General features: G+C 48.8%; 57 protein-coding genes (1 of these 57 running past the window's edge). 51 read left to right on the forward strand and 6 right to left on the reverse strand.

Going from position 1 to position 57,671, the window contains the following annotated elements; genetic code table 11:
- From B0G52_RS33550 to B0G52_RS33625, 16 genes are all read left to right on the forward strand, one after another.
- Positions 1-230, forward strand: a 230-nt coding sequence (locus B0G52_RS33550; RefSeq protein ID WP_094050804.1) for an SHOCT domain-containing protein, incomplete at its 5' end; no start/stop codon positions are given.
- Between the two features lie 435 nt (positions 231-665).
- Positions 666-1,097 carry an arsenate reductase ArsC gene (locus tag B0G52_RS33555; protein WP_094050805.1) on the forward strand — a complete coding sequence of 144 codons (432 nt, stop codon included), beginning with the start codon at positions 666-668 and terminating at the stop codon, positions 1,095-1,097.
- Between the two features lie 14 nt (positions 1,098-1,111).
- A complete protein-coding gene (locus tag B0G52_RS33560) occupies positions 1,112-1,435 on the forward strand; it encodes an ArsR/SmtB family transcription factor (RefSeq protein ID WP_094050806.1) in 324 nt (107 codons plus the stop codon).
- A 15-nt stretch (positions 1,436-1,450) separates the two neighbouring features.
- Positions 1,451-2,863, forward strand: a complete 1,413-nt coding sequence (locus B0G52_RS33565; RefSeq protein WP_094050807.1) for an arsenic transporter — start codon at positions 1,451-1,453, stop codon at positions 2,861-2,863.
- Positions 2,864-2,892: 29 nt separating this feature from the next.
- Positions 2,893-3,318, forward strand: coding sequence for an arsenate reductase (thioredoxin) (arsC, locus tag B0G52_RS33570; protein ID WP_094050808.1), 426 nt, complete (start codon positions 2,893-2,895; stop codon positions 3,316-3,318).
- A 10-nt stretch (positions 3,319-3,328) separates the two neighbouring features.
- On the forward strand, positions 3,329-3,799 hold the full coding sequence (locus B0G52_RS33575; RefSeq protein ID WP_094050858.1) for an ArsI/CadI family heavy metal resistance metalloenzyme: 471 nt from the start codon (positions 3,329-3,331) through the stop codon (positions 3,797-3,799).
- A gap of 3 nt (positions 3,800-3,802) precedes the next feature.
- Positions 3,803-4,246, forward strand: a complete 444-nt coding sequence (locus B0G52_RS33580) for a protein-tyrosine phosphatase family protein (RefSeq protein ID WP_094050809.1) — start codon at positions 3,803-3,805, stop codon at positions 4,244-4,246.
- Positions 4,247-4,703: 457 nt separating this feature from the next.
- Positions 4,704-5,129 carry a mercury resistance transcriptional regulator MerR gene (gene merR / locus B0G52_RS33585; RefSeq protein ID WP_094050810.1) on the forward strand — a complete coding sequence of 142 codons (426 nt, stop codon included), beginning with the start codon at positions 4,704-4,706 and terminating at the stop codon, positions 5,127-5,129.
- Positions 5,126-5,386: a hypothetical protein gene (locus B0G52_RS33590; RefSeq protein ID WP_094050811.1), complete on the forward strand. Its 261-nt coding sequence runs from the start codon at positions 5,126-5,128 to the stop codon at positions 5,384-5,386. The genes merR and B0G52_RS33590 overlap by 4 nt, the downstream gene beginning before the upstream one ends.
- Positions 5,387-5,519: 133 nt before the next feature.
- On the forward strand, positions 5,520-7,160 hold the full coding sequence (gene merA / locus B0G52_RS33595; protein ID WP_094050812.1) for a mercury(II) reductase: 1,641 nt from the start codon (positions 5,520-5,522) through the stop codon (positions 7,158-7,160).
- A 248-nt stretch (positions 7,161-7,408) separates the two neighbouring features.
- A complete protein-coding gene (locus tag B0G52_RS33600; protein WP_094050813.1) occupies positions 7,409-7,858 on the forward strand; it encodes a MarR family winged helix-turn-helix transcriptional regulator in 450 nt (149 codons plus the stop codon).
- A gap of 54 nt (positions 7,859-7,912) precedes the next feature.
- The gene (locus B0G52_RS33605) at positions 7,913-8,968 is read left to right on the forward strand and encodes a flavin-containing monooxygenase (RefSeq protein WP_094050814.1); all 1,056 of its coding nucleotides are present in this window, start codon (positions 7,913-7,915) and stop codon (positions 8,966-8,968) included.
- A 246-nt stretch (positions 8,969-9,214) separates the two neighbouring features.
- Positions 9,215-10,015 carry an arsenite methyltransferase gene (locus B0G52_RS33610; protein WP_094050815.1) on the forward strand — a complete coding sequence of 267 codons (801 nt, stop codon included), beginning with the start codon at positions 9,215-9,217 and terminating at the stop codon, positions 10,013-10,015.
- A gap of 509 nt (positions 10,016-10,524) precedes the next feature.
- The gene (locus tag B0G52_RS33615; protein WP_094050816.1) at positions 10,525-11,148 is read left to right on the forward strand and encodes a class I SAM-dependent methyltransferase; all 624 of its coding nucleotides are present in this window, start codon (positions 10,525-10,527) and stop codon (positions 11,146-11,148) included.
- Positions 11,149-11,518: 370 nt separating this feature from the next.
- Positions 11,519-11,887 (forward strand): ArsR/SmtB family transcription factor, encoded by a 369-nt coding sequence (locus B0G52_RS33620; protein ID WP_094050817.1) that lies wholly within the window; start codon positions 11,519-11,521, stop codon positions 11,885-11,887.
- Positions 11,880-14,270 (forward strand): heavy metal translocating P-type ATPase, encoded by a 2,391-nt coding sequence (locus tag B0G52_RS33625; RefSeq protein ID WP_094050818.1) that lies wholly within the window; start codon positions 11,880-11,882, stop codon positions 14,268-14,270. The genes B0G52_RS33620 and B0G52_RS33625 overlap by 8 nt, the downstream gene beginning before the upstream one ends.
- 133 nt (positions 14,271-14,403) lie before the next feature.
- Here the strand turns inward: B0G52_RS33625 and B0G52_RS33630 are convergent, their stop codons facing one another.
- The 3 genes from B0G52_RS33630 to B0G52_RS33640 form a co-directional block, all read right to left on the reverse strand.
- Positions 14,404-15,012, reverse strand: a complete 609-nt coding sequence (locus B0G52_RS33630; protein WP_094050819.1) for a PBECR4 domain-containing protein — start codon at positions 15,010-15,012, stop codon at positions 14,404-14,406.
- Positions 15,013-15,475: 463 nt separating this feature from the next.
- Positions 15,476-15,808 carry a helix-turn-helix domain-containing protein gene (locus tag B0G52_RS33635; protein ID WP_021624032.1) on the reverse strand — a complete coding sequence of 111 codons (333 nt, stop codon included), beginning with the start codon at positions 15,806-15,808 and terminating at the stop codon, positions 15,476-15,478.
- 157 nt (positions 15,809-15,965) lie between these two features.
- Positions 15,966-16,289: a helix-turn-helix domain-containing protein gene (locus tag B0G52_RS33640; protein ID WP_158223989.1), complete on the reverse strand. Its 324-nt coding sequence runs from the start codon at positions 16,287-16,289 to the stop codon at positions 15,966-15,968.
- A 171-nt stretch (positions 16,290-16,460) separates the two neighbouring features.
- Between B0G52_RS33640 and B0G52_RS35445 the strand changes: the two genes are divergently transcribed.
- From B0G52_RS35445 to B0G52_RS33695, 10 genes are all read left to right on the forward strand, one after another.
- The gene (locus B0G52_RS35445) at positions 16,461-16,829 is read left to right on the forward strand and encodes a hypothetical protein (protein WP_143762685.1); all 369 of its coding nucleotides are present in this window, start codon (positions 16,461-16,463) and stop codon (positions 16,827-16,829) included.
- A 1,340-nt stretch (positions 16,830-18,169) separates the two neighbouring features.
- Complete coding sequence (locus tag B0G52_RS33655; RefSeq protein ID WP_094050823.1) at positions 18,170-18,334, forward strand: aspartyl-phosphate phosphatase Spo0E family protein; 165 nt, start codon at positions 18,170-18,172, stop codon at positions 18,332-18,334.
- Positions 18,335-18,340: 6 nt separating this feature from the next.
- Positions 18,341-18,625 carry a hypothetical protein gene (locus tag B0G52_RS33660; protein ID WP_094050824.1) on the forward strand — a complete coding sequence of 95 codons (285 nt, stop codon included), beginning with the start codon at positions 18,341-18,343 and terminating at the stop codon, positions 18,623-18,625.
- A 99-nt stretch (positions 18,626-18,724) separates the two neighbouring features.
- On the forward strand, positions 18,725-19,564 hold the full coding sequence (locus B0G52_RS33665; protein ID WP_094050825.1) for an ArdC family protein: 840 nt from the start codon (positions 18,725-18,727) through the stop codon (positions 19,562-19,564).
- A gap of 67 nt (positions 19,565-19,631) precedes the next feature.
- A complete protein-coding gene (locus tag B0G52_RS33670; protein WP_094050826.1) occupies positions 19,632-19,928 on the forward strand; it encodes a hypothetical protein in 297 nt (98 codons plus the stop codon).
- Positions 19,929-19,986: 58 nt separating this feature from the next.
- Positions 19,987-20,577 (forward strand): LPD29 domain-containing protein, encoded by a 591-nt coding sequence (locus tag B0G52_RS33675; protein ID WP_094050827.1) that lies wholly within the window; start codon positions 19,987-19,989, stop codon positions 20,575-20,577.
- Positions 20,578-21,044: 467 nt separating this feature from the next.
- Positions 21,045-21,974, forward strand: coding sequence for a coiled-coil domain-containing protein (locus B0G52_RS33680; RefSeq protein ID WP_143762686.1), 930 nt, complete (start codon positions 21,045-21,047; stop codon positions 21,972-21,974).
- Between the two features lie 922 nt (positions 21,975-22,896).
- A complete protein-coding gene (locus tag B0G52_RS33685) occupies positions 22,897-23,706 on the forward strand; it encodes a ParA family protein (RefSeq protein ID WP_094050829.1) in 810 nt (269 codons plus the stop codon).
- On the forward strand, positions 23,678-24,481 hold the full coding sequence (locus B0G52_RS33690) for a hypothetical protein (protein WP_094050830.1): 804 nt from the start codon (positions 23,678-23,680) through the stop codon (positions 24,479-24,481). Before B0G52_RS33685 ends, B0G52_RS33690 begins: the two co-directional genes overlap by 29 nt.
- Before the next feature lie 5 nt (positions 24,482-24,486).
- Positions 24,487-25,659 carry a replication initiator protein A gene (locus B0G52_RS33695; protein ID WP_233163310.1) on the forward strand — a complete coding sequence of 391 codons (1,173 nt, stop codon included), beginning with the start codon at positions 24,487-24,489 and terminating at the stop codon, positions 25,657-25,659.
- A 176-nt stretch (positions 25,660-25,835) separates the two neighbouring features.
- Here B0G52_RS33695 and B0G52_RS33700 read toward each other — a convergent pair whose 3' ends face one another.
- A complete protein-coding gene (locus B0G52_RS33700; protein ID WP_342774098.1) occupies positions 25,836-26,072 on the reverse strand; it encodes a helix-turn-helix domain-containing protein in 237 nt (78 codons plus the stop codon).
- A gap of 99 nt (positions 26,073-26,171) precedes the next feature.
- Between B0G52_RS33700 and B0G52_RS33705 the strand changes: the two genes are divergently transcribed.
- The 12 genes from B0G52_RS33705 to B0G52_RS36810 all read left to right on the forward strand — a co-directional run bounded on the left by B0G52_RS33705 (position 26,172) and on the right by B0G52_RS36810 (position 41,724).
- Positions 26,172-26,468, forward strand: coding sequence for a DUF6809 family protein (locus B0G52_RS33705; protein WP_094050831.1), 297 nt, complete (start codon positions 26,172-26,174; stop codon positions 26,466-26,468).
- 585 nt (positions 26,469-27,053) lie between these two features.
- On the forward strand, positions 27,054-28,637 hold the full coding sequence (locus tag B0G52_RS33710; protein WP_094050832.1) for a primase C-terminal domain-containing protein: 1,584 nt from the start codon (positions 27,054-27,056) through the stop codon (positions 28,635-28,637).
- Between the two features lie 797 nt (positions 28,638-29,434).
- Complete coding sequence (locus tag B0G52_RS35785) at positions 29,435-30,178, forward strand: hypothetical protein (protein WP_158223990.1); 744 nt, start codon at positions 29,435-29,437, stop codon at positions 30,176-30,178.
- Between the two features lie 4 nt (positions 30,179-30,182).
- Positions 30,183-32,561, forward strand: coding sequence for a TraM recognition domain-containing protein (locus B0G52_RS33720; RefSeq protein WP_158223991.1), 2,379 nt, complete (start codon positions 30,183-30,185; stop codon positions 32,559-32,561).
- Positions 32,509-33,810, forward strand: a complete 1,302-nt coding sequence (locus B0G52_RS33725) for a conjugal transfer protein (protein ID WP_094050835.1) — start codon at positions 32,509-32,511, stop codon at positions 33,808-33,810. Before B0G52_RS33720 ends, B0G52_RS33725 begins: the two co-directional genes overlap by 53 nt.
- A gap of 12 nt (positions 33,811-33,822) precedes the next feature.
- Positions 33,823-34,044: a hypothetical protein gene (locus B0G52_RS33730; RefSeq protein WP_094050836.1), complete on the forward strand. Its 222-nt coding sequence runs from the start codon at positions 33,823-33,825 to the stop codon at positions 34,042-34,044.
- 13 nt (positions 34,045-34,057) lie between these two features.
- Positions 34,058-34,522, forward strand: coding sequence for a hypothetical protein (locus tag B0G52_RS33735; RefSeq protein WP_094050837.1), 465 nt, complete (start codon positions 34,058-34,060; stop codon positions 34,520-34,522).
- An 18-nt stretch (positions 34,523-34,540) separates the two neighbouring features.
- Positions 34,541-37,141, forward strand: coding sequence for an ATP-binding protein (locus B0G52_RS33740; RefSeq protein WP_094050838.1), 2,601 nt, complete (start codon positions 34,541-34,543; stop codon positions 37,139-37,141).
- Positions 37,142-37,146: 5 nt separating this feature from the next.
- Positions 37,147-37,632 carry a hypothetical protein gene (locus B0G52_RS33745; protein WP_094050839.1) on the forward strand — a complete coding sequence of 162 codons (486 nt, stop codon included), beginning with the start codon at positions 37,147-37,149 and terminating at the stop codon, positions 37,630-37,632.
- Positions 37,632-40,070 (forward strand): CD3337/EF1877 family mobilome membrane protein, encoded by a 2,439-nt coding sequence (locus B0G52_RS33750; protein WP_094050840.1) that lies wholly within the window; start codon positions 37,632-37,634, stop codon positions 40,068-40,070. The genes B0G52_RS33745 and B0G52_RS33750 overlap by 1 nt, the downstream gene beginning before the upstream one ends.
- The gene (locus B0G52_RS33755) at positions 40,070-40,675 is read left to right on the forward strand and encodes a hypothetical protein (RefSeq protein WP_094050841.1); all 606 of its coding nucleotides are present in this window, start codon (positions 40,070-40,072) and stop codon (positions 40,673-40,675) included. The genes B0G52_RS33750 and B0G52_RS33755 overlap by 1 nt, the downstream gene beginning before the upstream one ends.
- Positions 40,672-41,724 (forward strand): peptidoglycan DD-metalloendopeptidase family protein, encoded by a 1,053-nt coding sequence (locus tag B0G52_RS36810; protein WP_094050842.1) that lies wholly within the window; start codon positions 40,672-40,674, stop codon positions 41,722-41,724. The genes B0G52_RS33755 and B0G52_RS36810 overlap by 4 nt, the downstream gene beginning before the upstream one ends.
- A gap of 989 nt (positions 41,725-42,713) precedes the next feature.
- Here the strand turns inward: B0G52_RS36810 and B0G52_RS33770 are convergent.
- Positions 42,714-43,169 (reverse strand): DUF3888 domain-containing protein, encoded by a 456-nt coding sequence (locus B0G52_RS33770; RefSeq protein WP_233163312.1) that lies wholly within the window; start codon positions 43,167-43,169, stop codon positions 42,714-42,716.
- A 1,132-nt stretch (positions 43,170-44,301) separates the two neighbouring features.
- On the opposite strand from B0G52_RS33770, the gene B0G52_RS33775 reads away from it, so the two are divergent.
- Both B0G52_RS33775 and B0G52_RS33780 read left to right on the forward strand, forming a co-directional pair.
- Positions 44,302-45,714: a TOTE conflict system archaeo-eukaryotic primase domain-containing protein gene (locus B0G52_RS33775; protein WP_094050843.1), complete on the forward strand. Its 1,413-nt coding sequence runs from the start codon at positions 44,302-44,304 to the stop codon at positions 45,712-45,714.
- Between the two features lie 451 nt (positions 45,715-46,165).
- Positions 46,166-46,837: a recombinase family protein gene (locus tag B0G52_RS33780; protein ID WP_094050844.1), complete on the forward strand. Its 672-nt coding sequence runs from the start codon at positions 46,166-46,168 to the stop codon at positions 46,835-46,837.
- 16 nt (positions 46,838-46,853) lie between these two features.
- Here the strand turns inward: B0G52_RS33780 and B0G52_RS33785 are convergent, their stop codons facing one another.
- Positions 46,854-48,503: a multicopper oxidase family protein gene (locus B0G52_RS33785; protein WP_369827183.1), complete on the reverse strand. Its 1,650-nt coding sequence runs from the start codon at positions 48,501-48,503 to the stop codon at positions 46,854-46,856.
- A gap of 199 nt (positions 48,504-48,702) precedes the next feature.
- Between B0G52_RS33785 and B0G52_RS33790 the strand changes: the two genes are divergently transcribed.
- From B0G52_RS33790 to B0G52_RS33840, 11 genes are all read left to right on the forward strand, one after another.
- Positions 48,703-49,101, forward strand: a complete 399-nt coding sequence (locus B0G52_RS33790) for a DUF1259 domain-containing protein (protein WP_094050846.1) — start codon at positions 48,703-48,705, stop codon at positions 49,099-49,101.
- A 276-nt stretch (positions 49,102-49,377) separates the two neighbouring features.
- Positions 49,378-50,802, forward strand: a complete 1,425-nt coding sequence (locus B0G52_RS33795; protein ID WP_094050847.1) for an MFS transporter — start codon at positions 49,378-49,380, stop codon at positions 50,800-50,802.
- Positions 50,803-50,908: 106 nt separating this feature from the next.
- Positions 50,909-51,247 (forward strand): metal-sensitive transcriptional regulator, encoded by a 339-nt coding sequence (locus tag B0G52_RS33800; protein WP_094050848.1) that lies wholly within the window; start codon positions 50,909-50,911, stop codon positions 51,245-51,247.
- A 127-nt stretch (positions 51,248-51,374) separates the two neighbouring features.
- Entirely contained in the window at positions 51,375-51,704 is a 330-nt protein-coding gene (locus B0G52_RS33805) for a metal-sensitive transcriptional regulator (protein ID WP_094050849.1), read from the forward strand.
- A gap of 33 nt (positions 51,705-51,737) precedes the next feature.
- Entirely contained in the window at positions 51,738-51,938 is a 201-nt protein-coding gene (locus B0G52_RS33810) for a cation transporter (protein WP_094050850.1), read from the forward strand.
- A gap of 26 nt (positions 51,939-51,964) precedes the next feature.
- Entirely contained in the window at positions 51,965-54,415 is a 2,451-nt protein-coding gene (locus tag B0G52_RS33815) for a heavy metal translocating P-type ATPase (protein WP_369827184.1), read from the forward strand.
- Positions 54,416-54,437: 22 nt separating this feature from the next.
- Positions 54,438-55,193: an NAD(P)/FAD-dependent oxidoreductase gene (locus B0G52_RS33820; protein ID WP_369827185.1), complete on the forward strand. Its 756-nt coding sequence runs from the start codon at positions 54,438-54,440 to the stop codon at positions 55,191-55,193.
- Positions 55,194-55,207: 14 nt separating this feature from the next.
- Complete coding sequence (locus B0G52_RS33825) at positions 55,208-55,465, forward strand: glutaredoxin family protein (RefSeq protein ID WP_076360103.1); 258 nt, start codon at positions 55,208-55,210, stop codon at positions 55,463-55,465.
- A 100-nt stretch (positions 55,466-55,565) separates the two neighbouring features.
- Positions 55,566-56,420, forward strand: coding sequence for a class I SAM-dependent methyltransferase (locus B0G52_RS33830; RefSeq protein WP_094050852.1), 855 nt, complete (start codon positions 55,566-55,568; stop codon positions 56,418-56,420).
- Positions 56,421-56,460: 40 nt separating this feature from the next.
- Positions 56,461-57,132 (forward strand): TVP38/TMEM64 family protein, encoded by a 672-nt coding sequence (locus B0G52_RS33835; protein WP_094050853.1) that lies wholly within the window; start codon positions 56,461-56,463, stop codon positions 57,130-57,132.
- 108 nt (positions 57,133-57,240) lie between these two features.
- Positions 57,241-57,671 carry the 5' portion of a response regulator transcription factor gene (locus B0G52_RS33840; protein ID WP_094050854.1) on the forward strand. Its footprint extends 262 nt past the window's final position, so only the first 431 of its 693 coding nucleotides appear in the window; its start codon is at positions 57,241-57,243; its stop codon lies beyond the right edge, outside the window.

The following is a 57,671-nucleotide window of genomic DNA, read 5'->3' on the forward strand; positions in this document are numbered from 1 at the left end:
CAATCGTTGCCGAACACGTGCCGAATGCATCAGTCTTAATACTTAGCCTACGCCAGCTCCCACTGATCTCAAGGTGGGGGCTATTTGACGCTTACGTTGCTCGATTACTGATGATGAAGAGCCGTGTTGTTGATCGTCCTTTGATTATGCTAAAAGAACGGTATGTCAGAGGAGAAATTAATGATGATGAGTATTTGCGAATGAGAAAAGTCATCAATGAAGTGAAATAAGGGAATCTGAAATGGGGGAAATGCCCATTTTTCATTAGTTTAAACTACATACATACGCGTAACATTGCCCAAACAGCAAGCTCTTTGAGGGGTGTTTACTTCGCTGCCACAGCGATTCAACTAGTCTCTGTAATTTTTTGAAGCATGATTTTTCGATACATACCGTTAAACAGGGCGGACGCATCTTCCTCTACCCGAATTGTTTCTCGTACGGTATGATGATTTGTTCGAAATATCGTCCGATGTCCGTGCCCATCATTACTACGATGGGACGAAGGATTTTTTTGGGCCCGGAAACAATAATCGGCAGCTTCTTCACTGGTAGCGGCTTTTTTTTCAACGTTGATATTGCGTTAACAATTGGCGTATATGATCATAATAGAAATAAGCAAATAATTATATTACTATTTACACCGGGTAGGGGAGTGTGGGAGAATGAAACGGGAAGTCAAACGGATATATTTCCTTTGCGGGCAAAATCGGTGCCGAAGTCAGATGGCCGAAGCCTTTGCCAAGTATTATGGCGGGGGCCATGTAGCGGTGGAGAGTGCTGGATTAGATCCTTCCAAAGAAGTGCATCCTTACACCATTGAAGCTATGCGTGAGGTAGGCATCGATCTTTCCCAGCATGTTTGCAAAAAAATTGATATGAAGGTTTTTTTAGCGTCGAATGCGATCGTCAAGCTGTGCGAACAAAATGTGGAACGTTGTCCTATCGTACCGTTCAAGATCATGAACGTTGAGTGGAAGATCCCCGACCCGTTGGCTGTAGACGGCGGCAGCCTGGAAGACGTGAAGAGAGCGCGTGACGAGATTCGGGAGAAAGTGATCGGGTTGTTAAAAGGGATGGACATTCCCGTCGCTTAAAAGGAGTGAAGCAGTTGAGCAAACTAGAAGAAGTTGCGGATGCCCTGAAGCTATTAGGGGATCGGAACAGGCTCACTATCGTAGCCTTGTTGCAGGTGAAGGAACTGTGCGTGTGCGAGATCGTGGATATTTTGAAAACGAGCCAGCCCAATATCAGTCAGCATATGCGGAAGCTGCGGGACGGGGGCTTGGTCAAAGAATCGCGCAGGGGACAGTGGGTTTATTATTCGCTCTGTCTGGAAGACAAGCCTTATATTTTGGATATTCTAAAAGAAATTCCTTCGCAAGCGGCGCTGATTGAGCCTGCTATTTGCGAAACCAATGATTGCTGTACGTAGTTCAGGAGGAAGCATATGGTTTATGTAGCGATTTTCATTTTCTTGGTAACGTTGCTTTTTGTCATTTGGCAACCGAAAGGATTAAATATCGGCTGGTCGGCAAGTGCCGGAGCGATCCTTGCTTTGCTATTTGGCGTGGTCAGCTTCGCGGACGTCGGCACCGTAACAGGCATCGTGTGGAACGCCACCTTGGCATTTGTGGCCATTATTTTAATCTCAGTGGTGCTGGATGAAATCGGATTTTTTGAGTGGGCTGCATTGCATATGGCGCGGCTGGCCCGCGGAAACGGCCTGCTCATGTTTGTATTTATCATCTTGCTGGGATCGGCGGTTGCCGCCTTGTTTGCCAATGATGGCGGGGCCTTGATTATTACCCCGATTGTACTCGCCATGGTCCGGGCACTTAAGTTTGATGAAAAGATGATCCTGCCGTTTATTATGGCCAGTGGGTTTATTGCGGATACGGCATCTTTACCGCTTGTTGTCAGCAACTTGGTGAATATTGTATCCGCCGATTATTTCAACATCGGTTTTGCGGAATACGCGAGCCGCATGATCGTTCCGAATTTCTTTTCCGTCATTGCGAGCCTCATTGTGCTGTATCTGTATTTCCGGAAAAGCATCCCGAATACTTACAATCTCACGCAACTGAAAAGGCCGAAGGAAGCCATTAAGGATATGCGGCTGTTTAAGTTATCTTGGGTCATTTTAGCCGCGCTGCTTGTTGCGTATTTTATCAGCGAATTTTTCTCGATCCCTGTATCCATTATTGCCGGGGTTGCCGCGATTGCCTTTTTGTTCGCGGCGAGAAAAAGCCCTGCGATTCATACCTGGAAACTGGTAAAAGGCGCTCCCTGGGCTGTCGTGATCTTCTCTATCGGCATGTATGTGGTCGTTTATGGCTTGCGCAATGCCGGACTTACGGATGCACTAGGCAGCGTCATTCAAGCGGTCGCAGACCAAGGGTTATTTGTGGCTACCGTAGGTATGGGCTTTATTGCAGCCATCCTGTCGTCCATTATGAACAACATGCCCACGGTCATGATCGATGCGCTGGCCATCCAAGGTACGCAAACCGATGGGTTCATTCGTGAGGCGCTGATCTATGCGAATGTGATCGGTTCGGACTTAGGACCGAAAATTACGCCAATCGGCTCCTTGGCCACGCTACTTTGGCTGCATGTTCTATCCACGAAAAACGTGAAAATCAGATGGGGCTATTATTTTAAAGTCGGCATCCTGTTAACTATTCCCACGTTGTTCATTACGCTCACCGGTCTTTATGTATGGCTTTATGTTCTCCAGACGTTACAGGTGAATGTATGGCTATGTATTGAGGCGATTGTAGTCGTCCTGGTGGTGGTTGCATTGATCATGAAGTCTTTTATTGGAAGTAAACAAGCGAAAAGAGTTCATCAAGGCGATTAACGAATTGAAATCAAAGGAGATTGTTCACCATGGAGAAAAAACCGTTAATTTATTTTTTGTGCACCGGAAATTCTTGCAGAAGCCAAATCGCGGACGGGTTTTTAAACGCGCTAGGCAGCGACAAATATGAAGTCAAAAGCGCAGGTCTTGAAGCACACGGACTGAATCCGCGTGCGGTGCAAGTCATGCAAGAAGCTGGCGTAGATATTAGCAAAAACACCTCCGATGTGATCGATCCGGACATTTTGAATCGCGCCGATTATGTCATTACCTTATGCGGCCACGCCGACGAGCATTGCCCTGTGATCTCCAACAAGAACGTAACGAAATGGCATTGGGGTTTTGATGATCCGGCAAAAGCAACCGGAACGGAAGAGGAAATCATGAACCAGTTCCGCACCGTTCGCGATTCGATTAAGAACCGGATTGAACAATTCGTCAAAGAAGGGAAATGAGGTGGCGAAGATGATCAAACGAATGCATGTTGCTTTAAACTGCACGGAGCTGAACAAGTCTTTGGAGTTCTATCGCGCTTTTTTTGGGGCCGAACCGAGTAAGGTTAAAGATAACTACGCCAAATTCGAGTTAGAAGAACCGGCGCTTCATTTTTCGCTCAATGTACGTCCCTTCGAACAAAAGGGTGTACTGAACCACTTGGGATTTCAAGTGAATAATACGGAAGAAGTGCTGGCCATGGGGGAGAGGCTTCGTCAAAGCGGACTGCTGCTGATTGACGAGATGAATACCACATGCTGCTATGCGGTGCAGGATAAAGTTTGGGTATATGATCCGGACGGCAACGCTTGGGAGATTTTCTACACAAAAGAAGATTCCGAATTCGAATCCGCCGGAGAAGCTAGGGATTTGTCCCTGTGCTGCGCGCCGCCAGCGGCCCCGGTTCCTATTGAGTTTGGATCGCTCAAAAAAGGAGTATAGTCCATGGCGTCTAAAAAAACCTACCATGCTTTGATTCCCGATAAAATTTTCATGGGCGCGGCAACTGATGTGGAATCGATGGTGAAAAATGAAGGTATCGACGTGATCGTGGATCTTCGCGGCGAAGCGACGGAATGCGCCTATCCAGCGGCGAGTGCGAAATGGATTCAAATTCCGTTAGCGGATCATGCCGCTATGCCACAAGAAAAAGCCTTCGAGCAAGCGATCCAGGCCGTCACCGAAGCTTATCATCAAAACAAGAAAGTGGCTTTTCATTGTGGCGGAGGAAAGGGGCGGACCGGTACGGTAGCCGCGGGCACCTTACTTGCTTTGGGATTAAGTGAAACGCTTGACGAAGCCGAGGCCAAGGCGAAGAGCATTCGCACCATCATTGATATTAAACCATCACAGAGAGAATCTTTGCATAAATTATATCCCGATAAATAAGCAAGCCAGGAGACCACTCAGCCGAGTGGTTTTCTTTTTGCATTCTGTCATTTCATCTGAGTCCTCTATTGTATCCTCGCGAAATTCAAAGAACTCACGGATCTGTGTTCGATGGTAAGTGATGGAACGGCCAGTCCAATCGTCCTGGCATACAGTTCTGGATCGGAAAAAATCTGTTTGGCAATTCGAACTTGTGTGTCGGAAAACGGGCCACGTTCTGAAAAAACTTAAATAACATAGCGAATCCAATCTTGGTTTCCCTCGTTTTATATGGTCAGAATCGGAACTATTATATTGGATTAAGTTTATATTTCCTATGAAAAATAGGAAACAATCTATTAAAGCAATCCAAAGTTCCAATGCCAGAAATAATATCGGAACTTTAAGTGAATAATAAAAAAATGTCTTGACTATGTACCATGGTACAGTGTTTACACTTATAACGGGGTGGTGAATCATGAAATATCGTTCAGGAGACATATCCAAATTATGTAGTGTGAATAAAGAAACGCTCAGATACTACGAACGAAAAGGTCTGATTGCTGAACCTGTAAGGTCGGATGCAGGCTACAGGCTTTATCCGGAAGATTCGATAAACCGAATCAAATTCATTAAACGTATTCAGGAGCTTGGTTTTACGTTATCTGAAATAAATAAATTGCTCGGCGTCGTTGATAAAGACGATGTGAGATGTGCAGATATGAATGACTTCGTTGTGCAAAAGTTGCGGGAAGTTCAGTTTAAAATCAGAGATCTGCAACGAATCGAAACGATGCTAAAGGATTTACAAATTCGCTGTCCAGATGAGAAGGCCATTCATGATTGCCCAATTATCGAAGCGCTTATTGACAATGATCAAGAGGAAAAGGAGGGAATTCAGTGAAAGAAAATGTCAAAAAAGTTGGATGGGGCTTTTTAGCTTTGCTCTCATGTCCTTGTCATCTGGTTTTGATACTGCCTCTGCTAGCTGGAACAACGCTTGGTGCATATTTTAGCGCCTATCAAACAATCGGAAGCGTTATTTTGGCCGTTATATTTGTGATTTCCATTTTGATGATGTTCAAACAAGCAAATAAGCAAGCGAAAACAGATACAGCACACGATTGTTGCTCGGTTCCACCGCGAAAACGAGGGGAATGAATTTGAGAGAAAAACTAACGAGCTGGGGAGCGGTTTTATCGGCTTTTCTCATGTCTAGCTGCTGCCTTGGTCCCTCATTGCTCTTGGCTCATGATTAATTTGCAAATTCTATAGTAGAGGCTGGTGTTGGTCGATGAAAAAATACCGAATGTATGTGCAAGGGATGACTTGTAGCGGCTGTGAAAAGCACGTTGCAACTGCACTTGAAGGCATTGGAGCTGTTAATATTGAGGCGAGTTTTCGCCGCAATGAAGCCACGTTTGAATTGCCTGACGATGTGGATATTAATACAGCCCAAAAAGCCATTAACGAAACGAGATATCAACCCGGAGATGCGCAAGTGCTTGAATCCCATGATGCTCCGGTTATGGGTAATGAGGGCGATTATGATTTTCTGATCATCGGTTCCGGTGGAGCAGCATTTGCTGCCGCAATACAAGCGGTAGAACATGGAGCAAAGGTAGCTATGATCGAGCGGGGAACCGTAGGCGGTACGTGCGTCAACATTGGCTGCATACCATCCAAAACCCTGCTTCGTGCCGGTGAAATCAATCATTTGGCCAAAATCAACCCTTTTTTTGGACTCGCTACATCCGCAAAAACGGTCGATTTGGAGCAGTTGGTAAAACAAAAAGATGAATTGGTAGCTGAGATGCGTGAACAAAAGTATGAACATTTAATTGGAGAGTACGGATTTGAGCTTATTCGCGGTGAAGCCAAATTCATTGATGAAAAAACAGTTGAGGTGGGTGGTCGAAAGCTTACCGCAAAGCGATTTTTAATCGCGACAGGTGCCCGACCTTCCGTTCCAGATATTCCAGGATTAAAAGACGTTCATTATTTAACAAGTACGTCACTACTCGACCTTAAACATTTACCTAAAACACTTTCTGTAATTGGTTCTGGTTATATTGCTATGGAATTAGGTCAGCTGTTTCATAATTTAGGGTCAGAAGTAACGCTCTTGCAGAGAAGTCCACGCATTTTAAAAGAATATGACCCAGAAATTTCCGAAGCAGTAACAAAGGCAATGACGGAGCAAGGTATTACCTTGATTACCGGCGTCACGTATGAGCGGATTGAAGCAAACGGCAACGTAAAGCAAGTTCATATTTCCGTTAATGGCGAAAAGAAAGTCATCAAAGCAGAGCAGCTACTTATTGCAACTGGCAGAAAACCAAATACCGAAGCCCTGGATCTGTCTGCCGCAAATGTAAAAGTAGGCGCAAAAGGTGAAATCGTGGTTGATGATCTTTTAAAAACTTCAAACCCCAGAATTTATGCTGCAGGAGATGTAACGATGGGGCCGCAATTTGTGTATGTGGCAGCTTATGAAGGTCGCATCGCGGCGGATAATGCCATTGGTAGCTTAGAGAAAAAAGTAAATCTTGAAGCTGTTCCTGGTGTTACGTTCACTTCACCATCGATTGCAACCGTAGGACTTACGGAAGAACAAGCCAAAGCAAAAGGGTATGAAGTGATAACGTCTGTGCTGCCTCTGGATTCAGTGCCTAGAGCACTTGTAAATCGCGAAACAACAGGCGTATTTAAATTGGTAGCTGACTCCAAGTCGTTAAAACTGCTTGGTGTTCATATTGTCTCTGAAAACGCCGGAGATGTGATTTACGCCGCTACACTTGCAGTCAAGTTCGGTTTAACTGTTGAGGATCTACGCGAAAGCTTAGCACCATATTTAACGATGGCTGAAGGATTAAAACTCGCAGCTCTTACATTCAATAAAGACGTATCAAAATTGTCATGTTGTGCTGGATAAAATAAATGACGTGTTGATAAATCAACCGTTAAGTTATATGTCTTAACCTTTCTACAGGTAATGAAATGAAAGCCAGTCAAACACATTAAGTTAGTGTTTAGCTGGTTTTTCGTTTCTGATACAAACTCCATTTATTTACATGTGTTTGCGGGTGGTCAGCTACGATGGTACTAAACCCCTTTTTGTGATTAATGTATTTGCAATTTGCAAATAATTATTGTATAACTAATTTATGAGGTGAAACCACAGTGGAAAATGTACGCGAACTATTTCAAATCATGACACGCCGTTTTGGGTTTCTCAATAAAAATTGCTGCTCCGCCGGTGGCTGCGATATTTCCTTAGTGCAAAGCCATATTCTTTACGAGATCGATCGTCAGCATCAACCGTCCATTCAGCAGGTAGCCGAGGCGTTAGGAACCGATATAACGACCTTTAGCCGACAAATCCAATCGTTAATCAAAATGAACTTAGTGAAAAAATCGCCCGATCCCAACGACCGAAGGGTATATGTGCTTTCTCTCACGACAGAAGGCAAATATGTGGCCACAACGATTGACCAGCAATGTAACGCTTATTTAGCAGAGATTTTCTCTCACATGAACGATTTTGAAAAAGAAACGGTCATTCGCTCCATTAAGCTTTTGAATGAAGCGATGTCAAAATCCAGCCTATGCTGTTCCACCCCCATCGGGTGATGGTTTCTTTTCTCTTATACTTGCAATTTGCAAATAAATCGGAGGATGTTGGGTATGAATGAGGTATTGGATACGATTGTCATTGGAGGGGGGCAGGCGGGGCTTGCATCCGGCTATCATCTTCAGAAGAAAGGACTTCGATTTCTGATTTTGGATGCGGGTGACGAGGCGGGGGGCTCGTGGCCGCGTTATTACGATAGTCTCAAACTGTTCTCTCCAGCACGTTTCTCGTCGCTGCCAGGCATGAAGTTCCCCGGCGATCCGAATGGCTATCCCAAGCGTGATGAAGTCATTCGTTATTTACAGGATTACCGGGCAAAATTTCAATTGCCGGTCCGAACCAATCAGCGCGTAGCATCGGTCGAAAGGGATGGAGAAGGGTTTACGGTTCGTACGATGGTAGGGGATACGTTTCGGGCGCGCACCATCATTAATGCGACCGGCTCCTTTCACAATCCCTATACGCCAGTTGTGCCGGGGCAGGAGGCGTTTCAAGGCCGCACACTTCATTCCTCCGAATACCGGAATCCGGAGCCATTTCGCAATCAACGCGTAGTGGTGGTCGGGCGCGGCAATTCTGCCGTACAGATCGGTGTTGAGCTGGCCGAGGTGAGCAAGACGTCTTTAGCGGTACTCCGGCCGGTCCAATTCATGAAATCGAGGCTGTTGGGTCAGGATGTGCATTTTTGGATCAAACTGATTGGGTTTGACACCTTTCCATTTTGGCGGTTCGGGAAAACCGCGCCGAGTTCAAGTGCGGTGAACGATTCGGGCGGGTACAAAGAAAAAGTAGCGGCAGGAAAACCGGATCAACAACCGATGTTCACATCCTTTTATGAGGATGGCGTCATTTGGCCGAACGGGACAAAAGAGCCGGTGGATACGGTGATCTTTGCGACAGGCTACCGGCCGCATCTTCCCTACCTTCAAGCGATTGGCGCGCTGGATGCGGAAGGAAGGCCGTTACATCAAGCAGGCATAAGCGACGTTCCGGGGCTTTATTATGTGGGGCTGGAAGGGCAGCGTTCCTTTGCTTCTGCTACCTTAAGGGGGGTGGGGCCGGACGCGCAGTTTGTTGTGAAAAAGCTCTTGCATCATCTTAAACACTGATGCTTACATTTTTTGATAAAAGGATGGGACCGACTTGAACCTCAATTGGTTTGCTGCGGAAATGCTCATGAAACAACGCCAAAGGGAAATTGAACGATCGGCTAGGGAAGCGTGGAAATGGTCAGACGTTATGCGAAAGCAATCGGTCCGATTCTTTAGTAGGCGGCCAATCATTCGTGCAACACCAACGGCTTGCTGCGCTGCGAGCTGCTGTTGATTGTATAAAAAACTAAGGAGTGATCTTTCATGAATCAAGTGAGTAATGATCAAATTCGTCAAAACGTTCGGAATCGGTATAAAGAAATCGCCTTACAGGACGTAGGGGCAGGGTCCTGTTGTACGCCAGCGCCAGCTAATGCTTGCTGCGAGTCGCCCGCGGACGTTTCCGCTAAAATGGGCTACTCGTCAGAAGAACTGACAGCCGTTCCGGATGGGGCGAACCTGGGCCTCGGCTGTGGCAATCCGCAAGCCATTGCCGCTTTGCAACCGGGAGAAGTCGTGCTGGACCTGGGCAGCGGCGGCGGGTTTGATTGCTTTCTTGCCTCCCGTCAGGTCGGCGCCTCTGGCCGCGTCATTGGTGTGGATATGACACCGGAAATGGTCAGCCGCGCCCGCGAAAATGCCAGCAAAAGCGGATTTACCAATACGGAATTTCGGCTGGGCGAGATCGAGCATCTGCCGGTTCAGGACCATTCGGTTGACGTAATTATTTCAAACTGTGTCATTAATCTGTCCCCATCGAAGCAGCAGGTTTTTGACGAGGCGTTCCGTGTGCTGCGTAACGGCGGCAGACTGGCCATATCGGATGTCGTGGCAACAGCCGATTTTCCGGATGAAATCAAGCAGGATATCGACCGTATCTATTCAGGGTGTATTTCAGGAGCTTCCTCCATCAGCGAACTGGAAGCCATGCTTGCGCAAAGCGGTTTTACCCAAATTGAGATCGAACCTAAAGACGAATCCCGCACGTTCATCAAGGATTGGATTCCTGACGCAAATGTCGAACAATACCTAGTGTCCGCCGCGATACGTGCCATCAAGCCTTGAGCCATGACGGGCCGAGCTGTTGCAGCTCGTGTTGAGCCGAACAAGCATAAATAAGAAGGCGCTGCCGGTTAGCTGGCAGCGCCTTCGCCTTTGCAACGTATAGCTGCGCTTTGCGGTTTATACCCTATATATTTCGCATCCCCTTTATAAGGAAATATTGCGAAGCTGACCATCAATATGTTTGGTTCCATACAGCGGCGGTATTTTGCCTTCCTCCAGAATCGTGCGCGGACGGACACCACGTTTTAAATTCGGTTTCTTTATCACCTGGATATGCCAAGGTGTACAATGGCGTTATCAAAATCTCCGTATATGGTCCAATGCCGTATCCTTTCCACCGAGGGGGCAGCATGTCAGTTCCTTCACACTTTTTTGAGCTACTTATTCGGAACTTATGATTTTTTCAAGTCGAACAAATAATCAAATATGTATTTGAATATTTCGAGAGGTTTGGTGTATTATAATAATCAAATTAACATTTGATTGTTTTAGGGGGCAAAGAATCGACTATGAATAACTCTTGGAACAAAGTGATTTATCGGTTCTGGGCTCCTTTCTATGATTATTTCTTTAATTCTGGCCCTTTTTTAAACGCCCGGAAAAAGATTTTTGAGAACCTCGACATTAAGTCGAAAAGCAAAATTCTTTTTGTAGGCGTCGGTACGGGAGCAGACTTGCAGTTCATTATGGGCAAAGATATTTCTGTTACTGCAATCGACTTGTCATCCGAAATGCTTGATAAAGCAAGAAATAAATATGATGCACCAAACTTTACGTTCACAGAAATGGATGCGCAAGATTTGACCTTTTCTCCGGAATCGTTCGATATGGTCATTGCGAATCTGATCCTATCTGTCGTACCCGATCCGGATCAATGTTTTCAAGAAATGATTCGGGTTACTGGATCTGGGGGACGCATAGTCATTTTCGATAAATTTGCCCCTCCCTCGCAGGAATTGTCCGTAATTAAGAAATTCCTCCGTCCCGTCGTAGCATTGATGGGGACGGACATTGGCCGTCATTTTGAACAAGTCGTAAAACCATACGGAAACCATATTCGAGTGGAGGAAGATGAGTCTGCCTTATTTAACGGTATGTATCGGAAAATCATACTTCGTAAAATCCAAGCTTAAACTACTGGCAAGATGGCCGGATAGAGGATGAAAGATTGATAAACGAGACAATAGAGATTTTATACCAGCCCTGAAATTTCACTGGCTTACATCATTTTATGCAATGAGGGAGTCTATCTTCAAGAACAAATTAATTAGACAAATTCAAGTTGATTCGGGGCAGCGGTGGTTCTGGGGGTTATTGTTGCAGCTATACGAGCCGCGCAGCTCGGCAAGAAAGTGTTGCTGGTGGATAATCGGGACTCGGAGGTGTATGTCTCAAAGTTGCCCTTGGCCATCCCATTCATATTTAGTTTTGTTTGCCTTTGACAAAACAATGGCGCAAGCATAATATAATAATCAAATGAATATTAGATTGAGGTGATGGGAATTGAAGAACCAAGATACATGCGAGATCTTTTGTTATGACGAGGATAAGGTCAATCGAGTCCGGAAAAAATTAAGCAAAAATGATTTTCAGGATATGGCGCAAATCTTTAAGGTGCTTGCAGACCATACGCGGCTAAAGGTTGCTTATGCCCTGTGCGATGAAGACGAGTTATGCGTCTGTGATGTGGCCAATATCATCGGCTCCACGATGGCGACGGCTTCCCATCACTTACGGCTGCTGCGGAACATGGGCATTGCGAATTATCGGAAGGAAGGGAAGCTCGTTTTTTATTCATTGGGGGATGAGCAGCTTAAACAAATGATAAGGCTCGCCATTGAGCATCAAAAGGAGGTTGTTGGCGTTGAATAAAGTGGCTGAACCCTTAGAGAACAAAAACGTGTACCGCGTTGAAGGATTTACATGCGCGAATTGTGCCGGGAAATTTGAGAATAATGTCAAGCAATTGCCAGGCGTTCAAGATGCGAAAGTGAACTTTGGCGCTTCAAAAATTGCCGTTTTCGGTGAAACCACTGTTGAGGAACTGGAGAAAGCCGGTGCATTTGAGAATCTTAAAGTCATCCCTGAAAAACCGGTACGGGTGGCAAAACCGGAAGTGGACGAGGAAAAAAACGTATTCAACGTTCAAGGATTTACATGTGCGAATTGTGCCGGGAAGTTTGAAAATAACGTGAAGCAGCTTCCAGGGGTTCGGGATGCGAAAGTGAATTTCGGGGCTTCGAAAATCGCAATATATGGTAATGCCTCCATTGAAGAACTGGAGAAAGCTGGTGCGTTTGAAAATTTAAAAGTGACCCCGGAAAAAGTAGCACGGGAAGCGAAACCAGAAGGCATCAAAGAAGTGAAAGAACCGTTTTACAAAAAACATAGCACATTGTTGAATGCAGTCTTATTGGTGGTTTTCGGATATATTTCTCAATATGTAAATGGGGAAGAAAACCTAATCACTTCTCTGTTATTTGCAGCCTCTATTGTGATCGGGGGATTCTCGCTCTTTAAAGTCGGTTTTCAAAACTTGATACGATTTGAATTTGACATGAAGACACTCATGACAGTTGCCATAATCGGAGCTGCGATCATTGGGGAATGGGCCGAAGGTGCAATTGTGGTTATCCTCTTTGCAATCAGTGAAGCGTTGGAACGCTTCTCGATGGATCGGGCTAGACAATCGATTCGTTCCTTAATGGACATTGCACCGAAAGAAGCACTCGTTAGGCGTAACGGACAAGAAATGATGGTCAATGTCGATGACATCGCCGTTGGTGATATCATGATTGTGAAGCCCGGTCAAAAGATTGCCATGGATGGTGTGGTGGTCAGCGGCAACTCTGCCGTCAATCAGGCCGCGATCACCGGTGAGTCCGTTCCCGTTGGCAAAACGGTGGATGATGAGGTTTTTGCGGGGACATTAAATGAAGAAGGCCTCCTTGAAGTCAAAGTAACCAAGTTGGTCGATGATACGACCATCGCGAAGATCATACACCTGGTTGAGGAAGCACAGGGAGAACGTGCGCCATCCCAAGCCTTTGTCGATAAGTTTGCGAAATATTACACGCCGATCATTATGGTCATTGCCGCATTAGTCGCGATACTTCCGCCACTTTTCTTTGATGGAAGCTGGGCTACCTGGGTTTATCAAGGCTTATCCGTTCTTGTAGTTGGTTGTCCTTGCGCACTCGTGATTTCCACTCCAATTTCCATGGTATCTGCAATCGGAAATGCAGCGAAAAATGGCGTACTTGTCAAAGGCGGTATTTACCTCGAAGAAATGGGGGCCATAAAGGCTATTGCGTTTGATAAAACCGGCACACTCACCAAAGGAGTACCGGTTGTAACGGATTTCAACGTATTCAGCCAAAAAACAAATAATAAAGAATTGCTTTCCATCATTACTGCATTAGAGTACCGTTCGCAGCATCCTCTAGCTTCGGCGATTATGAAGAAAGCGGAACAGGAACATATATCTTATTCCGACGTCGTGGTTGATGACTTTTCTTCCATCACTGGTAAAGGAATTAAAGGTACGGTTAACGGAACCATCTATTACATTGGTAATCCGAAACTCTTTAAAGAATTAGCTACTGCTCATTTTAGTAACGAGCAAGAACAACTGGTGACTACACTGCAAAGTCAAGGAAAAACGGCTATGGTTGTCGGAACGGACAAAGACATTCTCGCGGTGATCGCGGTAGCCGATGAAGTACGTGAATCCAGTAAAGAAATTATTCAAAGGCTGCATCAGCTCGGGATCAAGAAAACGATCATGCTTACCGGTGATAACAAAGGTACCGCAAATGCGATCGCCGGACATGTTGGCGTATCGGATGTGCAGGCCGAATTGATGCCACAGGATAAATTAGACTTTATTAAACAGCTCCGAGCCGATTACGTCAATGTCGCCATGGTTGGCGATGGTGTCAACGATGCTCCAGCACTTGCAGCTTCTACGGTTGGGATTGCCATGGGCGGAGCCGGTACGGATACAGCTCTTGAAACGGCAGATGTAGCTTTAATGGGAGACGATTTAAGGAAACTTCCATTCGCAATCAAATTAAGCCGTAGAGCTTTAAATATCATTAAGCAAAACATTACCTTTGCGCTGGCCATTAAATTGATTGCTTTACTGCTCGTCATCCCGGGTTGGTTAACGCTTTGGATTGCTATCCTTTCCGATATGGGAGCAACGCTTCTGGTTGCGTTAAACGGTTTGCGACTGATGAGAGTCAAGGAATAAAGGGCATAAAACTAAACATTCAGTTGAGTTAGGGGGGGACGAATAGTTGGATAAAAAGCGAAGGCGCTGCCGGTTAGTCTGGTAGCGCCTTCGTCATTGCGCGTGTAGCCGCGCCTTTGGTTTATAATCCATTTTATTTCGCATCCTGCTTAAAAGAAAGAATGCGAAGTGTTGGTTGTCCATCAATATGTTTGGTTCCGTACAGCGGCGGTGTCTTGCCTTCCTCCAGGATGGTGCGCGGACACCACGTTTTAAATTCCGTTTCTTCTCGTCTGGATATGCCAAGGTGTACGATGGCGTTATCAAAACCGCCGTATATGAGTAATTCTGCCCCTAATTTATGAAATTTAATCATGGCTGTGTCGGATGTGAGGATGCGGGGAATGGCGAGAAAATAAATCCATTTTCCTTTCAGACTGTTAAAGTTCGGTTTGCCTGCGCGGGACCGCATATGTTCCCGGTCAATCGTGCCGTTTTTGATGTTGTCCCAGCCTTCCGGCCCCCGGTACAATTTCAAATCTTGAGGCCGTATTTTGCCCGCGACCATCTTTTCTAATCCCAGCAGGTGACAGAAGTTGTCCTTTTCGAAGTGCAGCTTAACAGGTTCATGGTTCTCCAGTTCATATGTAAACGTATAAGGGAGAAGATACTGCTCATATAACTGCTGAAGCACTTGAAGGCTAATATCCGCAATCAAGGGTTTGGTCGTTCGGGCAACTAATTGTTCGAGTGTTAGCGTCATGGAATCATGTCTCCTTGCACAAAAAAAGCTCTGATGTATCCACATCAGAGCCGCCTTGTTAAGCTGATGGGTAGCAAAAACAGTCGGTAAACACGGAGATTATGGTCCCCCCGGCGGGGAACACCACGCTACCCGGTGGTGCGGATCGCTGGCGATCCCTATATATAAGTGTTTCCTAATTGCTGAAAATCCATATCATTCGGCAACACAAACGGTCGGTAAACACGGAAATTATGGTCCCCCCGGCAGGGAACACCACGTTGCCCATGGTGCGAGCTTACGCTCCGATTACTTTATCTTGCCTGTATATTATACAACGGAAACCCGGATTGTGCAACGGACAGTTGGGATAGAGCGAAATCGTACCGATCTATTGGAGTAGCGAGGGAGTGAAGTCAGTAGGGGGATTTTTCTTAGCACCGGGGGCAAAGCCATGTCCGAAATTGAACAGGGCAGCATCCCTTTAGTGTTTCAACATTTCACGCAAAACCCGAAAGGCTCGTTCCTGATCCTGCACGTTCTGCTCTTTGAGGAGCATCACGGATTGCCATATCCATTCATCCTGTTTTAGATGCTCAAACGGATCGCGCTCACTGAACAGGGCATATACGTTTATATGTAGCGCATCGGCTATTTTTTCCAAGGTTTGAAGCTGTATGTTTTGTTCGCCGCGTTCGACGCGGCCGATATAGGTTCCTTGCGATTCTAGCACTTCCGCCAATTGCTCTTGGGTCCAACCCCTCAATGTGCGGTAGTGCCGTATCTGCTCCCCTATCGTTTTGGCTAGATGACTCACGTTGGTCGTTCACCTCTTTCTACTAAGAAGTGTAGACCAACGATATGATGTGCTTGGAGAGTATCAAAAGTTCAAATATACAAAATATAATTGAACTCACGGGTTCTTTTGGTGTATACTTTCCACATCTTGGGATTTTAAACGCGCCCTCATTTCCTCATTGGGACCGGAACATTTCTCGTGCGATATTGAGTACCTTTTTACGATCCAATGGGTCACGGCTCATTAAAAGAGCCAACATTTCAATAATGGTTTCATCCTCCGGTCCGTCGAGCTGTAGCATCCGGAACAAGTCGGTTCGACAAGCTTCTGCTATTCGATCTAGGGTTTGAATGGTTACGTTACGCTGTCCGCGTTCCAGGGAGCTGATATAGGTATAGCTGGTTCCGATCAGCTCGGCCAATTCCTCTTGCGTCAAGTCCTGGCTTAATCGGGTATGCCGGACAGCATTGCCAACCCGTTGCAGTGTTGTATATCCCAAGGTCGTTACACTCCTTTCTTTCCTTTTGAGTGTAAGCAACTTGGGCCTAACTATGCAGATGATTAAAAGATAAGTTTTTAACCATATATTTATCGTATAAGATAAAATGTAGTATATAATATGCTTTTTCACTTATGATTTGTAACTTAAAAGATAATCGGAGGAGATCATGTGGAATATCCTGGTTCCAAACTTGACGAAACCGGCAGACATGCTCTTGCCGCTGCTATTGTTGACGATCCTGCTGTTTTTCGCGATTTGGCAGGAGGGGGAGGCAAAGGCGAAGCGGCAAAAAGATGGGAAGTGAAGGCGTCCGATGACGAAGACCGCTCATACCTAAATGTTTGGGGCTTCTACCGGACTTTGCCTCGGCCGCGTTCGGTTTGGATAGAGGTAGAAGAGGAACCGATCGCTTGGTACTGGAAGCTGTGGGGTTATGGCGGTATGGCTGTCGTTTATTCCGGCTTTGTTGGTTATATTGTGCTTACCTTATGCGCCATGATCTACTACGCTTATCAATTCGTTTCGTTTGCGCTTTAGGAGGGACAGGCGATGTTTTCCGAACTATTTTTCAACATGTCTCCTGCCGGAAGAGTTGCTTTTTTCGTCCTCGGTGTCATCTGTTTTATCTTGTTGTACGTCCTGGACCGGCAGGCAGTGAAACGCCGGGAGCAAGAGGGGCGAGATTCGCAGCCTCCTTCTAAATTAGACTAATCCGGATGGTCCGGACACGGCCGTTCAATGCTTCGACGAATAGATCGTGCGCCAACGGATCGCAGCTCGCTCCGGAAGGCCGGTGACTTGGAGTAGACGCATAGGGTTGCTAACGGCCACCGGCATACCGTTATGGGAGGCTTTGCGTCCAATGCCGCACCAGGGGGCGGTTTTGTCATTTCCGGCTGTTCTACCCTTTTTTGAGCTTCGGCCTTGCGCTGTGGCTCTTTTTTTGTTTCACAGCTTTATGCGGTTCACGTTTGGCATGAAGCGAATCGTTCGGCTTTTTTGCGGAATGGATCTTCTGCAGCCGGAAAGACCTGCGTGGATCTCGGCGGAAAGCCGAACGTTTTTTTGTGGCCATTGGATCCAAAAACATCAAAATCCGAATGAAGGAAACCGGTTCCCCCGGTTCACCGGCCCTAAATCCCAAGCGACCCCGGAAAGACGCCGGGTTCCATTGGGATTTTTAACGGGCCTCGCAGGGAAGCAAAAGCGTTTCTCTGGGTAACGCTCGATCCATGATGGGCGCTCTCGCTTACGCTGCCGCACCCATCATGGCTCTACGGGGCAGGGCGGCACCATGATTCCATTTCGCTGACGCTCCATTTCATCATCGTGCCAAAAGCGATTCGGGCAGGCCGGGGAAGCCAAAAGCTTTGCAAGCGGGTTCCAGGAAGCAAAAACGGCCTGGCAGCGCAGGGGTACTTTCGCGCGCGGGCCTTGCTCCTTCCGTTTTTCAAGGCCCACATCCTGTACACCGCAGCCGATCCGTCGCATGGGAGCATATCCGAACCGTGGCTGGCAAGGGTAGGCAAATTTTTTTGAGAAGAGCGCTCAAAAAATTTTGCCTATCCCTGACGGGCAGACCCTTGCCAGCCAGAACCGGATATGCTCTAAAATCTGCGACGGCTGCGGTATACAGGATGTACCTGTTCCTTGAAAACTCCATACGCAAGACCAGGAAGCACGAAGGAAGCCCCTACGCTCCAAACCTTGAAAGAAGACGCTCCGCGCTGGCTCGACCGGCAAGCGGGACCAGGATGAGGGTTTCAGGGCCAAAAAGTCAAGTCAAAGAAGGAAAAAACGGGATGGACAAGCAAAGGATGCGGGCAGCATCCGCGCGATTTTAGCCGGATATTGGCGGCGTGAAAGGAGGTGAGAGCATGCGGGGAGTAAACGAACTGCGCGAAAAAATCGAAGCGGTGCGCGCGGAATTGAACACGCTTGCGAAACAGGTAGGCGCGATGGCGAAAGAAGTGCTTTTGAAGTCGCAAGAATTGGACGAGCTGCTAAACGAATACAACCGAGCTTTGAAAAAGGGAGAGTGAGCAGGCATGAGGATTCATGTTTTCCGAGGCAAATTTCCATTGGGGCAGGTGTACACCACGCCGGGCGCGCTAGAAGTTGTCAGCGAGGATGAACGCATATCCGCGCTGACCCGGCATATTGGTGGCGATTGGGGCGACGTCTGCGATGACGACCGGGCCGTTAATGACGAGGCGCTGCAAACGGGGGAACGGCTGCTGTCGGTTTATCACACGGCGGCAGGCGTCACATTCTGGATTATAACGGAACGCGACCACAGCGCGACCACGTTTTTATTACCTTCCGAATATTAAAAGGCCCGTTTGCTTTAGGGAGCAATCGGACCGGGGCGAAGAAATTTTGCGAACCCCTTCGCCCCTCTATTTTACCACATGTAAAGGAGAGGGCAAAACATGAGCCAAAAAATTTATGAAATGGTGACGGAACGGATTGTCAAGCTACTCGAAAGCGGCGTCGTGCCGTGGCGCAGGCCATGGAGAAGCGGCGCGGCGGTGAACTGGCTCACGCAAAAGCCGTATCGGGGCATTAACGCGCTGCTGCTTGACGCCGGGGAGTATGCCACATTCAAGCGGATCACGGAGGCGGGCGGCACCGTGAAGAAGGGTGTAAAAGGCGAAATCGTGGTTTTCTGGAAGTGGCTGGAGAAGAAGGACGAGGAAACCGGCGAGACGGAGAAAATACCGCTTTTACGCTATTACAAGGTGTTCAATATTGCCACGCAATGCGAAGGACTGGAAAGCAAACGGAACAGCGAACCGGCGTATGAGCATGACCCTATTGAGGAAGCCGAACGGCTTGTAACCGGCTATGCGGACCGGCCGCCTATTCATTTCGCGCCGGGCCGGGCGTTCTACCGGCCAGGAGATGACATGATCAGCGTTCCACCGATGGTGGATTACAAGCAGCCCGAGGAATATTACTGCACGCTGTTTCATGAACTGGTGCATTCGACCGGCCATACCAAGCGGCTGAACCGGTCCGGCATTACGGAGCTGGCCGCATTCGGTGACGAGAATTACAGCAAAGAAGAATTGATTGCCGAGATCGGCGCGGCCATGATGTGCGGCGTCTGCGGCATCGACAATACGACCATTGAAAACAGCGCGTCCTATATTAACGGTTGGCTGCGGGCGCTCAAAGACGATCAACGCATGATTGTACTGGCCGCAGGTAAGGCGCAGCGCGCCGCGGACTACATGCAGGGCATCAGCTTCACGGACGGCGAGGAATAGCAGCCAAGGCAACCGACAAATCGGGGGCCTTGGCCCCCATATCCACATAGGAAGGGAATGGGCAGCGATGCAAACGGTGACGTATCCGGATTACGTGTTTTTTTGCAAGGCGTTTCAGGAATGGAATTTGTTCGATTTCGAGGAAAGCGACATCAAGCAGGAGCCGGGGGAAACGCCGTCCTATACGTACGACGCCACGTTTCGGGACGAGAGCAATTATAAAACGAATGTCGTCATTTCCTTTGATGGCGCGGCGATTACATGGGCGATTGCGGATGGCTGGGAAGATGCGCACGAAGAAATTAGCACGCTCTATGATTCCATGATGCAATTGAAAGCCAGCGGCCGGCAGCTCGTTCTGTAAAGCACGGCCGGGGGGCTACTAGCCCCCCGGACCCCCCATACGAAAGGAAGGAAAACCGATGCACTATGAAAGCGGAACCGAGACGGCAAAAAAAATTCGGGCGGCGCTGCGGCGCGCCTTTCCGGGGCAAACCTTTTCCGTGCGTTCGTCGGCCGATAGCGTTTTAGTGAATTGGGAAGATGGGCCGTTTGTGCCGGACGTGGAAGACGTTCTGCATGCCTTTCAGAGCTATGAGACACGGCGCAGCAGCGGCGAGGATCGCCGCGAGGCGGTCGGCTATGGTTGGGAGGGGCGGCGCATTGTTGGGGCGCAGTATTTGCGCACAAGCCGCCGCTTGAGCGCTGCGAGGCGCGCCCGCGTCGCCGAGCGTTTGGCCGAACAGGGCGTATCGATGCAGGATGCCACCAAGCCCCTTTTATTGGCCGCTGAACGGGAGATCATCAACCAGAAGACGCATTCCGTCCTTGAACAAATGGAGGCTTGGGAAGCCGCCTGGAGCGAATACATGCACCGGCTGCGGCGGCTCGAGGACTTGGAGGCCCAAGGGCGCTACGGCTATCAGCTCCGCATGCCGCGCGCTGCTCTTGGCCGGGCTATTGATCGGCTGCGGGCGCTCGACCCGGAATTTTGCCGCCGTCTGCATATATAGACGTGCTGCCCTGACTGCTGCGTTCGGCGCGGCCGGGGGGCTTTCCGCCCCCCGGACCCCCCGGCCCGGCTCCCAAACCCCGGCGACCGCGCATGCTGCGCCGTCGCCGCTTACCTCAACGGATCGGCCGAAGTCCGGTTTATGTGATGTAAACATCGTAAACGGTGTAAACATACTATGTTTACAGGGTTTAAATGTTTGCATAATGGAAAAGATAGAATCAAGACAGTTTACTTTGTAATCTATGTAAATATACTGAAAAATGAGGATTCAAACGTTTACAGAATGTCAGAAATCGAACAAGAGGGGGTCCGGGTTTTTGGGGGAAGGTTGAGGGAGTGCGTCCGAGGTCGCGCGGTGGTTCGTATTCTTTCCTTTTATTCGTTAAAATTATGTTGTAAACAGTGTAAACACGGTAAACATTATGTGGTATAATAAAGAAAAGTAAACAAGGGAGCGTGAAGCGTATGTCCATGAATGAACCAACAAAAGGGCCAACCGTCACGAAATCGATCCGGGTACGTCCTGAAATCAAACAAAAGGTTGAGGAATTGTTTGCGGAAAGCGGTTTGCCCACAGAAGGCGAGTTTTTGGAATACATGGCGCAGCTCGTCGAGATGCAGCAGCTCAAAGAAGGCGTTGCTGCGGGCTATCGCAAGCTGTTGGAAGAACGTGAATACCACAAGCGCCGCGACGAAGAAATCTTTATGATGATGATTCAATCTGAGGCGGCAGCGCGATTGGAGCTTACACAGGGGCATGAGGCGGTATTGGCCGAGCGAAATGCGGCATTTCTGGCGCAGGAGCAAACCATTGCCGATATGACGATTGAAATGAAGCAGCTCAAGGATGAAGGCGGGCGCTTGAGCAAAGAAAACAGCGACCAAGCGAAGCAGATTGCGCAATACGAGGATAACACCAAAAAGTCTAATTTGCTCCTGGAGCAGTACGAGGAGAAGAACAAGGCTTTGAGCGCGCAGCTCACCGATTTTCAAGCGACGATGGACGAAAATAAGGAACTGCACCGGCAAGTGGACGAGCTGTCGAGGCAAGCGGAGAAACAAACCGACCAAATCGCATCGCTCGAACGGGAACAACAGCGCATCGAGCAGCAGCATGCGGAGCGGATCGCGCAACTGGAGGCGCGTCATGCGGAAGAACTGGAACGCCTTAAAGAAAAGCTCGATGTGCAGCGGGAGCGCGAGTTGGTTCAGGCGCGGAGCGAGTACCAAGAGAAGTTAGAGAAAGTTAGCGCGGAAGCGACGGCGAAGCAGCAGGAGTCAACGGCGCAAATCACGAAATTATATGATCAGATTAACGAGCTTCGGGAGCAATTGCAAACGCAGGGGCGTTCCGCTGCATCGAAAGGTCGGGGCGGGGATAAGCCGCAGCAATAAAGGGGGCTGGATCGGCGCAAGCTGAAGGCGAGAAACGCCTGAAATGCCGAACGATTCTTCCACTCTCTGAAGATCCACTGTTCGGAATTTGAGAGTTTAGTAGAGTGGTCGGAACGGACATGCTATAATCGACTCTATGGACTTTGAATAGTGGTGGATGTTTTCGGGCCACGGCGCAGCTTCCCGAAAGGGGGTGACGCCGATGGTCGCACTTGTGGCGTTTTATGATGTGCTGCGTTGGATCGTAACGATACTAAGCCTTGTGTTTGGTATCCGGAAGCTCTATCGCTGGGCGCGTCGTAAGTTTCGTAACAAGCGAAAAACCACCGCTAAGTAGGTTGGAGAGCCTAAACGGTGGTTTTCGCTTGAACTAGCTATTTAGTTTCACGCGCGCCGTGATGATCCACAGCCTTTCGGGTCCTAAGAGTCTTTACCGTTCGCTGCGGTGAAGGCTCTTCTTAGTATACGGATCAACGTGTTACCCGTATACCTCGTACTTGGCTGGCCGCCTACGGTGAGATTCGTTCTAATGTCTTTATACCCGTTATTTTATCACGTGATACCGTGTCATGCAACGTAAAAAGGCTTTCTGTCGAGCTTTCGCCTTGGTCGCATATGAAGCAGGCAGAGAGCCGTCCAGGGCGCGTCAGCGGCGTTAGCGAACCCTTGACGAGCGGTTCCGACCGCCGACGCTATCCGACGCCATGCAACCCCTTGCATGGCCCGCCCCCTTTAGGGCGGGGGGCGGTGTGCAGAGGGCGCAAGCCCTTTGCGTTCCCCCGTTCCGGGGGCGGAGGGGGAGCTTTTCTACATGACTGGGCTATGCTATGATTGAAACATCTAACTGAAACGTGAACTTGAACACTAAAACTGAACAGTTTATCTGAATAAAAAAACTATTACATGAAAGAAGGTCGAAAGTATGGCGATTGTCTACGCAGTTTCCGCCAACAAGGGCGGGGTTGGGAAGACCAGTTTTGTCACCAATATTGCGACGGCCATTGTTACGAAACAGCCCAAGGCGCGGGTACTTATCATTGATACCGATCCGCAAGGCAATGCTTCCATGGCTTTCGGGAAGGTTCCTGCTCATTTCGAGGAAACGATTTACGATGTGCTCGTGGATGGTGTATCGATGGAGGCCGTAAAGGTGCCTTTAATGGATCGGCTTGATCTTGTACCGGCCAACAAGGATATGGCCACTCTCGTATTTGATGTGCTGGCTGACGTGGAGACGTACCGGCGTCCGCTATATTTGCTGAAAGGCCCGTTAGATGCCATTCGGGATCAATACGATTTTATATTCATCGATACGCCGCCGGATATGGGTTTGATTGCCGGAAATGTATTTGCTGCTGCGGATCGCGTCATTATACCGTTTGAACCAGAAACGTTTGCCGTTGCGGGTATTATTCAAGTCATCGAAGTTGTTGAAGATTTTCAACAAAAGCATCGGCCTGAACTGGTCATTGATGGTATTGTTGCGATGAAGGTTGATTCTCGGACTATACTGCATTCAGAAATGCTGCCAAAGGCTCGGAAATATTGCCTTGAACATGGTTTACATATGTACGAAACCGTCATCTCCAAATCGATCCGTTTCGCGAATGCTACTGCCTACGAAGGACAACCGGCTGTTCTGGCCGATCCTGGAAACCATCTCGTAAAATCTTATTATGATATTTTGGAGGAGGTATTAACGCATGGCAAGACAGCGCAAAGCATTGGCTGATTTTGATACATTTTCCTCAAAAAAAACTGAACAGTTAAATGGAACAGAACATAGAAACAGTGAAGTGAAACAGAATAATAAAATTAAACTATCAAATGAAGCAGTAAAACTGAATAGCGAAACTGAACAATCTAATGAAGCAGTAAAATTGAACAGTGAAACTGAACAATCGAACGAAGCAATAAAACTGAACAGTGAATCTGAACAAACAAACGAAGCAGTAAAACTGAACAGTGAATCTGAACAAACAAACGAAGCAGTAAAACTGAATAGCGAACCTGAAAAATCGAACGAAGCAATAAAACTGAACAGCGAATCTGAACAATCGAACGAAGCAGTAAAACTGAATAGCGAACCTGAACAATCGAACGAAGCAATAAAACTGAACAGCGAATCTGAACAATCGAACGAAGCGATAAAACTGAACAGTGAATCTGAACAAACAAACGAAGCAGTAAAACTGAATAGTGAACCTGAACAATCAAACGGAGCTGTAAAGCTGAACGGTGAATCTGAACAATCAAACGAAGTAGTAAAACTGAACAGTGAATCTGAACAATCAAAGTATGAGAGCTTTTTAAGCATTTACGCCGAAGAAAGAAAACCGCCGCGTGTTGAGGATACCCATACACGTGACACGTATTTAATCCGCAATGATTTGCTCGAACGCTTCAACAAGCTGGCAGCAGGGCAGAAAAAGGGCTTTAAGATGCGCTTTATCAATTACGTGCTTGAAAAAGAGCTTAACAACATCGAGAAATCAGGCGGGCGGTGAGTGCGATGGATATGGACGCCCTGCGCGAAGTGGATACACAGCTCAATGAAATGGCCCATGAGTTTATCGGAAAGACTCAACGCCATGCCGACCCCTTGAAAGCTGCGAGTATTCATCAAGAAATGATCGAACAACTAAGCGCGGCACTTGTACAGCGCGTATCCGTCAAGGCCCTTTTTATGTATGCGAATCAATGGGGGGAAACGTTAAAGTCAAAGCAGTTGGAAGGTGGAGACGACCGGCTACTGATAAAAGCGAAAAATGATATTCTCGAACGGGCGCTCCGCGTCAAATCGGTAGATTATTTGCGTGAAGTCGTCCCATTTAACACGAATATTGCCCAACACGCCCTATTCTCGGCCAATCCGAAAGGGGCAAACGGACAGACCCCGACAACTGCTCATGGCGTCCGAAATGTGTATATCAAGCAAACCACTGGGGAAGTGCTGACGACATATGAGGCCCGCGTAATGGGGGCCATTCAATCGCTTTGGTTTAAGAAAAACGTGAACGGCCAACCCACTATTGAGTTAAAGTATGCGGATATTTTGGCCGAATTGGGCTTGACGGATGGTGCAGCCAATTACAAGCGCGTTCAAGAAGCCCTTACGCGCTTGTGGAACATCGAAGTGACGCTTACCCAATATCAGCGTTCCAAGAACGCCGAATACGAGGAGATCGCCTTGACGCGCTTGATTGACCAAATTGTATTCCGGCGTAAAGTGGGAACACCAAGCCATTATCAGTACAAGTTTGAAATCAAGCTTCCGGAATGGTTGGTCGAGGCGAACAGAGAAGGGAACCTGTTTGATGTATCGCTCATTCTCATGAACGATCTGAAATCCTATCTGGCGCAGGGGCTATATTGGCTCGTATCTTCCTACCCGGATGAACCGGCTGTGACGCTAGAGCTGTCAACGTTAGCCGGACATTTTCACTTTCTGGATGATGATCGCGAACCGATTATGCCGGTTTATAAAATCGTGGAGCGCATCAAACAGGCTTGCGAGGAATTGCAAACTGTAGGCTTCATCGACCACTTTGAATTTTCCGGAAAGAAACAAGGGCTGTTGGGACGCTTTTTGACCGTGACGAAAAATCCGGTGTTCTTAAACGCTCCGGTCCGTTCGGCCCGGGAACTGAACGAGCCGGTTCAATTGGATCTCTTTAATGCATAACGAAATCGAACGATCGATCCATAGGCAGCAATTGAATGTTCGGACTTGAAGGTTGAATGCCTCCTGCAGCTCGCCCCGATCTGACTTGGCCGGGGCGAGCTACGACAAAAAAAGCGAATAATACCGAAACAAAAAGCCACGCTTCCTTATCAGGAATGCGCGGCTTTTTGTTTCGGTCATGTATTTGCCTTTTTGGAAGGATACGGCTTTTTCTGATCTGTGCGGCCGAGAAGATAGTCCGTACTGGTCTGGTACAAGTCGGCCAATTTGATTATTGAAGCGGATGGTAAATCCAGTTCTCCCGTTTCGTATCGAGAATACGTGGTCTGATTGACCTTAAGGACCTTGGCTACATATTGCTGTGTCCAGTCGTTATCTTCTCGCAGCTCTTTAATTCTTGCGTACATTTCCATCACCCAAGCTCATAGTAAGCTATGCGAAAACCGCATATTGACATTTATGCGGTTTTCGCATAAAGTTTCCGTACAGAGCGAAGGGAAGGGACGGGAAACATGATGAAAACCTTGTTGCGGAAGCTGTATAACGGAGAGCTATGCCCGATTGAGCAGATCGTATCGAAAGAAACGGCATACCGGCCCGTCAACCGGCAGATTACGGAAGCGATGGGCGTTTGGCGGAAGCGATTGGACGAATCGGAGTATAAGGAGTTGGAGGATTTGCTGAACCTTCGTGCTCAAGCCGGAGAAATGGACCTGGCTGCATCGTTTGAGTATGGCTTTCAGCTCGGCGTTTCTCTTATGGCGGAAGCGCTAGCTGGTCGGAAAGATATGTTGAAGGAGGGAAAATGAGAGGCGCGGAAGCCTGAGCGAGAAAATTTTTTTGGGCAGGAGCGGCAAAACATCCGTTTAACTACGGAAAATCAGCAAATCATCCGTTTTACTACGGAAAAAAAATCAAAACATCCGTTTTACTACGGAAAATGAGCAAAAAAAATTAAAAAATCGTGATTTTGATGAAAACACTTTGTCGAATACGGGCGAAAAAGGCCAAAACATCCGTTTTACTACGGAAATTGAATTGAAATCATCCGTTTTACTACGGAAATGGGATTCAAAACATCCGTTTTACTACGGAAAAATGAAAACGGCGCAATTTGCCAAACTTAAATATCGTGTCGTATAGTAGGGATAGATTCAGAGAATTACTGGAAATGCTCCAATTACATAAGAAAAAAATAAAAGCCCCACACCTCACACTTTTTGAATGACTAGTTTGCCGACCGGCATTCAAAAAGTGCCCCAAGAGTGAGAGCTTCTACTTTTATACGCATTTTATAGGGATATTATACTCTATCTGCGAAAAAAAGTGAAGAACCTACTCTCTCTTTCCTATTGCCTTTTTTGAGGCGTGGCGCGAAACGAGGGAGTTTTTTTATGCTGCCTGCAATTGCTGTGCGCCCGGCCGCTGTCGGGACGCAAGAGGCATTTCGGCTGCTATTTGGCAATCAGCTCACCGAGACGCCCAAACGCTTCCCAACGGAAGCAACCGGCCGAGCGAAAACGCTAGGATGGGTATTTGTCAGCTCCGATTGCCGAAACATGAAAGCATGCCGAACCTATCAAACGCTTTTGGCCATGAGTGGCCAACATACATACTATACGCCGAATACTTTTTACCGGAATGATCGACGCGAGGAAGCGACGCTCCGGTACTTAAATGCGCTTGTCATTGATGTGGACGTAAAGGGAGCGGACAATCCCAATGCAGGGCTTTGTCTGTCCGATCTCCTGGAACGCATCTCAAGCGCCGGTTTGCCATGTCCAACGATGATTGTCCGTACTCCGTCAGGGGGATATCATGTTTACTTTCTGCTAAATGCACCGCGTAAGGCATACACGAATGCGATCCAGACCTACCGGCGCATTCAGACGGCCATTGCAGCAGCCATCGGAGGGGATCGGCAGGCGATTGGGGCCGAACGTTGGTTCCGTTTGCCGACTCCGGAAACGCTTGTTTATGCGTCCGAGCAACGCGTATCGTTCGCAGAGCTGTTGGATTGGGAGAGTATCAACCAGGACGCCATACAAGAGGCTAAACGCGGCTCTCTTGTCCAAAAAGGGTTACTGGACCATCCTGCCATAAAAACGCTTCTAGCGGGCGTAGAAGTCGGGAAACGGGATAATACGTGTTATACTCTTGCCCTGGCTTTCAAGCGAGAAGGCTATAGTATGGAGGATGCCGAGGCAGAATTGCAGGAGTGGAACACGCGATTGGACGAGCCGATGCCGCAACGTATTGTATCGCGGAAAGTTAAGAGCGCCTACAAGGGGGACGCTCCGGCCGGGCCTACGGGGGAGTGGATCACCTACCTTTCCGGCGTACCATTTTCCTATGAAGTATGGGAGACGGCCAAACCAAGAGGCGAACGAAAAACGAGTCATTATAGCGAGTGGGCCGAAGATGTGGAGCGTGTTTTGCAGCAGCTTCCGGATCGGTCTATTACGGATGCGCAGCGCAAGCTTGCGTCTTATTTCGGTATGTCGCTATCTACTTATCAGGCAGTTGTCGCCCTGATGGTGGAGTCCGGCAGACTTACCGTGGAGGTACATGGTAAAGGGCGCGGAGCAGCAACTACGTTAAGACTGGCTTCAAGTCCTGAAACAGCCACCGAACCGGCTTCAGAAATGCCAGTTGTAACACCGGCTCGAAATGTACCCGATTCCAATACACTTACCCTAGTTGGGGTGGTGGGTGGGGTCCTGCCGCCTTCTTCCGGGGATCGTATTCGTGGGGGCATCCTTTCTTGGTTCCGTCTTCGGGTCCTTCTGGTTGATCGATTCTCTCTCTTTTTGGTGGGGCAACTTTCTGGTTCTAGGGTTGGGGGACGTAGCCCAAGCGGAGGCGCGGGAGGCAGATTTTGTCTAGGACTTTCCGTTTCGTGTCGGTTCTTTCCTCCTAATCTGACTAGGAGATACTATCCATTTTTACCCAATTTTATTCCATCCCGTGTACGGTAGTGATATACTCCGCGTATATCCTCTCTGTTAACTCTCCTAGACTATAAGTGTATAACTAAGGCGTTAACTAGACTGTACATGGTGTATGGTTTTAGTTGTTATTCTTCTGATGGGAGAACCCTTGCTGTGGCTGCGTGCAGGCGTTCTGGTACCGCTCGAAAGCATTTCCCGACCCCACCCTCACAACGTCCGAGGCTGGGGTCGGGAAAACGAGCGGTACCAGAACGCAGATACTTTGGGTGAGGGGAGAAACTTTTTAAATGCAGGAGAGGATACAGGATAATGTGAGGAAGGAGGGATTCGAGGAGAAAGGGATTTAAGTTCAAAGTCGAAAGATAAGATCAAAAGCAAAATCTTTGTGGGTAATTCAGAGAAGCAAAGTCAAAACCTTGAAAGTTGTTCGAGGAAGAAAAACCTGTGGGCAAGTTCATGGATGCAAATCTTTGTGAGCTGCTCAGGGAAGATGGTTGGTATGCTGTCGCATACCTTGTTCAAAGTTTGAATGCCTAATCAATGATGCCGTGGGGAGCTGATCGGGGAAGTTTGTAAGCTGATTTAGGATGACGGTCATGATGCTCAACGCATCATCCCATTTGTATTTTGAAGGGAGATCAAATGAAGAATAGCGGCTTTCCGCTGACGATTTTTGTTGCGTAGTTAGTTGCGAGTTTAGTTGTACCTTGAGCAGACGGTTCCCAGGAGGCGACACGGACGGTTATGAGCGGGCTTCGAAGCTTTGATACTGATAGTGGGGAGCGTGGTGACGCTAGAAACGGTAGCATGGAGGGAGTCGTTTCATGTTAACGAAATACTCGGATTTCAAGGAGAAAGACCTTGAGATTTTACGCTTTGTGTTGAAGCAGGGAATTGTTACGTCTCAGCAAATTTTGCGGTACACCGGAGAAACTTCGCTACACAACGTATACAGGAGACTTCGGAAATTGGAAGCGGCGGGGCTTGTGTGGAAGAAGAAATTAACGCTGCGTCTGAATGTGTACTTTCCGAAACGTGAGGCGAGGGATTACCTGGATTATCCGGTTACGGTTGCGAACGATACGTCATTGTACACGGCCGAACACGACTTAATCATCAATGATCTTATCCTGCATCTGAAGGCGTCGGTGAAGGCTGAAGGTTTTGATTACAAGACCGAGCGGGAATACCGTTTTGAGCTGCTGGAAGATACCGAGGGCAAGCAGGAAATGCTTCAAAAATGGAACAAAATTCGGGATACGTTGCCGGATGTAGTGCTGCTGCTTCCGGGGTTTACGATTGCAGTCGAGGCCGAATTGCATACCAAATCGAACGGCCGTTTGCAAAAAAAGATGCATCGGTATGCAGCCGAGCTGGTTGCAGGAAAGTATACCGATGTGTGGTATTTTGTCCCGAACCAAACGATAGGGAATGCCCTCAAACGAGCGATTGAGCATGTGGCGCAGGAATGGCGATCTGTCGGACGCCCGGCGCAAACTCAATCCGGAAAAACCGTGTTTCAGCAGATTCAAGTACGGTCGCTGCCTGCGGAGGTTGTGGGAGAGTGAACCAATGGCTCGTCGGAGCGAGGAGGAATTATTGCTTCCCCAACAGCGGGAGAGTGAAGGTGCAACAACGGTTGGCTATATCGTCATAGCGGTACTGGCATTCGTCCTGCTTATTGTGGGGCTTTCAGCCGTGCTTACGGCGGCGGTACTTTATGGCCTGTTTGTGTTCGTAATAAAGAAACCTTGGATATTGTACGCGATCATGCCGGTGAGCTGCATCGGTCTATTTGTGCTGCACGGCGCAGGGGAGTGGGCGTCGATACTGGGCTTTTTGTCGATTCTGAACATACCCATTCTTACGGAAGCGGCTGAACAGTATTTACATGGGAACGAACCTTTCCCGATAACCGGTTTTAGCTATGCGTCCGCCTTCATTTTCGGCAACCTTTTGGCAGGGGCAGCGCACCCGTTTATTGACTATTACCGAAGCAAAATTGTGAAAACGAAATACGATGCGCTACGGAAAAAACGCTCTTCGGGAAGCTATCGGTATTTCCGGGCCAAGCGGTTTAAATTGGTGCAGAAGGCGCAGCTCAAATTCCGGAAATCGAACTCGAAAGAAAATTTTATCGGCTACGACGAGTTTCAAGAGCGCGTTGCACTAGAGCCTCATGAGCCGAATCAGCATGTGTTTGCGGTAGCGACGACCGGTGGCGGGAAGACCGTCATTATCGGGACGATGGTTGAAAATGCTATACGCCAGGACAAGCCGGTTGTGTTTATGGACGGTAAGGGCGAACGGGCATCGATGTTGGAGTTTAAGGAACTTTGCGAACGGTACGGCAAGCGCGTCCATATGTTTACGGATGTGGACGAGATTAGTTTTAACTTTCTGCGGCATGGTTCCGCGACGCAGCTCCGGGACAAAATTATGAATTTGTTTGAATGGTCCGAGCCGTACTACAAGCTCAATTGCTCCCGTTTTTTGCAGCTTGTTCTCAAAATGATGAAAGAATTTGATTTGACGATCGATCTAAAAAATTTGTATGACCTCACCTATCCATCTAAGGTTGCGGCTGTGTTGAACCGGCAATTAGAATTGGCCAAAACGGAAGTTTTCGTAACTGACGAAGGCAATGAAAAAGCCGTCCCCCATCACGACGAACCCAATTTCACATACGAAGATGAACACAAAGTAACAACAGCAGAAGCGACGGCGATTGAAGATGTACCGAATGCGAAGCCGATTTTGGAAGAGCATGAACAAGAGCCGAAAACAGCTTTGTCATTAGAGGAAATCGATGCTTTGCTACAAGGACAGACCGCTGGGGAACCAACCGTAGCGACAGCGAACGTGCCTGAATCGGCTGCCTCATTATTTGAGGGTTTAGAACCCGCGCCTGTATCAGTCGCTCTCGATATGGAGCCGGAAGCGGAATATGTGAGTGAAGGAGATCCATTGGCGGAAGAACCGTTGCAGGAGGAGCCTGTTTCCGAATCGGAGGAAGAAGGGGAGCTGCCGCGCGATACCGTTTATGTGCAACCGGCCAAAGCAAGCGCTTTATTTACCGGTATGGAAGAAGAAACAGAACAGGAAGCACCTGCGGCCGCGCGTCGATTGGTTTGGGACGAGGCGCGGCGGGCCAGAGTGGAGTATTACCGTGAGCGCTTTTTTGGGATAGACGATGAAGAGGAAAGCACCGGGATTCCATTCGACACGCTTACCAGTTTGCGCAATCAGCTTGCGGAGCTGATGGAAAGCGATCTTGGGCCATTGTTTGAGGAAACCGGCGAAGGAATTGACCTGAAAGAAATTACGGACCGGGACGAGGTTGCTATTTTCTCGCTATCCGGGAACAAGTACCGGGACTATATCAAGACACTCGGGCGGCTTGTTATATCCGAAGTGAACACGCTTGTCGATTACCGGCAGAAGGAAGGCAAAAAGTCGATCATGTCCGTCTATGACGAATTTTCGGCCTATGTCTCCCATGAGGTTGTAGACGTGATCAACAAGAGCCGGTCGGCTGGGTTTGAATGCCTTATATCGGTGCAGGGCTTATCTGACATCGACGCCGTTGATCCGGTGTTGACGCGGCAGATCATCAACAACTGCAATACGTATTTCGTCGGTCGCGTCAACGAAAGTGAGGATGCGTCCACGCTTGCCGCCACGCTTGGCACCTATGAGGACGGTGACATTACAAAGCAAGTCCAGAAAACAGCCGTCAAGCTTCGGATGGAATCGGAAATGGGGACGGTTCGTAGCGTGCAGCGGTTCCGGGCGCATCCGGACGAAATCAAGACGCTGGCGACCGGCGAGGTATTTTTAGCACGGAAGACCATTGAGAAAAACGGGGAGCCGTATGTAGCCCGCGTTTACGTGCGAAATGCGCTGGATACAACCGGCATTCCTGCGAGAAAGGAGCAGCAGTATGCCTAAAAGTTTAGCCAAACTGAAAGCGGCGTCTGATGCGCCGCAGCGGGAAAAAGGAGCGATCCTTCGACAATTCAAAAGTTGGATGCGTAAGGAGAAGCCCGAGAAGCGGCGGGCTTACCGGCCGCGCGGTTATATGACGCGCAAAATTGGAGCTGCCGCATTTTGGCTCGCCTTTGCCTTTATGTTCCTGGTTGTGTTTTTCTCGGCCATTCAACCGAACGATCCGGCAGACGCCCAAACGAGAAATGAAGGAACCGAGCTGACGCTAAATCCGGCCACGACAACGACGGCCGTCCAATATGCCGAAAATTTTTCCAGGGAGTATTTTACGTGGAAGCCTGGCGACGAGGCGACTCAAGACCGGAAAAAGCGGCTGACTCCGTTTCTGGCGAAAGGGCTTGATCCGCAAGCCGGTCTCCAAACCTCCGGCCTGAAAACAACTTCGACCTTCCTGAAGGCCGAAATCAAGCACATTAAAGAAATGGGGCCGAACCGGGCGTATGTAACCTTGGAAGTGTTCTATAAGCTTGGTCTGCCGAAAGAAGCTGAGCAGCCCCCGGCGTCGCCACCGTCCGGAACGGATGCTGCAAATGGGGGTACGGCCCAAGCCGGACAAACTCCCCCACCGGAAAACACGGCGCAGCCTCCAACGAAGACGATTCAATACGAGCCAAAAGAAGTCAGCAAATTTTTCGTTGTGCCGGTTGGGTACGACCAAAATTACGGCATCTACGACTTGCCGAAATTCACGCACATTGATCGGCAAACGACGATGGAGGCAGATGATCGGGCCAAGGGGTTGCGGGCTGCGGATGAACCGTATGAAATCAAAGAAAACATCCGCAATTTCCTGACTACGTTTTTTAGCTCCTTTGCCGCCGATCCGAAGGACAAGCTAGGCTATTTGTTGTCCGATCCGGAGCATCAAAACGGGTTAAATGGAGCCTTACATTTTGTCAGTGTCACTTCGACCGAGATTTATCAATCGGGCGAGAGTCAGACAAAACCGGCCGACGCTGCTCCGAAGGAAACGGAAGCGAACGGATCGCAGCAAGCCGGAACAGCGGCATCCCCTGCGTCCGGTGAAGTGACTGGCGCGGCAACGGCAACGCCGGTTACGCGAACGTATATCGTGCTGTGCAGCGTAACCTACGAAGACCCGGTTTCCAAAGATCGTTTTATGACCAACTACCGGCTGACCGTAACCGAAAAGGAAGGCCGATATATCGTAACCAAAATGGACGAAAAATAGGAGGGATCGGCTATGGACTTCAAGGGACTATTGGATTGGGCTTCCGAGCAAGGCGGGTATCTTATTCTGTTTGGCGGCATTATTTTCATTGTTGTCCTGGCGTTCCGGCGACATTTCATCGGGGCGGTTGGTACGCTTGTCATTTTGATCATCGGGTATGCGGTCGTCAAAAATCCAACGATACTTGGCAACATTTCCGAGTTCTTCACCGAGAAGATCGGCCTGAAAAAGTGAAGGAGGGCCAGCGATGGAACAACAGCGAAAAGAGCTGTGGGCTTTAAACGATTTTTTGAAGTTTGAACGCAGGCTGTATCAGTTTGCGGGTTTTAAATTCGGTCGTGAAATCAAAATCAAAGCGGTTCTCTACTGGCTGTCGTTTTCGGGCGTTGTATTCGTGTGGTACTGGATTCCGATTCTGAATTTCCCCTTGCGGCTGCTTCCGGAATCGATCCTGTTTGCTTTGCCGTTTGCAGCAACCTATCTGCTTATGGACGTCGGAACAGAAAACCGGCCTCCGATCAAATTTCTGAAAAGCGCTGCGGCTTACCACTGGCGTAAAGGAAAACGCGTGACCTACTACAAAGGCAAGGAGCTGGAGCAATCCAAGTCATACGGGTTCGGCGGCCAATTGGCCGCCAAGGACTTTCCCGTCGCCAAGAAAAAGCCCAATCCGAGCTATCAATTTCGAGGCTACTTTACAGTAGACGATTGAAAGGCGGGTGATATGTGCATGAAGGTATTTACGGACTTTCCGGTGCGTCATATTGAAGGCAATTTGGCGTTTGGCAGGGACGGCAGCGTATGGGCCTATTATCAAGTGGAAGGGTTCGGCTACGATTTTCGAGACACGATGCAGAAGATCCATCCATACAATCGGCAGCTCTCTTTCTACGTTGAAAATGTACACGACCTGCATTTCCTGATGATACCGTCACTGACGGACGTTTCCGGGATCATTGACGAGACGATAGAGGAGATCAGCCGCAAGGACTATGCGCTAAAAGAAAACGGGATTCGTTATTTTCAAAGTCTGAAACGAACGCTCGCCGCGCAGCGTTCGTCCCGAGAGACAAACGAATACCATTCCTATATTGGGGTGCAGCTCGATCCGAGGAAAAACGAAATGCGCAAAATCGGCAATTTGGGTTTGGCAGCGGTGACAACGCTAAAAGACTTGGTTGCCGGATTTACTTCTCCCGTTTACCGAGCTGTGGGTCTGGAACCGAACGACATCCTCAAACGGGATATTGAGCAATGGAGGCGGCAGGCCGATGGGCTGCGTGAAACGCTCGGCCAATCGATGTCGTCGCTCGTGCGGGCGCTGACGAAGGAAGAAACGGTTTTTTTAATCGAACAGAACTTTAGCGTCACGCATAACGATACCCGGCTGCGAAAGGGATATGAAACCGGCATGGACGTAACCGGGATCGAGGATAGCGGCCGGGTTCATGAGGCACGGCGCAGTAATTCCAAAGCGTTCTACGAGCTGCAAAATGCGGAAATCGAGGAATACGACCAAAAGACGCTCAAGCTTTATAAGATGGTTGGGGAAGAGATCGAAGAAAATTATGTGCAATACCTGGTTGCCGATAAAATCAGCCCGCGCAGCTTGCATCCGGGATCAGAATGGATGCTTCATTTGCAAAACAGGCTGCGCTTTCCGGTATCGGTGTCGATTAAAGCAAGCTTCATGCGTAACGATCAGATTATTAAGCAACTCTCTGATGTGCGCTTGGCCTATGAAGATCAGCGAATAGAAGCGGCCAAGGGCGGCAGTGAAGTTGACCTGAAGGTATCCAAGTCGGAGAGCGGCGCAATTCAGATGGAGGCGCGGTTCCAAGAAACAGGCTATCCGGCGTATGTCTGCTCGTTTGTTTTCAAAGTGACGGCCAAAGACCCCGACGAGCTGCGCGTCCGGGTAGACGAATTGAAACGCGAGATGAACCAATTTGGCATGCACTTGCTGTCGCCATATGGGGAAATGATTTCGTATTTTATGGAGTTCATTCCAACTTCGCCGCGCTACAATGCTGACTATTTGCAATATGTTGAGCCGACGAAGCTCGCGGGAATGATGTTCGCGGCCACGACGAATATAGGAGACAACCGCGGATTCTATCTCGGCCAAACGCTTAAACTCAACCGGCCGGTATTCATCAAGCCGGACTTGGCCGCAAAAGCATTTGAAGGCGTCCAGAACGTTGTCGATTCATTAGCTGTCATGATTGCCGGAATGACCGGCAAAGGCAAATCGTTCTTGATCAACCTGTTCGCATACTTGTCCGTCTTGAGCGGATCGCTTGCGCTGATCGTAGACCCGAAAGGCGACAGGAAACGTTGGGCCGAGGGGTTGCCGTTTATTCCTCCGGAATTTATATCGGTGTGGACACTAGGAGCCGACGAGCGCGATGCGGGTTGCCTTGATCCGTTCCGGACAAGCGTTTCTACTTCCGAGGCCAAAGATATTGCAATGGACATTCTCTCGTTCCTGTGCGACAAGCACCTGGGGGATGTTGGCTTTACGCAGCTCTCCGAAGCCATCGAGCATGAAGGGGAACAGGACGATCCTTGCTTGGGCGGGTTGCGGGATTATTTGAAAGCGCGGTTGCCGCAAGAAACGACGGATCGCCGCCGCGAATCCTGCATGGAGCTGATCGAAACGCTGGAGACGTTGGGGCGTCTGCAAATCTCGCGTCTGCTGTTTGGCGAAAAGGGGCAGCGCTATCGCGTCCTGGAAGTGAGCAAGCCGCTGCAAGTGCTGATGGTGCAAAACTTGCAGCTCCCGAAAAACGATAAGGACCGGGGAAAGATCCGGCCGATTGAAAAGATTTCCGAAGCGATCCTGATTTCGATTGCGGCCTTTACGAAGCAGTACATGTTCAATCAGGACCGGCACATTCATAAAATAGTGGTGCAGGATGAGGCGAAAACGGTAGAGCGATCCGCAGAAGGCAAGGCCCAACTCGACTTTATTACGCGTATGGGGCGGCATTACAACACAACTTTAATGAAAGGGACGCAAAACGCCAGTGACTATGACGAGGACGTGGCCAATATGGGGATGAAGTTCTCGTTTGCGCTCAAGAAATATGATGAATCGCTGGAAATGTTGCGTTACTTCAATCTGCCGGACACTCCGGCCAATGCGGAATACCTGAACAGTTTAGATCGGGGAACGGCGCTGTTCCAAGACATTTACGGCCGGACGGCGGCGATTCGCATTCATCCGGTTTATAAGGAAATCGAGGAAGCGTTCGACAGCTCCACGGCGACCGAAGAGGAACGGACCTACGAACGCCAAAGGCAGGAACGCATCCGGACGGGAGTGTGAGACAAATGCGAAAAGGACTATTCATAGGAATGCTGATCGGGGCGCTGCTGCTGTTGGCCGCATGCGGATCATCCAGCGGCGGCAAGCCATCGGCCGATGTAAAAGCAGCGGATGACCTAGCGTTGCAATATGTTCAAGCGTCAGTCGATGGAGATGACGAGCTTTTCCGGAAAATTCTCTCTCCAGAAGAACCGCACTATCGCATTTTAGAGAAAGACGAGCTTACGTTTCCAGGAAGATTTAAAGAGATTGGAGAACGTTACAGTATTTATCGGTTTGAAAAGGAACCAGGCGAAAAAGGAGTGTTACATTATGAAGTGATTTATTATTTGCCAAACCATAATGGAAACGCTAAAGACTTCCTGGAAATGAAGAAAGAAAAAGGCGAGTGGAAAATACGTGAATTAAAAGCCGAGGAAGCAGAACAAAAAGTCGAGAACCCGAAGGATGGTGTTTACATTCACAAATATGTAAAAGAAGGTGAGGGCTGATGAAACGGCTGCGGCCCCTCTTGGTATTGATGGTACTGTTCCTCTTTTTGCCGGTAACGGCGGCGGGTGCAGCAACCGGAAACACGGGTACGGGCATATCTGATAATTTGTTTGATACCAAACATGAGGTGACTAGCGACGGTTCCAAGGCATATTACCAAATCGATGTAACAAGCAAGCAACCGGGTGAAGACGACGACGGTGGAGGTTTCAAAAACCCATTCAAGACCATAGGGAGTTGGATTTCCGGCGACGCCATTAAGGATACCGTGCTGGCTCAATTCTATGAGGGCATGAATTTCGTTGTTAACATTTTGTTCAAGGTCAATGTGTACATGACGAACATGATGCTCACGGTCCTGAACTACGCCTACCATTTCGATGTGATCAACCGGATCATCGAACAAATCGAAGGTGTCGTTCAAAAAATTACCGGCATCTCCAATTTTCATTTTGAGCAATATGGGCTTTACGGTGATTTTCTTATCGCCATAGGTGTAAGTGTAGGCTTGATGTTTGTCTATAAATATTTCTTTCAACATGCGCAGCTTGAGGCGACCGGCAGTGTTGCAAAAAGCGTGATCATTCTGGTGGCGGCTCTGTTCTTTTTCACGAACTATGGCACGGTTCTGAAAGGCGCGAACAATATTACAACCGAACTGACGGGTCATGTCATCGGTGCGTCTTCCGGTTTGTTTGAAGGGAAGGAAGGTGATTCGACCAGCGGCCTTGGTGAAAATATGTGGAATCTGTTCGTTCACCGGCCTTATCTCTATATGCAGTACGGCAATGATGACGAAAGCACAGTCGGAAAAGATCGGGTCAATGCGCTGCTCAAGCTTCCGCCAGGCGAGGATCGGCAAGAGTATGTTGAGAGAACTGAAGTAAATAAGCGCTCCAATATGATGATGACCTATTCAATGGTCCCGGATCGGCTCGTGTTTACCGTCCTGTATACGATTGTCAACGGCATTACGTCGATACCGATTTTCGCTTTAGCGCTGTTGCTCATTCTATTCCAATTTTGGTTTTTGACGATTGCGGTTGCCGCGCCGTTCTATATGGTGATTGCCGCGTTTCCTGGCGGGGGAGGCGTATTCCGCCGATACACCGAGGAATTGGCGTTGCCACTGCTGCTGAAAATAGCGGTTTCCGTCATTGCTTTAGTCGTCTTCACCATGTCGGCCATCGTATATGAAGTCAGCAATTCGGACAGCATCGGTTATTTCGCAACGGCGTTTGTAGAATTTATTGTGCTGCTGCTTATCTTTGTACTGCGCAAGCGGTTCATGCGGATTTTGATGGAGGGTAATAGTCTAATCCGCAGCGTAGCCCATGAGGTATCGAACTTTGACCATCATGTGAGTAATACCGCGCGCGAAATGAAACGTAAAGCGACCAAGGCGGCTGCGCAAGCGGCGGGCGCAGCGGTTGCCGGTCCGGAAGGGGCGGCGGTCGCCGGTGCTGCCGCAGATGGAGCGATGGGCGACGATAACAAAAGCGAACCGCTTGAAAATGTATCGATGCACGATGATGAAGGAAAAGAAAAGGACGAAACGGTATACGCCGATGCGGAAATTGTTTCACCCGGATCGCAAGTCGTGCCGCATAGTAAGCAAGCGGATCGAGAACCCGATATTATCGATATGCCGCTCACTCGTTTATCTGATGCAGGGTCGTGGCATCCTGGCGGTCCGTCAGCGGCAGCAGAGGCGGCAGCGGCAAGCGAAACGCCGGGTGCCGGAGAAGCTTTGCCGATGGTGATGACTGCGGCAGGGGCAGGAGGCAGCAGAAATCCTTCTCGCTATCGTCTGTCTAAGAGCGGCATGGGCAGAGCTGCAATAACTGCGCGGCGCGGACAAGCCATACCTGGCCGGAATTATGCCAACACCGGAAATGCGGCTAACATGCCGATAGCGCCATATGGAAACACCTCACCTGATATGACGGCAGCCGAACCCGTTCACCGAGAACAGGGCCGGGCAGCAACTTTGCCCAATACAAGCCTTTCGGGGGCAATGGACAAGCCAGTAACCCAGGAACCGGCAATGATGCCGCCACAGCAACCAATCAAGGAACCGGTTCATAGTTCGATCCAACAGCCGAAGCATCATGAGGGGGGAGATGTTCCATCGGCCGTTACGGAATATGTCCAAGCTATTCCACATGGAACGAGAACGGCAGCGACAGAGGTCGTTTCATTAGACTCCCGACGTCAGGGAGGGGAGCGTAGAAGGCAGGCCAAACCCGAGGCCCGTTCCGATTCGTTCCGGACAGCGCGTGGATCGGCCATATTGGAATCATTGGAGATGCCGTTCGTTTCGCATGAAGCAGCTCCGATGACTTCACAGGATAATCTTATCCCCCGGACCGGGGCGAGGGAACTGCCCTCGAAGAATGTCTCCTTAGAGGAGGACGAAGGGGAGCGTGAGGGCTAATGGCGCGTTCCCCACAGCTCCCGGATCGGGCTAAAACATGGTTCAGTATTATCATTGGTCTGCTGCTGATCGCGCTTTTTATCGGATCATTTTTTTCCGGAAGACGCGCCGCGCAGCCGAAAGAAACCAAACCGGCTGCGGTCCATGAACAAGGAGACGTACACCAGTACGAGGCTCAGCCGGAGCCAGAGGAAACGACAAGTAAAACACCACCTATTACCGAGGAAGCAGTAAGTAGCGCACAAGCCGTTCTTCCGGATTTCCTGAAAGCGTATGTGCCGTTTGATAGCAAACAGCCGGACGCTTACGTGGATCGCTCCAAACTCTATATTACCGATTCCTTTTACAAGCAGCTTTCAACGTTTCAGCGGCGGGGAACGCTCTCTCGCGTGAAGACCGAGTATGTCACAGCCGAATGGACACCGGCCGAGCTGAAAGCAGACGAGCAATGGTACAACGTGGATGTAACGGTGACCCATACCGATATCAACGGAAAGAATGAAGATGGTTTGCTGCTTTATGTGGTGTTGCTCAAACTGGTTGATGGGAAATGGAAGGTTGATGATGTCGGCATTCGTCCGGGATCGGGGGCGATTCCGGAATGAAAAAATGGGGATGGCTGATCGCAGCAATTCCGATCCTGCTCGTTGTGGCCTTATGCGGGATGTTTCTTTTTCCGCTGTTGTTCATGGGTGGGGGAAATATCGGATACGGCTTTTTGGGAGGGGCAATCTCGCCGGTTGGGGAACGTGAAATACCGGTCGAATATATTCCAATCTATAAAGAGGCGGAAGCCAGGTACGGCGTTCCATGGAATTTGCTGGCCGCACATCACCGCGTCGAGACGGTATTTTCTACGCTCCAGCCCATGATTTCAAGCGTCGGGGCGGAAGGACACATGCAGTTTATGCCGTGTACGTGGGTAGGTTGGTCGCATCCATCGTGCTATGGTGCAGGGAAAGGGAGCTTTACCGAAGAAGAAAAGACAAATTTGGCCATGATCGCCCGTTACGGCGGATATGGTGTGGATGCAGACCGTGACGGCCGGGCGAGCATGTGGAGCCTGCGGGACTCCATCTTTTCCGCCGCGAACTATTTGACCAAAAACGGCGCGGCTACCGGAAACCTGGAACGTGCCATTTTCGCCTACAATCACAGTCAGGATTATGTAGCGGAAGTAATGATGTATGCAAGACTCTACGTGACCGAAGGGTTTATTCCGATTGAAGTGATTGAACCATCCGAAAGCGGCTTTGCACGACCGGTTGCCGGTGAGGTTACATCCGGTTTCGGTATTCGGATCGATCCGGTAACCGGTAAGCCGGGCGCATCTCATGAGGGCATCGATTTTGCTTGTCAGGCCGGGCAACGCATTCCGGCTTCCAAGGCCGGTAAGGTCGTGTTTGCCGGTTGGCAGGACGCAAACGATCATAGCAAAGGCTACGGCTTATTTGTTTGGGTAGACCACGGCGGCGGCTTTAAGACTACGTATGCGCATATGTCACAGACGACCGTTCATGTCGGGGATGTCGTTCAGGCAGGGGATGTGGTTGGCGTGTGCGGTTCCACGGGCAAAAGCACCGGCTTGCATTTGCACTTTGAAATCTTTGTTAATGGGCGGCGCGTCGATCCGTCTCCATTTATAGGGTTGTAATGTTCGGGATTTTTGAACGAATGGATCTCCTGCAGCCGACTTCAGGCGCGGGGATCTCGCCAGAAAGACGAACGATCGGAGCTGCGTCGCCGGCCAAAAAAACGACAAAAGACGAACGATTAAAAACAAAGCAGCTCCAGACATTTCTGCCCGGAGCTGCTTCGACCGATTCTTTCGGATTATGCCCTTAGTATATCCGAAGTGCGGAAACTTGTCTATCCATTACGAGGGGGGCTATGTCTTGTTTTACGGCTGTAGATACGCCGGTTGGCTTCGGGTCGCACATCAACAATTCCTGCTTCGTTCAGTACCTTCAAATGTTTGGATGCCCGAAATGAACAAAGACGGGAACACATATGAGCTAATATAGCCATGATCGGAAAGCAGCATCTACGCAAATGCGGGGGCTGCTTTTTTTGCATTGAGAGCTTGTAAATCCATGACATGGCTGCGCTAATAGAAGGAATGCTTATCTTGGACTCAGGCCGGATTAGAACCATTTTACTGCGTCCAGCAGTTATGAGTGAAGTTACAACCGCTTATGATGTTTTATCAGGACAAGCAGTAAATCATTTCACAGCTCTGATAAAAGAATTCAATCTCCTACTTATATTGTAGACGAGTGAAAAGAAAGGAGGGGTATTGCATGTGGGAAACAGTAAAGAAGGCAAGCCGCAAGGTGTCGAAGCTCGTATGGAAGTTCCTTAATTCGCCGTTGGTTGTCGCAGTGCTAACTGTTGTTTTGATGTTGTTCTTCGGTGGGGGTAAGTAATGAGGGCTTACAGTTGGGTTGGATAAGAAGGAAGGCAAAGCATAGGTGCCGGTCACCGTGCTTTGCCGTATCAAATATTTTCTCAATGAGGGGGTGGGCCAACATTTTAACGAAAATATACGCTAAGCCCTGAATCGCGTCCTGCTTGACGTTTCTTCTTACTCTAAGCACTCGAAATACCTAGACTGCCGCTGCTTTTTTATTGTGCTATCGTTGGTCAGTATTTCTTAGGCTTCTTGACAATGTCCTGCCAATTCGGGGGAAGCTCATATGTCTTTAAGTGAGTGTAATTTTCGAGCTTAACCTTAGGTCCTGCTGAGATTTCAAACGTCAATCTGTCTTCACCGACAGAAATATGTGGACCGACAACAGGGGTAACATCGAGAGTAATTGATAAGATGAATCCGCGAAATCCATTCACCCTGTGGGACTCAATTACATTAACGAAATACGGATATACCAGCGGCGGTTCCCGTAATAAATGTCGATAATAAGCTCGAACAGCATCATTTATATACGGGTTTAAAAAATTCATAAGCATATCCTGTAATCTTAACTCTGTTGAGTCTTCTTGAGGAGGGCGATAACTATTTTCAGCATTGGCTTGCATAGGTGATAGTAGGGTCAATACCACAGCTAAAGAAATAGCAACAATGTTACTTTTCATAATCATAAAATGCACCTCATCCGATTTTACAGATAGGGTACCCATGTTTTACATTTCATAAAGAAACAGTTAATTCTACGTACTTCTGCCCGTTTCGTAAGCCCGTCATAATGACCGCTAAACCTCATTAGCGGTCATTAATGTGCCGTAGTTCGGCTTGTTACGTCCGCTAAGGTACTCAAAAACGGCCATAATACATGTCCGCTAATGCTAAGCGTATAAAACAGTCAAAATGTTGGTGCTACCCCAATGACAGATGTACAGACCATTAGAAGGGGTAAAAGTCATTTTGATTATTGAATGGCGTTCGGGTTTGATCTGATTGGATAGTTTGTCACAGCGAACTCGTTTACAATCAAATTCCTTCCTTTGAACACAAAAAAAGCCGAACCGATGGTTGGTTCGACAGCATTTATGTCCATATTACAAAATTTTCATACCCAAAACTTGACAAAACGAAACAAGCATGATATAATGGTACTTAGAAACATAACTAAGTAACACTATACAGGAGAGACGGAATTACTTATTAGGTGCCAGATGGTTTTCTGATGTTGGTAGCATCAGGATTTACGATCTTCATTCATCCACAAAAACTGTTTACAGGCACCAATATATCAAATCTTACAGTTCATTGTCAAGTTGTTTCTGCCCAGCGAAAATATCTGACATATAACTTTGGTACGATATAAGATGATCTCTGTAATCAATTCCGAGTGAACTTCGACCGTCAATCCACCGGCCCTAACGGAAAGGACAAGGTGTACATAGCAATACCGACCTCTCTGAGTTTCAGAGAAAAGGAGGTCGCCTCTCATGATGATGTGTTACTTTCCCAGGTCTACCCGCGTGAGAGAACACGACAGGTCAGCTCATTTCGTCCGCGGTCATTTCCGTAACATGCGTTACGGACGCGTATGGATTTCAGAGCACATCCGCAGTGGTTCTCTCGTGTCTGAGCATTGCCGTAGTTAGGTTGTTGCTTAATGTCACCCGTCACTAAAGTCATCGCAATAATTGTTTTTGGCCCCTGTTTATCGGGGGCTTTCCTTTTTTATTATGGACGCTTGGCCGATGCAGAACTAGCCACAGCCAAGAGGGGTACCGAATTTTAAATTAATAAGATGATGGGGGCCAAATGCAGCAGCAAATTATGGACAGGTTTTTTGACCTGTATCTCATTCAACACAAGCGATATCTCATGCAGTTTAAAGGTGGAGAGTATAAACAAAATAAAGCACAAAAACCTTTGAAACTGTATCATTTACAAAAACATCTTGAAGGTGAGCGGACAATTGGAACATTCTCCGGGACACACCTGACGAAGTTTATTTGCTTCGATATAGATTATCCTGAGCCGAAAGTTGCGAAATGGATAACGTACAAAATAACAGACGTCCTTGCTCGTGTTGGCATACAAAACTATGCAGTTTCATTCAGCGGTCAAAAGGGCTACCATGTTGAGTTTTTCCTGGACAAAGCGATCTCGACGGAGCTGGCACGTCGGTTTTTCTCTTTTATCTTAAGTGCCGCAGAGATACCCGTTGACGGCGCGGGACAAGTCGAATATCGACCGTCCACCACTCAAGGCGTTAAGTTGCCGCTCGGCGTTCATCAGAAAACGGGGGATTTTTGCGGATTCTGCTGTGTGTCCGACGGACTGCGCGTGATGGATCGAGATGAGTCTATTTCGTACCTGCTTACGATCAAGAAGACGGATAGTGACATCATACTTAACGTAATAACTGATGAGTACGCATATAGCAGTGGTGACATTACGGATATGGAGGATACGATCGCTGCTCACAAGCCGCTTGAGGCGTACGACCAATCCGAGAGCTACACAGTGTCGCGCACGACCGACCTCTACTATAAAGGCATGAGTGGACCGAGCCAGCGCCATAATTCGTTTATGCTCCTGGCGCGATTAATGAACCATAATGGTGTAGATCCGGCGGACTCAAGGCGAATGATTATGGACTGGCTCGACGTACAGGACAAGCGATTCTATCGTTCCACACGGGATGTTTGCGTCAAGGATGCGGAGAATATCGTCGATTTTGTTTACACAAATAATCTAACGCTTGCAATGGAAGAACGCGACTTGACGGTAAGCTTTGACGAGATCGATGCGATAATCCGACGTTGTGGGGAGAAGAATCAGAAGGCACTCATGTACGCGATATTAATTCATTCGAAACGATGGGCAGCCGGCGAGGGTGGGACGTTCTACATGACTTTCAAGCAGATGGAGGAAACGGCGGGCATCAACATGCGAACTGCGATGCGGTTAATTAAGGACTTAGAGGATCTCGGCGTGATCGAAGTGGCGAGACGTGACCAGAAGCAAAAAGGTACGTCCAAGAAGATACCCAACGTTTATCGGGTCACTCTTAGGCCAGTGGATGAACCGATTTTGGGGGGCGACCGGCAGTATGTAATTCAACGTGACTCCGGACTGCGCGAATGTCTCAGATTCTTTTACACTGACAAAATGTTGCGGAATTTGCTGCCGCGTAGACAGTATTCTAAGCTGATTTTGGCATCATAGGGGTCCATTTTTCGTGTCCGTCGGTGGTCGTTGGGCCCGTTTGGGCTGCTACCCCTTTTTTCTTCTCTAAAATCTGGGTTTAAACCATTATAATAAAAAATAAATCTATTATACGACATATCGTACAGATACGGGTTATCTTACTCGGGCTTCCAAACGAAGGGAAAGGATAAAAACGTGTGGCATGGTGGGGAGACGAAGCATGTATCACTCCATTGTAAAGCGTGACACTCTACCGAATGCAGGAGTGGCTTGTTTGGGAGTCGAAAGTTGGTTTTCCGGATAGGTTTGATACGCGGGCTGGGTGCTTAGATGTAATTTCAAAAAGCATGCTTTTTGATACATATTTTTTTGCTCTGTTTATACGTATCAAAATGTATTAAAATCACTTTAGAAACGTTCCGTTTCAAACAACTACATTTTGAGACGTAATTAGGGGAGAGTGGGGTACTTGAAGCTGGCTTATGGACGGGTATCGGCAAAAGACCAAAATCCGGAACGGCAGCTCGTCAAGTTCCGGGAGCTGGGCGTTGATGAAAGATACATATTTGTTGACAAGCAGAGCGGCAAGGATTTTGAGCGCCCGCGCTATCAGGCAATGCGTCTGATGATTAGAGAGGGCGACCTGGTTTACCTGGATGCGCTGGATCGGCTGGGCCGAGATTATGATGGCATAATTGCCGAATGGAAAGCGATTACGCGGGAGATCGGCGCGGACATCGTATGTCTGGATAACGAAACGCTGTTCGATTCCCGAAAGTTCAAACAAATGGGTGATTTCGGCAAAGTCATGGAGGACCAGTTTTTAAGCCTGCTGGCATATGTGGCCGAGCAGGAACGGAAAAAGAACCGGCAGCGGCAGGCGGAAGGGATTGAAGTTGCCCGAGCGGATGGCGTAACGTTCGGGAGGCCGAGGCAGGAAATTGACGATAAGTTTATCAGGACATACCGGGAATGGAAAGCAGGGCAAATCACGGCAACCGAGGCAATGCGAAGAATTGGTATGAAAAAACCGACGTTTTACCGGCGAGTCAGGGAGTATGAGGGAGCAAATGGACGGAACAAGCAATCGCTCGTTGCTTTAAAAGACGATGCAGAGAATGGGAAACAGGGGATGGTTTGAAGCCATCCCCTGGCCATTATTCCGGTTTATTCCCTGCATTCGGGTCTGCAACAAAATTTGTCTTATAGTCCGTATATTTCAGCTCCGTTACCATGCCGGCAGAAGCATGATGCAGATCATGACAGTGGAACATCCAGTTGCCTTCATTATCTGCTTCGAATGCGACAACGTATTCTTCGCCCGGCTTCAAATTCAACGTATCCTTTATGATTGGGGATCCTTCAAGCGGTTTCCCGTTCTTGCTTAGCACTTGAAAGAAGTGACCGTGCAGGTGCATCGGATGGTCGTCAGTTTTCGAGTTATTGACGAGGCGAACCTTGACGGTCTCTCCTTTTTTGACGTTGATCGGTTCGGTTTCTGGAAACGTTTTTCCGTTTATGGTGTAGACCATTTCACCGTTTTTCATTTCGGTATTCAAATTCATCGTGTATTCCAACGTATACTTCTGATCTAACGTAAAGTTGGTTTTGCCTGCTTGGCCGTAATGGCTCATATCGACAGCCGTCAGCTTCTCTGCTTCATTCGCTTTGTCGGAACCGGCGGGAGCTCCTTCATAAACAATCATGGCTTTCATCCCTTTAACAGCAGCTTTGTCGCCGTGGTCCTCGATCAACCATTGGCCCGGATTACTGGCGACAAATTCAATATCGTAACGCTCTCCTGGAGCGATACTTACGACATTATCTTTCAGGATACCTGGATTATTTATAGGTTGTCCGTCGGTAGCCATAACTTTGAATTCATGTCCGTGCAAATGAATTTGATGAGACAGATAGCCCGCATTGATCAAACGGATTCGAACTATCTCTCCTTCCTTAACAGGGAGCTGATCTACAAGCGAGCCGGATTTTCCATTTATGGTATACAGATCGTACATACTCATATCGTGTCCCATATTCATGGAACTATTGTCGGTCTTGGTCGACGCTTTGTTTTCGTTCCCCATATTCATCGTACTGTGATCCATGCCGGACATATTGCCAGACATGTTCATGCTGGATTTATTGTCATTCGAACTGCCCATATTCATTTTGCTGTGATCCATTTCCGACATGTTGCCCCCGGACATATTCATGCCGGACATTTCCCCGGAGCTCATCCATTCATCGAGGACAAGTGTATAATCACGGTCAACGTCGGGATCTTCTTTCGATTCAACGATGAATGCCCCATACAATCCGCGATCCAACTGATTTACACTATCCTGATGCGAATGGTACCAGTAGGTGCCAGGAACATCTGCTTTAAACTCGTACGTAAACGACTGGCCTGGTTGAACGGCGTTTTGCGTCACGCCTGGAATGCCATCCATTGCGTTCGGTACAGGAACGCCGTGCCAGTGAATGGTGACTGGCTCGGGCAACTGATTTTTAAGATTGACCTTTATCGTATCTCCTTGTTTAACCCGAATTTGCGGTCCAGGAACGGAATTGTTGAACGTCCAAACCGGCAACGTTTTTCCGGGGGCTATTTCCTGATTGCTCGGGGCGGCAATCAAATTAAATTCTTTTCCCGTTAATACAACGGATTTTTCCGTTTGAGCATTTGGCGTTTCCGGAGTTTCCTTGGTTCCTTCCATATTCATTTTCGAGTGATCCATTTCGCTCATTCCACCAATCGAACCTGAACAACCGGCCAATATAACAGATAAAGCTCCGATTGCCATTATACTTTTAAACCTCCAACCTAGCTTCATAGCTTATCATTCCTTTCTGTAACTGAACTTCCCATAGATCAATCATAGCCGAAGCCTGTGTAGAACTTTTGAAGAACGGAAGGAGTTCGCAGAGACAGGTTATACTTTCGTACACCGACTTGTGAAGGTAGGCATAAGCTGATAAAAAAATAAGCGAGGAGGATTCCTCATGCGCGATATTGACGTACTTTGCCAGGAATTTGCCCATATTCTTGGCGGGCTTTCGAACGTAAAATATGGGGTATGTATGGTCGAAAGAGATCGACCGCATATTAAGATAAACATATTGGGAAGGCCAAGCCATTCCGGACTTGCTCTTCATTCCATGTGGTCTTTTGAATCAATGGATTTACAAGGAAGGACCTTAAACTTAGGGGAGACGGCACTTCTCCAGGAAGAAGCTTATCCGTTTACTTGGCATTTGCAAAAAAACGGAATCATGTTAACCGCCTTGCATAATCACTGGTTAATGGACATTCCTCATCTAGTTTATGCTCATTATACTTCTGTTGAAGAGCCGCTTTCTTTTGCAAGGAAGGTGGCGGAAGCCTACAAGGTGTTGCAGTAATTTAATATTTCGGAAATTGGATGATAACGTTTTCCCGGCGCGTGAAGGAGTAATCAGTCTTACGACCATAGCGTTCGGATTTTTGAAAGTCGGCGGAGCATTTATAATTGCGAAGGGGCAACTCCTACATTAGGGGTTGTCTTTTTCAATTTGCGTGAACAAAAATCGCTGACAAAATCTTCTTGACAAATAGGGTAGGGGGCTATACTATTTTATCGAAGGTGATCAGCAAATACACTGGTCAATTCAATATTTCAGTAAGGGAGGGAATCAAACATGTCAACGCAAGCAAATGCAATTGCAGCGCCGGACGCACGAAGATGGAAAGCCTTATTTTTGCTTTGTCTCGCACAATTCATGGTGATTATGGATACATCCATTATTGGGGTGGCACTTCCGGCCATCAAGGAAGCGCTCGGCTATTCTCAAGATAGCCTGCAATGGATTTTCAACGCATATGTCATATTCCTGGGGGGCCTCATGCTCCTTGGTGGACGGCTTTCTGATCTGTTTGGCCAGCGAAGAATATTTATGCTGGGCTTTCTCATTCTTTCCATGGCTTCTTTATTAGCCGGTCTTGCCTGGTCGGAGGCAGCGATGAATACCGGTAGAGCCCTGCAGGGGCTAGGATCGGCGTTCATTTTGCCAGCCGCGCTGACGATTGTGATGATTTTATTCAGTCATAACCCGAAAGAACTGAATAAGGCACTCGGCTTTTGGGGAGCCTCAGCGGCAGCTGGAGGTACGGCAGGGGTGTTTCTTGGCGGTGTCATTACCGAATGGCTTAGCTGGAACTGGACATTCCTCATCAATATCCCGGTAGGGATATTCGCATTGATTTATAGTATGAGGGTCCTTCCAGTCGGAGTTCGTCAGAAGGGGAGCGTTGATGTTATTGGCGCGCTGGCGATCACAGCGGCGCTTGTCCTCGCTGTTTATGCCATTGTTACGGCGGAGCAAGTTGGCTGGGGATCCGTTCAGACGATTACCTTGCTTCTCATTGCCGCGTTGCTATTATTCGTATTCTTTGTGATTCAAAAAGTAAAGAGAGAGCCTCTTATACCGCTTGGCATATTTGCCGCGCCGAACTTGCTTGTCGGCAACATTGCTTTTGGCCTGCTGGCGGGTGCGTGGATTCCGTTATGGTTTTTCTTGAATTTGTATTTGCAGCAAGTATTGCGGTTCTCAGCATTTGCTGGCGGCGCAGCTCTTGTCCCGATGACGATTCTCGTCATGGTTGTCATGATCGGATTAACGGGACGTTTAGTCGGACGGTTTGGTTTTAAAAGTATTCTGGTTATCGGGCTTCTTGTTCTGGCAGGCTCTCTGTTCCTGTTAGCTGGCTATACGCCGATCAATGGGAACTTTGTGGCCAATGTGCTTCCGGCATCTTTGCTGGGCGCACTGGGAATGGCGCTTGCCTTCATCCCCGGTACCATTGCTTCGATGTCTGGGGCGAAGCCAGAAGAAACGGGACTCGCATCAGGGATCGCCAATACAAGCTATCAGATCGGTTCTGCGATTGGTCTTGCCATCATGTCTGCGGTAGCAGCCTCCTGGACAGGAGGGCAGCTTGAGCAAGGGACCGAGCAAATCGTCGCACTGAATACCGGCTTCCATGCGGCGTTCATCGGCGCGGCGAGCGTCGCAGCCGCAGGCGCGCTTATTGCCCTGCTTTTCTTGCGGAAACCGAAGCAATAAGAATTTGACGATGACGATTCAGCCTCGGCTGGGTCGTTTTTTGTTTTCTTTGTATAGGGTAGGGGGGCTATGGTACAATAGATGGTGAGAGAAAGGAGTGATTTGGATGGAGGAACTTACGCAAGATGCTGCCCAGACGCCTACCCACGATTCATGCTGCACGAATGGGCGGCAAAGTCACCATTCTGAAAAGACGAAAAACAATTTGATAAACCGCCTCAACCGAATAGAAGGTCAGGTTCGGGGGCTTAAAGGTTTGATTGAGAAGGATACTTACTGCGACGATGTGCTAAATCAAATTTCATCGGTCCAGTCTGCATTGAACGGTGTAGGAAAACTTCTTTTGGAGCACCATATGAAGAGCTGTGTGATCGAGCGTATTCAAGATGGAGAGAACGAAGTGATCGACGAGCTCCTAGTGACCATTAATAAACTTATGAAATAAAGAATGGCCCGGGATTCGTGAGAATCCCTTTTGTTTGATTTCAAATATAGGATGGGGTGGTATAGTAAAGTGAGTGTTGACATATATAGTATAGGGGGGTATACTACAAATCAAGGAGGTGCTGACGATGGACGTTATGGAAGTGAAGGTGGAAGAAGCATGTTGTTTGTCCGATGATGGCCGAAGAAGTCACCATTCACTTGCCGTAAAGTCGGACCTGACCATTCGCCTAAATCGTATTGAAGGGCAAATTCGTGGTGTGAAAGGCCTTATTGATAAAAACACTTATTGCGATCAGGTGTTAAATCAAATTGCCGCCATCCAAGCTGCACTGAACGGTGTGCGAAAAGTTCTTTTAACAGGACATCTTAAAGAGTGTGTGGTGGAGCGCATCCAACAAGGCGATGCCGAAGTCGTAGACGAGCTGCTGCATACCATTCAAAAGCTGATGAAATAAAAACCAATATACAGTCAAAGGAGAAATAAAACCATGAAAAATGTAACGTTGAAAGTTGAAGGTATGTCTTGCGGACACTGTGTCAATTCGATTGAAGGGGCATTGAAAACAATCGGGGCAAGCGGTAAAGTCGATCTCTCGGGAGGAACGGTAGCCGTAGCATTCGATGAAAGCCAACTGACGCTCGCTGCCATTAAGGAAGCCATTGAAGAACAAGGATACGACGTGGTGTAACGAATCGGAAAAGAAACGAGGTGTTCATGATGGAAGCAGCCAGGCTGGAAACGGAGCAAACGTCCTTGCAATTAACCGGTATGACATGCGCCGCTTGCGCAAACCGGATTGAGAAGGGATTGGGTAAACTCGAAGGCGTGACGGAAGCGAATGTGAACTTTGCCCTGGAACGGGCGACGGTTACGTACGATCCGAAAAAAGTAAATATCGCGCAAATGGAACAAAGCATTCAGAAACTCGGCTACGGCACGGTAAAAGAAACCGTCGATTTCAAACTGGAAGGCATGACCTGCGCGGCTTGCGCGAATAAGATCGAGAAAGGCCTTGGGAAATTGCCCGGCGTCACGAACGCTTCCGTTAACTTCGCGATGGAAACCGCACGGGTCGAATACAACGCGGCCGATATATCTATCGCCGATATGCAGCAACGCGTAGAAAAGCTAGGCTATAAAGCTATACCGAAGCAAGACGAAGCCAATCCTTCGGAGCATCGCGAGAAAGCCATTTCAGAGCAAAAGCGCAAACTGCTGATCTCCGCCGTTCTTTCGTTGCCGCTGCTCTGGTCCATGGTCAGCCACTTTTCGTTCCTATCCTGGATCTGGATGCCGGAGCTCTTCATGAATCCGTGGTTTCAATTGGTGCTCGCTACACCCGTTCAATTTTACATTGGCAAACAGTTCTATGTGGGCGCGTTCAAAGCGTTGCGGAATAAGAGTGCCAATATGGACGTACTTGTCTCGCTCGGAACGTCGGCTGCGTATTTCTACAGCGTATACTTAACCATTGAATGGGCCTCAATGGGCAGCATGGCGCATCACGGTCCATCGATGTACTACGAAACGAGCGCGGTCCTGATCACTCTCGTTATTCTCGGGAAGCTGTTCGAATCGCTGGCTAAAGGCCGTACATCCGAAGCGATTAAGACGTTGATGGGCCTTCAGGCGAAAACGGCTCTCGTTGTTCGGGACGGGCAGGAAATGACGATTCCGGTCGAAGACGTACTTGTCGGCGATATCGTAGTGGTAAAACCGGGGGAGAAGATTCCGGTGGATGGGGAAGTGCTGGAAGGAAGTTCGTCGGTCGATGAATCGATGCTAACCGGCGAAAGCATCCCGGTCGAGAAAAAAGCCGGAGACAGCGTGATCGGTGCTACCGTCAACAAAAATGGCAGATTGAGATTGAAAGCGACCAAAGTCGGCAAGGAAACCGCACTTGCCCAAATCATTAAGGTCGTGGAAGAAGCGCAAGGCTCGAAAGCGCCGATTCAACGGGTAGCGGATGTCATTTCCGGCATCTTCGTGCCGATCGTCGTAGGGATTGCGGTTGCCGCATTTCTCGTTTGGTACTTTTGGGTGACACCCGGCGATTTCGCAAATGCGCTGGAGAAAGGGATTGCGATCCTGGTCATCGCCTGCCCTTGCGCACTAGGGCTTGCTACACCGACATCGATTATGGCGGGCTCCGGCCGCGCCGCAGAGCTTGGCGTACTGTTCAAAGGCGGCGAGCATCTGGAATCCACACACAAAATCGATGCGATCATTCTCGACAAAACCGGCACCGTAACGAAGGGGAAACCGGAACTTACGGATGTTGCCGCTGCACATATGGATGAACATGCTTTTCTTCGCTTGGTTGGCGCTGCCGAGAAGGATTCCGAGCATCCACTTGCGGAAGCGATCGTTGCCGGAATCAAGGCCAAAGGCATCGAGCTTCCGGGAACGGAACAGTTCGAGGCGATTCCGGGGTTTGGGATCCGTGCCGTTGTCGAAGGCAAAGAGGTTCTGGCCGGTACGCGCAAGCTGATGGCGAAATATGACGTTTCGGTGGAACCGGCGCTTGATCGGATGACGCAGCTTGAAGAGGATGGGAAAACGGCGATGTTGATCGCGGTTGACGGAGCGTATGCGGGTCTCGTCGCGGTGGCCGATACGGTTAAAGAAACATCGAAGGAAGCCGTAACGCGGCTGAAAGAAATGGGCATTGAGGTCATCATGATCACGGGTGACAACGAACGCACCGCACGGGCGATTGCGGGGCAAGTCGGCATTGATCATGTTCGCGCCGAAGTGCTTCCGGAAGGTAAAGCGGAAGAAGTGAAGAAGCTGCAAGCGCAGGGCAAGAAAGTGGCGATGGTCGGCGACGGCATCAATGACGCCCCCGCGCTCGCTATGGCAGATATCGGCATGGCGATCGGTACCGGTACTGACGTGGCTATGGAGGCCGCCGACGTCACCCTGATGCGCGGCGATCTGACGAGCATTCCAGATGCGATCTACATGAGCCGCAAGACGATGAGTAACATCCGCCAAAACCTCTTCTGGGCACTCGGCTACAACACCCTCGGCATTCCGATTGCCGCGATTGGACTGCTGGCCCCTTGGGTTGCAGGCGCAGCGATGGCGCTCAGTTCGGTGTCCGTCGTCCTTAACGCTTTGCGGCTACAGCGTGTAAAAGTGCGCTCTGCATCGAACTTGTAATGAAGTGGACGGGACATTTACGGTGAATACGTCGTTCCAGGCTGGCGGGGCCAATACAACGCTCAGCGAGTGGGTGAAGGTGAAAGGCAAAGAAGGCAAGCATGCCGCGATTGCAACTGACGCAAATCTTGTGAGAGAAAGCAAAGGGAGAATGATCATGGGAGAAAAGACGAAACTGGCGGTATCGCCTGCGATTCAAGTCGGGGGAAGCCTATTTACGCCGGATCAACTTGCCAAGATCGGTACGGTTGCCGATTTGGACGCCAAAATTGAAATGACCTCCTTCAAGCAGCTTTACGTGGAAGTGCCTCTTGATAAGCGAGAAGCCATCCAGGAAGAACTGGAGCGTGCGGGCTTGGAAGTGTATCCGGCCGGGTTTGCGACCAAGAGCCTGATCGCCTGCAACTTCTGCAAAGGTGCGGAAGAAGCCGGTCTGGAGACGGCTCGCATCTTGAATCGGGCGATCGCTGGCATCGCGACGCCCACGCCGCTGAAGATTGGCTACGCAGGCTGTGCGCTGGGCACAAGTGAGCCGCTGCTGAAAGATATCGCTGTCGTCAAAATGAGGGATACGTTCGATATTTACGTTGGAGGAGAACCAAAAGGCATCAAAGCTGCGACGGGCCGGCTGCTTATCTCCGGCATAACCGGGGAACGACTTGTTCCTGTTGTATCCACGCTTATTGATTTCTACAAGCAACAAGCAAAAGGAAAAGAGAAGTTTAGTAAATTCGTGGATCGGATCACGATGGAGCAATTGAAACAAATCGTCGCGTAAAGGAGCGAACTGCCATGCCGAAAATCGATCCGAAAGAACCAATCAAAATTTACTCGATCCCGACCTGCAGCGACTGCCACTTTGCCAAGCGTTATTTCAATGAGCATCAAGTTCCCTATGTTGACTACAATTGCGAAGAAAATATCGAATATGCGAAAGAAGTTCTGGAGCTGACAGGAAAGCAGGTCGTACCGACCATCGTCATCCGGGACAAGGTGTTTGTCGGTTTTGCCGAGAACTTGAATGAAATAAGCAAACTCCTTGTAGGCTAAGAACTGATAGAAGTCTCGCGCAGGCTACATTTGTGTCTGTGACTAAAAAGGGATTGCCTTCAACCGAACGTTCGGAGCATTCATAAGGGGAGGGGCTATCATGGCGTCCGATCAAAATGAAGAAACATCAAAATCATGGGAAACCGCAGAGCAAGTAGCGGCTTGGAATCGAAGCAGAGCCGATCGAGAAAGGCTTCTTGGGGAAGCAACGGAGCTTATGCTGCGGGAAGCTGGCGTTAGTGAAGGAACGCAGCTTCTGGACATAGCGGCGGGGACGGGGGACCAGACGTTCAAGGCCGCCCGGATGATCGGTCCTGCGGGAAATGTTGTTGCTACCGATATCTCAGCAACCATGCTTCAGGTCCTTGCCGAGATCGCGAAACAAGAGTCGCTCGCTAATATTCAAACGCATGTGATGGATGCCCAGCATGTAGATTTGCCGACAGACATCTTTGATGCGGCTATATCCCGTCACGGTTTGATGTTTGTTCCGCAGCTGGAGCAAGCCTTAACGGGTATCCGAGAGGTGTTGAAGACGGGCGGTAAATTCGCGGCACTCGTATGGTCGAGTCCGGATAAGAACCCGACCTTGTCCCTGCCGATGACTATCATTTCACGATATGCAGGCATCCCCATTATGGAAGGCGGCAATAAACCGGGCGTGTTCTCACTTGGTAACCCCGACTTTCTGGCAGAAGCCTTTCAGACAGCGGGCTTCCGGGATGTAACGGTACAAGTTGTCCCGCATGTTCACAGATATGCGTCGGCTGTGGAGTTTAGCCGTCGTGGGCGAGAAGACGTTTCCGCCGGTCCGTTAGGCGAGATTATTAAACGCCTCAGTGAGGAAGAACGCAAGCAGATGCATATGGAAATTATTCGCGCGCTGCAGACATTCGAAGGGCCGGCAGGATTTTTTGGGCCTTCGGAATCGCTCCTGGTTGTGGGAATCAAATAAATGGGCTTGCGCAGCTTTCCTTTGGAGAACGGAATGGATAATGATTAAAAAAGGATTGGTTATTCTTCTTTATGGGGCCGTGATTGCCGCCGTCATGATCTTCAAGGAATCTCTGCTTTCATGGCTCTCTCTTGGAGGTGTGGAGCGTCTTCCATGGATGATCGGGGCTGCCATCCTTCTTGCGATGATTCCGGTCGTTCCTTTTGGGATTGTAGCCGGAATCATCGGGGCCGCGTATGGGCCGGTCTGGGGCAGTTTGATCAATGTGGCCAGTTCAACCGCCGCGGCAACCTTGACCTTTTGGGCGGTTCGGTTGATTTTTCAGGAACGAGGCCGTCAGCTCATGTCTTCGGTGAAAGGAGCAGAACGGTTTATCTTCCTTCTGGAGCGTAATGCGTTCTTTGCGGTCATATTGGCTCGCCTGCTACCATTTGTCCCTGCGGTAATCGTCAATATCGGTGCGGCCCTCTTTCGAATGTCCTTTGGAAGTTTTATTATGGCCACTGCAGTCGGGAAAGTACCGGTCATGGTTATGTTTGCCGTCATGGGGAGTCAGTTGGATTCAAACTGGCCCGTTATGCTACGGACGCTGTTCATTTACATGTTCTTTCTGGTGGTTGTATACGTAGGCTATCGAGGATGGCTTCGCTGGATGGAACCCCTTTATAAAAAAGAACCGGCTGATGAATACTATAGAGGAAAAGGGGACTGATTCGGGTCGCCCTTTTGTTGTTTCTGCACGGCATCTTTGCATCTACATCAGTTCTACATAAGTCATGGGTAAAGTGATACATAGGGGCGTTATTCACGGAGGATGGTCATGAAAACGATATTGGTTGTCGATGATGAATCGAAAATTCGGGATGTGGTTGTATCCTACTTGAAAAAAGACGGTTTTCAGACTGTTGAAGCCGAAACGGGCAGCGAGGCCATTCGGCGCGTGCAAAACGAATCGATTGATTTCGTCATCCTGGACCTTATGCTTCCTGATATGGAGGGCGAGCAGGTTTGCCAAGCGATTCGTCAAATCCATTCTGTTCCGATTTTGATGCTTACCGCCAAGGTTTCCGAGAACAATCGGATTAAGGGGTTATCCATGGGGGCCGATGATTACTTGATCAAGCCCTTTGACCCACGCGAAGTAGTGGCTCGGGTTCGGGCGATCCTGCGGCGTACGGACGAGTATCATTTGCTTGCGGATCGCCTGGCCTTTAATCAAGGGGAACTTATCATTGATTCGTTAAAGCAGCA

Origin of the sequence: Cohnella sp. SGD-V74, assembly GCF_003001675.1 — a bacterium.
Taxonomy (GTDB): Bacteria; Bacillota; Bacilli; order Paenibacillales; family Paenibacillaceae; genus Cohnella.

Bases quoted from the DNA above. Each gene is read 5' to 3' on its own strand.
- B0G52_RS33555 (WP_094050805.1), top strand. From the start codon at position 666: ATGAAACGGGAAGTCAAACGGATATATTTCCTTTGCGGGCAAAATCGG.
- B0G52_RS33565 (WP_094050807.1), top strand. From the start codon at position 1,451: ATGGTTTATGTAGCGATTTTCATTTTCTTGGTAACGTTGCTTTTTGTC.
- arsC (WP_094050808.1), top strand. From the start codon at position 2,893: ATGGAGAAAAAACCGTTAATTTATTTTTTGTGCACCGGAAATTCTTGC.
- B0G52_RS33575 (WP_094050858.1), top strand. From the start codon at position 3,329: ATGATCAAACGAATGCATGTTGCTTTAAACTGCACGGAGCTGAACAAG.
- B0G52_RS33580 (WP_094050809.1), top strand. From the start codon at position 3,803: ATGGCGTCTAAAAAAACCTACCATGCTTTGATTCCCGATAAAATTTTC.
- merR (WP_094050810.1), top strand. From the start codon at position 4,704: ATGAAATATCGTTCAGGAGACATATCCAAATTATGTAGTGTGAATAAA.
- merA (WP_094050812.1), top strand. From the start codon at position 5,520: ATGAAAAAATACCGAATGTATGTGCAAGGGATGACTTGTAGCGGCTGT.
- B0G52_RS33605 (WP_094050814.1), top strand. From the start codon at position 7,913: ATGAATGAGGTATTGGATACGATTGTCATTGGAGGGGGGCAGGCGGGG.
- B0G52_RS33610 (WP_094050815.1), top strand. From the start codon at position 9,215: ATGAATCAAGTGAGTAATGATCAAATTCGTCAAAACGTTCGGAATCGG.
- B0G52_RS33615 (WP_094050816.1), top strand. From the start codon at position 10,525: ATGAATAACTCTTGGAACAAAGTGATTTATCGGTTCTGGGCTCCTTTC.
- B0G52_RS33630 (WP_094050819.1), bottom strand. From the start codon at position 15,012: ATGACGCTAACACTCGAACAATTAGTTGCCCGAACGACCAAACCCTTG.
- B0G52_RS33655 (WP_094050823.1), top strand. From the start codon at position 18,170: ATGCGGGGAGTAAACGAACTGCGCGAAAAAATCGAAGCGGTGCGCGCG.
- B0G52_RS33660 (WP_094050824.1), top strand. From the start codon at position 18,341: ATGAGGATTCATGTTTTCCGAGGCAAATTTCCATTGGGGCAGGTGTAC.
- B0G52_RS33665 (WP_094050825.1), top strand. From the start codon at position 18,725: ATGAGCCAAAAAATTTATGAAATGGTGACGGAACGGATTGTCAAGCTA.
- B0G52_RS33670 (WP_094050826.1), top strand. From the start codon at position 19,632: ATGCAAACGGTGACGTATCCGGATTACGTGTTTTTTTGCAAGGCGTTT.
- B0G52_RS33675 (WP_094050827.1), top strand. From the start codon at position 19,987: ATGCACTATGAAAGCGGAACCGAGACGGCAAAAAAAATTCGGGCGGCG.
- B0G52_RS33680 (WP_143762686.1), top strand. From the start codon at position 21,045: ATGTCCATGAATGAACCAACAAAAGGGCCAACCGTCACGAAATCGATC.
- B0G52_RS33685 (WP_094050829.1), top strand. From the start codon at position 22,897: ATGGCGATTGTCTACGCAGTTTCCGCCAACAAGGGCGGGGTTGGGAAG.
- B0G52_RS33690 (WP_094050830.1), top strand. From the start codon at position 23,678: ATGGCAAGACAGCGCAAAGCATTGGCTGATTTTGATACATTTTCCTCA.
- B0G52_RS33695 (WP_233163310.1), top strand. From the start codon at position 24,487: ATGGATATGGACGCCCTGCGCGAAGTGGATACACAGCTCAATGAAATG.
- B0G52_RS33700 (WP_342774098.1), bottom strand. From the start codon at position 26,072: ATGGAAATGTACGCAAGAATTAAAGAGCTGCGAGAAGATAACGACTGG.
- B0G52_RS33705 (WP_094050831.1), top strand. From the start codon at position 26,172: ATGATGAAAACCTTGTTGCGGAAGCTGTATAACGGAGAGCTATGCCCG.
- B0G52_RS33710 (WP_094050832.1), top strand. From the start codon at position 27,054: ATGCTGCCTGCAATTGCTGTGCGCCCGGCCGCTGTCGGGACGCAAGAG.
- B0G52_RS35785 (WP_158223990.1), top strand. From the start codon at position 29,435: ATGTTAACGAAATACTCGGATTTCAAGGAGAAAGACCTTGAGATTTTA.
- B0G52_RS33720 (WP_158223991.1), top strand. From the start codon at position 30,183: ATGGCTCGTCGGAGCGAGGAGGAATTATTGCTTCCCCAACAGCGGGAG.
- B0G52_RS33725 (WP_094050835.1), top strand. From the start codon at position 32,509: ATGCGCTGGATACAACCGGCATTCCTGCGAGAAAGGAGCAGCAGTATG.
- B0G52_RS33730 (WP_094050836.1), top strand. From the start codon at position 33,823: ATGGACTTCAAGGGACTATTGGATTGGGCTTCCGAGCAAGGCGGGTAT.
- B0G52_RS33735 (WP_094050837.1), top strand. From the start codon at position 34,058: ATGGAACAACAGCGAAAAGAGCTGTGGGCTTTAAACGATTTTTTGAAG.
- B0G52_RS33740 (WP_094050838.1), top strand. From the start codon at position 34,541: ATGAAGGTATTTACGGACTTTCCGGTGCGTCATATTGAAGGCAATTTG.
- B0G52_RS33745 (WP_094050839.1), top strand. From the start codon at position 37,147: ATGCGAAAAGGACTATTCATAGGAATGCTGATCGGGGCGCTGCTGCTG.
- B0G52_RS33750 (WP_094050840.1), top strand. From the start codon at position 37,632: ATGAAACGGCTGCGGCCCCTCTTGGTATTGATGGTACTGTTCCTCTTT.
- B0G52_RS33755 (WP_094050841.1), top strand. From the start codon at position 40,070: ATGGCGCGTTCCCCACAGCTCCCGGATCGGGCTAAAACATGGTTCAGT.
- B0G52_RS36810 (WP_094050842.1), top strand. From the start codon at position 40,672: ATGAAAAAATGGGGATGGCTGATCGCAGCAATTCCGATCCTGCTCGTT.
- B0G52_RS33770 (WP_233163312.1), bottom strand. From the start codon at position 43,169: ATGATTATGAAAAGTAACATTGTTGCTATTTCTTTAGCTGTGGTATTG.
- B0G52_RS33775 (WP_094050843.1), top strand. From the start codon at position 44,302: ATGCAGCAGCAAATTATGGACAGGTTTTTTGACCTGTATCTCATTCAA.
- B0G52_RS33785 (WP_369827183.1), bottom strand. From the start codon at position 48,503: ATGGCAATCGGAGCTTTATCTGTTATATTGGCCGGTTGTTCAGGTTCG.
- B0G52_RS33790 (WP_094050846.1), top strand. From the start codon at position 48,703: ATGCGCGATATTGACGTACTTTGCCAGGAATTTGCCCATATTCTTGGC.
- B0G52_RS33795 (WP_094050847.1), top strand. From the start codon at position 49,378: ATGTCAACGCAAGCAAATGCAATTGCAGCGCCGGACGCACGAAGATGG.
- B0G52_RS33800 (WP_094050848.1), top strand. From the start codon at position 50,909: ATGGAGGAACTTACGCAAGATGCTGCCCAGACGCCTACCCACGATTCA.
- B0G52_RS33805 (WP_094050849.1), top strand. From the start codon at position 51,375: ATGGACGTTATGGAAGTGAAGGTGGAAGAAGCATGTTGTTTGTCCGAT.
- B0G52_RS33810 (WP_094050850.1), top strand. From the start codon at position 51,738: ATGAAAAATGTAACGTTGAAAGTTGAAGGTATGTCTTGCGGACACTGT.
- B0G52_RS33815 (WP_369827184.1), top strand. From the start codon at position 51,965: ATGATGGAAGCAGCCAGGCTGGAAACGGAGCAAACGTCCTTGCAATTA.
- B0G52_RS33825 (WP_076360103.1), top strand. From the start codon at position 55,208: ATGCCGAAAATCGATCCGAAAGAACCAATCAAAATTTACTCGATCCCG.
- B0G52_RS33830 (WP_094050852.1), top strand. From the start codon at position 55,566: ATGGCGTCCGATCAAAATGAAGAAACATCAAAATCATGGGAAACCGCA.
- B0G52_RS33835 (WP_094050853.1), top strand. From the start codon at position 56,461: ATGATTAAAAAAGGATTGGTTATTCTTCTTTATGGGGCCGTGATTGCC.